The following is a 57,671-nucleotide window of genomic DNA, read 5'->3' on the forward strand; positions in this document are numbered from 1 at the left end:
GCAGAACCACCCGGCGCCGGTGGCCCCTGCGGCGCCGCCGACACCCCATTCTGACCCGGCGCTGGTGATGCGCCGTTCTGCCCCGGTGACGTAGCGGATCCCGGATTCACCGGGCCGGTGCCCGTGCGCGGTGCGGCCTTGTGCCCCTGCTTACCCGACCACGGCGTCACCGGGCCGGACTGCGAATCACCCTCTCCCCCAGTGTCTTCGGTCGGCTCATCGACCACCTCGGCCTGGTAATCGGCAGGCCAGACCTCCGCGCTCGTCACGAATCACCCCCGAGCACTCGCTTGATTCGGACATCACGGCCGGTCGGCATCGACTGCTCGACGAACCGTCCGGAATTGGGATCATAAGTCATGACTTGCATTGCGCCGAGGGCGATTCCGGTTTTCGTCGGCGCATTGTTCTTATATTCCCAGAAGACCAGATCACCCGCCGAAACCGCGGCCGGGTCCACTCGCTGTCCGCATGCCGCTTGCGCCGCAATAGTTTTCGGAAGCACGATCGCCGCCTTCCCGACACTCGACGATTGTCCGCAGGCGGTACCGGCCGAACCCGGCTGCCGGGTCGTGCTAACGGCTGGCGGCGCGACCGAGGTGCCCTCCGGTGGTACAGCCGTCGGGTCACAGCGTCCGGTCACCGCGGCGGCCGAGGCCTGATAGATAACGTCGCGCGTGAGTCCCGCCGCACTCGAGGGTCCATTCGGTGCACCGTCCGCGCTCCCGGTCGATGCTGTCAGCGCGTGGTTGACGGCCAATTCGCGAGCACAGTCACCGAGCAATCCACTCATGGTCGTCTGCAGCGGCGGCAGTTGGTAAGGCGCGGTGTGGATCGCGCTGGCGCAGGCGCGCTGCCAGTCCGACGCCGTTGTATCATCCGGCGCCACAGTCAATTCCGCGTACGGGTTGGCAGTAGGCGCGGTGGAGGGCGCGGCTCCCGAGCCGGAGGCGGTGGCGCTGGTCGTGCGCGGTGCGGCGGTCTCGGTCAGCGATGGGTCAGGACCTACCGCACTGTCGCACTGATAGTGCAAGTCGGCCGAGATGGCCGAGGTCGTGCCGCCGACGACGAGCACCATGATCACGAGAAGCGAGCCGAGTCCCGACACCGCCGCCAGCAATATCCACGCCCAAGCGGGGATCATGGCGAGGAACATAAGCCGACCGATCATCGAATACCTCTCCGCCCAGGACGAGTACGTTTACCTTCCTATGGATATGGACCTAATTCCCAATCAGTCGGTCCACCTCACTCAATGTCGGTGTCCATTCTGGAATGTGACCACCGGATCCGCGTGGTGTCACCGTATTCGACAAATCTCCGGTACGACCCGAGCCGAAATGTTCTGACCGGACAGCCTGGTAGACCTGGTCACGTAGCTGACGGATATGCTCCGGATCGGCCACATTATGAACCAGCCTTTCAGTGGCAATCTGCGACCTCCTGGCATGCTCGTTCATAATCCACTGCTTCATGCGATCCGCCGTCGTCTCGTTAACACCAGCAGCCTGCAACCTGAGAAATTCGGCACTGGTGGACGTGGTGCCGTTTATCACATGGTTGAGCGCGTCCATCTTCGCTCGCGCCACACCAGCATTTGGGGAGACGATGTCATTATCCACATATTCCTGGACATAACTCAAATGCGGGGCAGCCAGATCGACGCCGCCCGCCCTAACTCTGCGGAATTCACGGGCCGCTTGCTGCAGGGTTCCTACATTGGACGCGACCTCTTCGGCACTGCCAGTACCACGGATCAGCAAGCGTGCTGAATTCTGGGTGTGCCGCAATGCGGCAGCCAAGAACGCCAGGTCGCGATCCTGCAGCGGTTCGTTGGCCGCAGACTGGGCGATAGTTGCCCGCGAGCGTGCCGCGAGCCGCGCCCTTTGCTCGTTTCTCGCACCGGCGCCAATCATGGCCCCGAATGAATCGGCCGCAGTGCCGCCGACATCGAGAACGCCTTGCACGGCTGCGGCATTGCCCAAGAATGAGTCCAGACCACCATATTCGGCAGCTTCCAGTCCGGCGTTAGTCGCAAAGAGTTCCCGGTTCATATACGACTGCGCATACCAGCCGTAGCGCCCACCGAACCGATCGTCCCCGACCCACACACCTCCCTGCGCCTCCGTCATTGCCCTTTTCAGCCTGGATTGCGGGTGGAACGATCCGGGAAGCCCCATCATCATCCACTCGGTCAATGGTGAGTTGGCAATCGTGCTGGCGCCACCCATCAGGGCCATCATCCCCATGCCCCCCATCTTGTGGCTCGCGCCGAATTGCCCCATGCCGAGAGCGGTCCCACCGCCACTGCCACCGCCTGCTCCGGCTCTGGCGCCGCCATTCTGAATAGCCAGCGCGAATCGGTTCGCAATCCAGTCGTTGCCCCGCTCCAGACTCGCGTTGAGGCGCTTCAACTGAAAGATGGCGACGATTTCCACGATCGCTCCGATGACGAACACCGACATGACCTGTCCGCCCGCCTGCCGGAACAGATTGCCGATAAACAGCTCGTAGACGCCGAGGAATATGACGAACGCGGCCATGCGTCCGGCCGAGACGAATCCGTGGACCACACAGCGAATCGTGAACGTCTGGGTCGGTCCGTATATGAATCCACCCGCGGCGAATCCGAATATCGTCATGAATCCGTAGTAGATCGAATCCAGCGCGGCCCAAATGACCTTGATGGCCAAATATGCGCCGAAAAGCAACAACACCAAACCAGACAACAGCAGCAGGATCCCGGCGCCGATTTGACCGACGCTCGGGTTATCGGCCGACGCATAGGCGGCGCTGTCCCCACACGACTTCATCCCATTCTTGACCCGGTCTTCATCACCGGCCATGACCCCGGCCGACCACGCCGCCTTACAGGTTGCCCGGTCATCCACCACATGCCCGAAGTTCCACACCTGCAACGGACGTCGCGCGAAATTGTCCGCCATATCGGCTTGCATCGTCCGGATCAACTGGTTCGGATTCGGATTGCTATTGCCGTTCAACCCGGCCGCCACCGAAATGCCCACATTCCGCCCCTGCGCCAGCAATCCGTCCGGCGCCAGGACTTCCGCCAGCGGCTCGGCCAGGAACAGCGGCCCGAGTATCGCCACCGCCACCATCGTCACGACCTGCATCGAGCCCTTGGCGAAATAGCCGCGCACGTAGAACACACCAACGGGGACCGCGCCGATCGCCACCGCGGTCATCAGCATGATCGGCGTCGCGATCTGCCCCGACAGAGCATGGGCCACGCCCTCCAGCGGCTTGCTGACAACCGTCAGCCAGCCGAAATCCAGGGTATCGGTGGGCAGCCAGATCCCGGTTGTCGTCAAAACCAGCCAGATCGCGAACAGCAAGATGATGACGAACGACATCACAATGTTGCCAGGGCTGAGGACACCGCCGCGATTAGTGGCGAACAGGTAGCTCGAGAGCTCGACCCCCGATGAGTCCTTGATTCGCATCCAGCTGAGCGCACTGTTGGGTGCGGACACGGTGCTCGTGCTGGTTTGCGCGCTGGCCAGCACCGCCATGATGCCCGGACAGATGAACAGCACGAGCAGAACAATGGTCGCCACGGTGATCCAGCGTCGACGGCGAGTCGCACCGATCCATTTGCGACATCGCCGGAAGACCGCGGACGGCCGCCACTGGACTGGATCGAACAGCTCCGCGTCCTGGCCCAACCCGAAGTCGGTCTCCCCCGATCGAATGCCGCGACCAGTAGCGAATCTCAACGCACTGCCTGTCTTTCCGAAATTGCCGTGCGGCTGCCCGCGGGAGCGCTCGGCGTACTGTTGATCGCGGCGGCGCGATCGATCCGGGCCGGACCGAGCACCTTGCCACGGCCGATCCGGTTCAGCGCGTCGCGCATGAACATCTCGCCGCGGCGTTCCTCCGGCACCTGACGACCGGCGCCGACCGGCGGGGAGGTTTCTTCGCGCAGGATCTGCAGCAGAAACGGCGCTTCCTCCAGATCCACGCCGAGCCATTCCAGACTGTTGCGGGCCAGGGTCTCATCGCGCTGCCGGAAGACGAACCGGTTCGGGATGAGATTGTGCGCGGCTCCCTGGAAGTCGGTCGCTGGATCATGCGAGGCCAACCCGATCGCCGCCAAATGCTTACGGCCGTCGCGGCTGAAGTCCGAGGTGACCGCCGAGCCGACCTGTGTCTGGGTGAAGTGGTGCGCCTCGTCCCCGACCAGCAGTCCGAACCTGCCGTTATCGGTGAGGAATGCCTCGCGGGCCGCGACACCGACGAGTTCGTACAGCGCGGTCCCGAGCCGTTTGGTCAGCGGCAATCGGTTGTAAAGGTGTGGGGTGGTGAGCTCCTCCGCGGTCGGCAGCGCCAGTTGGTGACTGCGCACGACCGTCGCAGCGGCGTTGAGCCGCAATGGTTTCAGTTTCGGGTCGAACAGCACCGGCACCCGCTCGACAACGGTGCCGAGGCGCGCCGCGAGATCGGCGTATTCCTCCGAATTTCCGGGCTGATCACGCAGCCGCCGCACGACATGGAACAGATCGAGCAGACTCCGAATACCGTGTTCGGCCATCCCCCGGATGGTCAATAGATTGCTGGCGGCCGCGCCCGCGCCGGAGGTCGGCGAGAGATCCAGCAGCGGCAGAATCGAGTCGAGCGCGCGCTCGCCCGCGATCCTCGGCTCGAACATGCGCAGTGGGTCCAGCGACACCGTCGGATTCGCCAGATCGATGACGACCGCGTTATCAATGGCGGTGGCGAAATGCTCCCATTCACCGACCTGGCTTCGGTCGATGGCCAGGAACTGCCCGCCCATATCGTGCACGAGCACCGCCATCAGCTTCAGGAAATACGATTTGCCCGACCCGAGTTCGCCGGTCACCGCGAACGATGCGGACAAGTCGTGCAGCGCGGCCTCCATGATGCCGAAATGTATCGGCTCGTATTGGCCGGACAGCAGGTTGATCCCGATCACCGGGCCGCTGTCGTCGCCGATCTGGCTGGTGATGAACGGCACGAATCCGGCCCACATATCCGATGGCACAATATGGGCGAAGTCGTCGAACGCCCGGCGTGGCGGGCTCCCGGGGACCAGCATCGACCACAGATCGACCTGCGTACCCAGCGGTGCGGTCATCTCCACCTGGAACCGCTTATAGCGACGCTTGAGCATATTCACCGCGTCCATCGTCACTTCGCGCGAAGGTCCGCCGATGGCGATGACGGTAGTGAAGGACACCTCCGACTCACCACCGTTCACCTCGAAATGCTGGTTGTATTCACCCAGCATTTGCGCCTTCGAGGTCAGCGTATTCTGCGCAAACGAAACCTCCTGGTCGCGCTGATCCATCTGTTCGCCCAGTCGACGCAGGCTCAGTTCATTATTCTTGAGTACCTGGTCGGCCGGTTTGGTGGAAACCCGCATGCCCCAGTCGACCGTGACATCGCCCAGGCCCTCCAGAACATTCAGAAATTCGCTGCCACCGGGAAAACGCATACCGGCGTACGGAAAAGAATGTGGAGTCAGCATCGCCTGATAGGACGGGCGATATTCGTAATCCGGCTGTACCACCTTGATCACCGGAACGAACGACGGTCGTATCCGCCGTTTGCTGTCGCCTTGAGCGCCTTCATCCAACGCCGCCGAACTGAACACCGCCGCCGTCGCATCGTCCAGCACACCAGCGCGCGTCGGGGCCACCGGGTCGCCCGCGGCGCCACGCGACAGATAATGTTCCCAGAGCCATTGGAATAAGGCGGCCGGTACCGGAATCGGATCGAAATCGCCGCCGATCCGGGAAAGGATTTCGTTGGCTTTTTCGTCGTAGGCATCCAATTCGGCCCGCGAGATTGCCGTCGCATCGATCGTCGTGGTACTGCCCCGCCACATCCGCGATATCGCCGACATACCGGAGTTCGCGGCACCGACTGGAATTGTCAGCAAAAAAATCCGGGTCTGCGGTGCGATCGCGCGGACCCGCTCGAACGATGCGACCACCTCGTCCGCGTAGTCTTCGCATTCGTCGAGATCGACGCCCTCCACCATCTTGGTCAATACATCGATCGTGTTCAGCCGCGCCTGGATACCGAGTAGGAGCGAACCGCTCGGCAGGCTGTTGATCAGGGCGTGGTGCGCCATCTTTACGTCGTGCTTGTCGCCCGCTTTACGCAATCCGTAGCCGAGCGGATTGATGAAGTAGGTCGCGGTGACCAGACCCGAATGGGTGAATTGCAGATTCCCGCGAATCGCGGCGGTGGGCTGCAGATCTCGTCCGAACGCCATCAGCGGCTCCCTTCCGATGTCGAGCCGCCGTTGCCGTTCATTCGATCGCGCAAGTCGGCGCCACTACCGCCCGCGCCGATGACCTCGAGCAGCCGAATCTCCGATTTCGAAGTCGTCGCCGCCTCGGTCGGCCGATCCGGCAGAAGCAGGACGACGGACTCTTCGATGAACATGGTCTGACGCGCCGACTCCGCGGTGACCGGCATACCGGAGGCGGACACCGGCTTGCGGTACACGATGAGCCGACCGACCCACAGTGCTCGGGAGGTCATGCGCACGCCCGTATACGGCACCAGCCCCAGCGCGAAGACGACCGCGATCGTCACGACCAACCCAACCAGGAAGGTCACCGCCGGGTTGACCGGAAATGTCATCGCGCATACCGAGGTGATCACCATCAACACCACCGCTCCCGCGACCTGCGGCAGGGTGTACGGTCCGAACGGCAGTTTCTGCCCGTTCTGGGCCTTGCCGATCATGGTGGGAACCCGTTTGATCGGCGTGAAGACCTTGATCACCTGTTGACTCATCGATAGCCACCGATGGGGTGATCGGGAACAACGATGTTGGAATCGGTGCGCGCGTAGTTGACCAGTGTCGGGAGTATCCAGAACAGGACAGCGGCCAGCAGCGCCGATCCGGCGACGGCGAGGATTTTCGCGGGCGACAGCTTGGATTTGGCCGCCTCGGATATCAGCACACCCATGCTCAGGATGGTGATCAGGATCAGGCCCGCCCACCGGACGAAGATCAGGATGTTGTACAGGATCGCGCTCAAATTACCCATGGCCGTGCCTCTTTCGTATCAGTTCTGGGTGGCCCGCGGAATCTGCACCGTGGTCGACGGCACCGACGTCGTCGAGCTCGGCGCACCTGCCCGCGGGTTCTGCTGGTCGGCGATAACGGCAGGCGGGTTGGTCATCGCGGGTACGGAATCGACCGACTGCACCTGCCATTGGCCACCATCGCGGACCATGGTCAGCGGATAGGCGAGCGTCGCGACCGCCCCGCCGTCGGCCTTGGGATTGACGGTGACGAGCACCTGCGCGCTGGAACGCGCTGTGCCACAACTGTTGTCGTCCGAGGTGACCGCTACGGTCTCCACGGCGCTGAACGGGGCCGGTTTCAGCGCGGCGATACCGGCATCCAGGGTGATGTAGCGGCCTACATCGCCATTACCCGTCAGATAGGTGGTCAGAAAGCCCGAAGCCACTTGCGCGAGCGGCGTATCCGCGGTACACGGCGAGGAGTACGCCTGCGCCAGATCGGCGCCCCGGCTGGGCGGTTCGACCAGGGCGGGCAGCGCGAGCGCCCGCAGTCGACCGTTGAGCACCGACACGCCGACCCGATAGAACTGGCGGACGTCCGCACCGGTGCTGTTGCTGCTGCTGTTGTTGACCGAGGTGCCGGTAGTGCTGCTGCTGGCAGTCGGGGCGGACTTACCCACCTTGACCGATACGGTCACCGACCAGATCTCGAGCGTGTCGAAACTGCCGACGCGCGATACAAACACAACGGCAGGATCGGATACCGGCCGGGCCGTCGCGGGCAGCGTGATCTGCTGCGCACTGGCTCCGACATATTCGCCGAGCCGATCCTGTTGTCCGGCAACGGAACTCAAGTAAGTCATAATGAACTGCTGGGCGAACGAGCCAGCCAATTGCGCACGCCCGATCGTCCCTGGTGTCGCACTGTCGGACGGCGGCGGCGGATCGGAGGCGAAGAAATCGAGGATCGCGTGCCCGCCGCCGAGTACGGCCAGCACCGCGAACACCGCGACGATCACATTGTCACGACGGCGGCGTGCGACCATTCGGCGAAGTAATTCATCGCCCGAATCCGTCGATCTGCCAACCATTGTCCGCACTCCCGAAATGGTAGAGAGGCACCATCATTTCCAGCCCCCGCCATCGTTCCCAATGTTGGGGACAGCGGATCAGTACACAGGGCTACGTTTCAAGCGATGTTCGAGTCGATACTGCAGCTGATCGTCGTACCCGATCGGCGCGTGCCCCTGCGGGGTTTCCAGCGCGGGGCGCCCGGATTCCAGCATCGGCATGTCGTCGGCGACGCGCACCAGCTGGGCGATCGCGAGTTGCCGACTCGGATAACCCGGGTACGGGTACAACAGCAGCGACGTCGGGGTGTAACCACCACCGTAGTTGAGGGCCCGCACCGTGACTCCCGCCGTATCGCCGGATTGCAGCCGATCACTCAGCGCCATCAAACGAACGCGGTCATCCGGATGGAAGACATCCACCGGCCGGAACAGATAGTCCCATCGAATCCAGGGCGCGGGATCGGTGAGCCAATGCGAGATGCTGGCGCGCTCGGTCTGGATGATCGCAAGATGAGTTCCGGCCCGACGGTGGGCTTCTCGCAATCCGACCCGTTCCAGCGTCGGCCACTCGGACAGCTCATTGTCGGAGGTGACGTCCTCGATCAACAACCACGCGCCATGCGTGCGAGCATCGTCACGCGCCCGGATACTGATCCGCCACCGCCCGGGTCGCTCGGGACCATCGGTCACCGTGACCTCGAACTGAAGCTTGTCACCGGCCTTCGGACTGTAGAGCAGATCCAGGACCTCGGCATGTCGATTGAAGGCCGAGATCCGGTGGAACAATTCCGCGATCGACATCACCGGCACATGCTGTTCGGCCGAATTCCCCGTCAGCCGGGTCGCACCGATCGGCTGCTGAATGGTCTGGGTCTCGAGGTCCCAGATCGCACCTACCGCGGGCGGTAGTTCCGGACAGGTCGTCGCCGTGGAGCCCATCCACAAACGGACCGCGTGCACATCGCCACCCGGCCCGAACACCGGTCGGATCCGCAGCGCGTGCGGTCCCGCACCGGTTGGGAGCGTCAGATCCACGTCCTCGGCTTCGTCGCGCGCCGCCCGGATCGCATCGATCAGGCTCCGGGTCTTGAGGCTGTCGTAGAGCGCCGGAGTCCGCGCCATCAACCGTTGCAGCACTCGCTGCCAGTCGGCGAATCCACGCGGTGCGTCTCCGACAGATGCCACCGACATCGCCTCGGGCGTCAAAGTCTCGATCGTTATCCATGGATTTACTGCGCCACTTGTCATCGCACTGCCCGTACCAACCGTTCGTCGGAAGCCGCCACCTGTGTGTGACACGGATAATGTACCGCTATATAACGGCTCGTTCAACAGGTTTGCGGATGTCGACATCACTTGCAGTCTGCATGACGGGACCAACTGACGTTGAGCGAGCGGACGTTTCTTAACGTCCGCTTAAGAACGCATCGATACGCGTCAGAATTCCCACAGCTCAGCACAGTTCGCGCCGATGCGGACACAGCGCAGCGCACGGCCTGAGACCAGCGACGAATGCACTGGTCTCAGGCCGTGATCGCAAGCCGCAATCGCGACGGGCTAGCCTTCCGCCGCCGTCAGGGCCAGCACACCGGCACCGGCCAGCACCCCCACCGCGCCGAGTTCCGATGGCACCACGCGCAATCCGGTCAGATTGCCGAGCCGTGCATGCGTCGCTACGGCAGCACCGAGGGCCTTCCATAGCGACGTGCCCGGCACCGCCAAACTGCCACCGAGGACGACCAAGTCCAGGTCGAGCAGCGCGGCCACCGAAGCGACCGCGCGGCCGAGCGCCGTTCCGGCCCGGGTCAGCGCGGCATCGGCGAGTTCGTCGCCCGCACGCGCTTGACCGACCAGGTCGTCGACCGACGTGCCCTGCCAGCCTTGTGCGCGTGCCCATTTCACTGCCGAGATTCCGCCTGCCACTGCCTCCAGACAGCCACGGCCCCCGCATTCGCAGCGCTCATCGAAGCCTGGCACCAGCACATGGCCGAGGTTTCCCGCGTTTCCGGTCCGACCGACCACGGTGAATCCACCGACCATGACGGCGGCACTGATCCGGTCCGAGACCATAACCGCAAGCGCGTCGAGTACGTCGTTCGTCGCACCGAAGTTACGCTCGGCCAAGCCGAGGCACACGCCGTCGAGCGCCAACAGGACGAGGGCACCCGGAAACAGCTTCTCCACCGCGGATACGATCGCGAAACCAGTCGCCCACTCGGCGATTCCGGGCGGCGCCACGACACCGGCGGCCATATCGAGCGGCCCGATCGAACCGATTCCCACCCGGGTCACATCGTTCCCGCCAGCCGCCTCGAGCAGCAGGTCACGGCAGGTATCCCAGGCCGCGCGGGCCGGGATCGGGACTCGTCGGATCTCATCCTCGCCGACATTGTCGGCTACCCGACTCGCCGCGAAACCGTCCGGACCGATCTCCAGAGCCAACATCGTCATGAGTTACACACCGCCAGAATGAAGTCCGTCGTGAACAGTGCACGAAGCATAGGTCAGTGTGCGCCGGTTCCGGTCGGTTCCAGCCTCCGACCGAGCACAATGTGACGGCGCGGGGCCGCAGGAGCGGGTTCGGCTGGGGCCGGGCGCGAGCCGGTTCGAATGATCCGCAGCGGGCGCTTGTGGTCGATGGGAGTTATGCGATGACGATCCAGGTCCGAAACGACCTTTCCCGCGCTGTCATAGGGCACTCCGGCCCAGATCATCGCGCGGGGGCCGGTACCGCGCTCGATGAGCGTCTGCGCCAGTTGTTCACATTTCGCGAAGACCGGGCAGCTCTCGCAGATTCGCATCGCCGCGCGCCAAGAGTCCGGAGTGCCGACGTCCAGGTCCCAGTCGTCGGGCCCGTCCGCGCAGGGTGGCCGATGGGCCGACCCATTGGGAAGTGTCGAAACCTTTACTGTCGCGATGGTTTCCACGACGAGGGAAGATTGCGTGATGCTCATAGCCGTCTCCGGGGATGCCGAGGGCGCGCCAACTCCGTTGTGCGGGCCCATTGGTCGGGCGGTCATCAGGGCTGCTCAACAGTCCCCGGAAGGGCCAGCATGTACTGGTCTACGCACGTTAACCCACGATTGCCCAACTCGGCAATCGTTTCTGCCGCTACTTAACGGCACGTTGACCAACATGTGATCCTGGCGTATCGTTAGTTAACGGTACATTTGTTCGCGGGCCATCCGCTTGGGGCGAATTGTGGTTTCCTATGGATATGGCTGTTGAGTCCGAGTACACGATCGACGAACTGGCGCGGGCGGCCGATACCACCGTGCGCAGCGTCCGCGTGTACCACGAACGAGGACTCCTTCCCTCCCCCGATGTTCGGGGGCGCATCGGCTATTACGGGTCGGATCACCTCAACAGACTGCAGACGATCAGTCGTCTGCTCAGTCGGGGCATGAAGTTGAACGGGATTCGGGAACTGCTCGAGGCCTGGGATCGTGGTGACGGATTGGCGGAGGTGCTCGGTGTCAACGACCAGCCCGTCTCCGAGCCGACGACGGTCGCCGCGCCGGGATCTCCCCGGGCGCAGCGCAAGCAGGCGCCCCCGGAACTTCCGGAGTATGTGCAGCAGGCACTCGCCGCCAGCGACGATCCGCACGACGCCTACCGGGTGACAAATCCGCGCTGCGCCGACCTCACCACCCGACTCGTCGACGCGGGCATCCCCGCGCGCGACGCCTTCCAGTTGGTCGAGCGGCTCAGAGCCGATTGCAATCAGATCGCCGATCAGTATGCGACCCAACTGTTCTACTTCCTGGCGGGCCAGGCCTATGAACAGTCCGGGCGCACACCGAAGGACCGCGCAAAACTCGAATCGGAGTTGGCCATCGCCCGGCTGATCGCCACGCGCGCCACATCGGAGCTGATCGATCAGGCCTTCGCCAGACATTCCGAACTGCCGCCCGCCTGATATCGAATTACTCACAAAATTCGATGTGCTGTCGGTAACAGTCGCTGGGATACCATCCGAATTCGATTACGAATCATCCTGAGCCCAATGGGTTTTCGGTGTTCGACCAACGATTACGTTTGTATGCGTGTTGGGGCGATCGGATAATCTCGTTGGTACGCGACTCGTATCGGGCAGGTCAGATCGCCCAAATGCGCTGTCGGACTGGGAATTCTGGGATACAGCGCGGTGGCGGCCGCGTGCCGTGATCCGGCGATGCGGTTATTGGATCGGCGCGACTCGGCTGCGCCGAATAACGGCCCGGTTGCTACTCGTCGTATTCGCGCTATTCGTTGTTCCCATGACGATCGGCGCGGCGGCGACGGCGCAGACGGGAACCGCGACCACGGGATCATCGACGATCGATGGCGTCGGCTGGATGAATGTCCGGGATTCACACGGAGTTCCGCTGGCCAATTATGTCTTCGCCACGAATCACGGCAGCATTCTCCATCCCGGAAATGCCGCGTTGTCCTCCGCGCTCGATCTGGAATTCGCGGGGTTCATGGCCACCGAGGTCACCGGCATCTGGGTGATCGACTACGTGGTGAGCTTTCGCTGGCTCGACCTGATCGCGCAGCCGTTGACCCGGGTCGCCGACACACTCGCCGGGCAGGTCGGCACGCCCCTCATCCTTGTACTCGCGGTGACCATCGGCGCAGTACCCGTGGGCTGGTTCATCGTCCGCGGATACTTTTCCAAGGCCACGCTTCAGGTCGTAACGATGATCGGTGTCGCCTTGTTCAGCGTGCCCTACCTGGCACATCCGATGGCCGATGTGCTTTCTTCGGACGGATTGCTGGCACAGGGACGTGACGTCGGGGTGGCGGTAGCCGCGGGCCTCAACGGCCAATCGAACCCGACCCCGACTGTGGTCGTCGATTCGATAGAGGGCACGCTCGCCGACAACTTCGTGCGTTATCCGTTGCAGGTGTGGAACTTCGGCCATGTCGTGGACGACTCACCGGCGTGCCGAGCCGCGTGGTCGGAAGGGGTATTGGCCGGTAGCGATGACAAGGTCACCAGCGGTCTGAAACGTTGCGGCGACGTCGCGGCATACGCCAAGAGTCAGAATCCCAATGCGGGTCAGATCTGCACCGGGCTGCTATTGCTGGTTTTCGCCGCTGTGCTGCTGATGTTCGGCGTGTATCTGTCCGGAAAGATCGTGGTGGCCGCGGCGGAGGCGATCTATCACGCGTTCATGGCCATCTTCGGCTTCGCCGCAGGCGGATACGTCTATGGACCGAGCCAGACCTTCCTGCTACGCAATCTGGTTGATGCCTTCGTATCGGCGGGGAAGATGATCGCGTTCACCGTGTATCTCGGCATCTACGCCCTGGTCCTCGGCGATGTGTTCAAACAGGCGCAGGGCCACGGCATCGCGGTGATCTTCATCGGTGGATCGTTCATGATCATCGGAATCGTCTTGCTACGTCGGATGAGCCGCGGCCTTGCCGCCGCGCCCGCCCGGATAGCTGGTCGGATCAGTGGTGTGCTCGCGACCGGACACGCGGCCCAAGCCAGTGGTGGCGGAGGTAGCGCCATGATGGGACCGGGCGGCAGTATGTCCGGAACCCAGCGCCTCATAACCGGACTCGCGGCGCTCAACACTGTGAACGCCTCGCCGGTGACCGAATATTTGATGGGCCGCAGGCGCGCGCCGTTGAGTTCCCGCTCGCGGCTGCGCCAGGAAGCGGAACTCGCCAATATGGTGCAGGCAGCGGAGGCGGGGCGCTTCGGCTGGATCCGCAATTACTACCGGACGCGCGAGCAGATCATCGACTCCGCGCGATCGGCCGCGGCGGCGTATGGCCACACCCCGATGGGCGCCGCCGTCGCGGTGGACCGGGTGATCGACCGCGGCGGCGGCCTCGGTGATGCCGAAGCGGCTTTGTTCAGTGCAGGATTCACCGACAAGGAAATGCGGACCAACGCGATCAAGGCCTACAACTACCGCACGAGTTGGGGACCGAATATGTGGGACGGGGACAAGCATGTCGGGCAGGCGATCGCCTCGCTCGGTGTGCTCAAGTTGGGCGAAACACCGGCCAATGTCGCGCTGTTCAAGCGGACCGCGCACCGGCTCGCGCAACGCCGCTTCGCCGATCCCGATCTTCAGTTCAGCAGTTTCACCGCGCCGGAGCAGCAGTTCCTACGCGACTACTTCAACAACCCGACCGAACCGGTCATCCATGCGATTCGGGATGTCGTGTCGGGTACCGGGAATTCGTTGCCCAACCTGCCCGGCACCGTGACCCGGGAGCGGGCCGCGCTCATGAACAGGTTCATCAATGTGCACCTGAGTCGGGAGTACCTGGCGGCCGCCGAAGCCGAAGACTTCGCGGCGGCGTCCGGAATCCTGCAGAAGATGGCACTACCGGAGTACTGGACCGGCAGCAGCACTTTGACGCCGTCGAAGGCGATACCGACGTTCTAGGAGTACACAGCGGAAAAGCCGTGCTCGACAGGAGGATTCCTATCGAGCACGGCTTCGAACAGCCGCATCGGCATGACGGTGAGCCACGTCGGCACCCAGCCCGCCGCGGCGAGCGGGCGGGGTCGGGATCCATTCGAGTTGCGTCTAGGCCTCGAAATGGTTACGCCACAACAGCTTCGGTGAGTCGGTCAAAGCGTCCGTCGGCGCGATCACCACTCAGGACCGAGCCAGTGTAAGAATCTGCGCTGCTTCTCCCGCGCGCTCCGCCGAGGATCCACCGGAGCGAATACCGCACCGATATTTCACACGGCCGACATTATCGCCACGAAGGCAGGCGAATTCGGTAGTTGGGTGACACCACGTCACCCGCGCCGACGCCATTCTTCCAGCTGACCGAATGACAAGACCGGATCCGCATCGGCGGAAACTAGAAACGGCCGATCGCAGGCATCCATCAATTGTCTTTCCGATGGCGCAGGATGGTATCCCACTCCCGTTGCGGAATTCGAGATTCCGCAATCGGGAGTGGGGTCACGAACGGCACCCATCGCAGGTCGCGGCAGTTGTCCCCGGCACCTCCCGGCAAGGGGGAACAAGAGGTGAGCAATGGAACCCGAAGGGCTGCGCGACCAACGCCTTTCCGCATCGTGACGTCTCCAGCACCACATCGAGGTCCAATTCTTAGCGGTGCCAGGTGCGCAACAGTACCGCCACAAAGCGGTCGCTTGCACAATCCTCGTTCCCATTTTTGGGAACGCGACTTACGCTGCACTGTCTGGATCAACCGGAGGACGCATGTCTGATCAGAACGAGCCGGTCGGCCGCAAAAGGGATGCGGCCGCGACGCGACTCGCCATATTGGCGGCGGCACAACAGCTGTTCGCCGAACGCGGCTACGAGCGCGCCACCGTGCGCGAGATCGCGGCACGCGCCGGGGTGAATCAGGCGCTGTTGTTCCGGTACTTCGGCAATAAGGACGAGCTGTTTCGTGCATCGATAGCGGATCGGGGGCGGCGCGTGCTCGAGGAGGGACCCGCCGAGGCGCTGCTCGGCCGCCTGTTGGCACGCGCGCTCGAGCCGACCGACTCTGCGGCACAAGGACATTGGCTCCAGGCCGCGCTGCGTTCGAGCGGACATGACGAGGGCGCGGCCGCGGTGCGGCGGGAACTGGGTGACGAATACGTGCGCGCGCTCTGCGCGCTCACCGACGGTCCGGACGCCGAATTGCGCGCCGATCTGCTGCTGGCCTGGTTGCTCGGTATCGGTTTGGTCCGCTCGGTCCATCGCCGAGACCCATTGGCCAGCGCCGATCCGGCGGCGATTGCCGAACATGTGCTGCACGCCGCGCGGGTGCTGCTGGAACGAGTGGATGTGAATTTTCCACCGTCATAACGGGATTCATCCGTTGACGCGGCGACGCACGCTCCCTACCATCAGTTGTAAGCACTCGCTTACATCGCTTGGACACCTACCGTCCGCGTCGCGGAAGGGAGATCTGATGAGGGCAGCGTCGCGCAGCGATTCGATAGGTGGCGGCGGTCGGACGACCGGTGGGCCTGTCGACCACGAGGTACGCAGCTTCCCCTTCAGCACCCCGGTCCGTTTGGATATCGATCCCCTCTACGCCAGGCTGCGCCGCGAAGAGCCGATCAGCCGCGTACGACTCCCATATGGCGGTGAGGGTTGGCTGGTCACCCGCTACGAGGACGTCAAACAGGTACTCGCCGATCCCAGATTCAGCCGCGCCGCGGCGGTCGAGCGGGAGGATATTCCGCGCACCACACCGGAACCCGCGCGCCGCGATTCGCTGCTGAGTATGGATCCGCCGGAACACACCCAGCTGCGCAAACTGGTGGTCAAGGCGTTCACCGGCCGCCGGGTGCAGGCATTGCGCCCGCGCGCCCAGCAGATCGTGGACGAGCGGCTCGATGAAATCGAGCGCTGCGGCCCGCCCGCGGATCTGGTGCGACTGCTCGCCTTGCCGCTGCCGGTCACCGTGATCTGCGAAATGCTCGGCGTCCCACCGCAGGACCAGCACCGATTCCGAGAGTTCTCCGATACCGTGCTGTCCACTACCGCGCACACCCGCGAACAGATCGGCGCCGCGCGCGCGGGCCTCGAGGCATACCTCGCCGAACTGGTGGCGCAGCGCCGCGAAGAACCGACCGACGATCTGCTCGGCACATTGGTCGCCGCACGCGATGACGAGGACCGGCTCAGCGAGAGGGAGTTGGTCAACCTTGGCATCGGCTTGCTCATCGCGGGGCACGAGACCACCGCCAACCAGATCGCCAACTTCACCTATGTGCTGCTCACCGAGCCGGACCGCTGGGAATTGCTTTGCGGCAGAACGGAACTCGTCCCGAGGGCGGTAGAGGAACTGCTGCGCTACGTCCAATTGGGCACGGGCGGTTCCTTTGCCAGGATCGCCACCGAAGACCTCGAACTCGGTGGTGTCGAGATCCGGTCCGGTGAGTCGGTATTCGTCAATACCCAGGCCGCCAACCGGGACGACACCGTCTTCGACGATCCCGAAGACTTGGACCTGACCCGAGAACGCAACCCGCACATGGCCTTCGGGCACGGCGCACACCACTGCCTCGGCGCGCAACTGGCCAGGGTGGAGCTGCAAGTGGCGCTCGGATCGCTGCTGCGACGGTTCCCGACCCTGCGCCTGGCCGTGCCGGTCGACGAGGTGCCGTGGAAAACGGGCCTGCTCGTGCGCGGACCGAAGGCACTCCCGGTGGCCTGGTAAGCATCTCTCCCGATGCGACAGACCGCCGCGATATAACGTCGCAGCCCCGCGCATCTGCTGTCGAGGCGCGCACCAATCGCGGGGGCGCAAACACGCGCGGCGGGCGAATCGGTGCGCGGGACAGCCTCAGGCCGCGCGGCTGCTGGTTGTCAGTCTGTGAGGGCGGCAGCGAGTTCTCGGCACGATTCGCGCAGGATCTCGCAGTAGTCGTCCAAGTCGGGGACTATCTCGGGATCGCATGCCACGGATACGGTGAAGGTGTCGCCCGCGCCGACGAACGAATGCGCCAATCCGATTTCCGGATACACCGGCGGCAGCATGCCCGCGAAGCGAAACGGCTTGCCCGACAGTGACCATTCGGTGGTCGGCTCGCATCGGATGCTGGTCAGGATGGTGTGTGCGTACGCAGGGGCGTCCGGGTCAGCGGGCGCGAGCGTACCGAATCGCGTTCGATAGGTGCGGCTGGGCAACAGGTCGATAAGTGCGAGCCGATTGAGTTCCCGGCGCGCCGACGGCGAATGGCGGCGCACCCGGAGTGTGGCGTCGACCGCCCGCGCCCGAGCGACGAGATCGGGTTCCGCCGCGGCCAGCGCGACCGCATCGGCGCCGACATGATTGACCCCCATGACCGGTGCGTCGGGCACCGCGACGGTCACCAGTACCGCGAGATCGTCGGGACACGACCCGTCCCGCTTTTCGAGATAGCGCTGCATGGCGCGAGATATCGCCGTCAACCCGACGGCCGTCACCGTGATCCCCGGCGCACGGACGACGCTCAGTTCCAATGGAATCGTCCGCATGGCGCGCCCCGGCCCGATCCGGCGGTTCAGCACGGTCGCGGTGACCGGTGGCGTGTTCGGCCCGCCCTCGTCGTTTTCCCGGGCGATCCGGCGCATCTCACGCCGGACGCGCACATTGAAACGCAAGGCCTGCAACGGCCAGCGCAGCGCACCGACCACGGCGCCGAGCGCCGGGCGCGGACGGCGCGTGGCCGGACCCTGTCCGTCGATCCGCAACGGCGCCGAGGCGAACAGCGCCTCCGATAGCGAGGTCATCGCCGGACCCGCGATCAGCGCATGACTGACGTGGATCAGCACGACGGTGCCCACACCGCTGAGCGTCGCGATACCGGTGACGTTCGGAAATACGTGGAGCTGCCAGGCACTGACCCGAGCGTCCAGCGGTTGCTCGAGAATGCGCCCCATCTCGTCCTGGCACTGCGCCCAATCCAATTGCGCCGCAGCATGAGTGAGAATGTGGGCGTCGATCGGACTCTCGTCGGCCACCCAGAACGGATGCCCGAGCCCGCCGGGCACCTCCCGGACCCGACGGCGCAGCGGTTCGAGCAGTTCGGCCCGCGCACCGAAGTGGTCGGCGATATCGGCAGCGGTCAGCGGCGCATCGCCGTTGTCGAATACCCACCACATCGGCCAGTCGGTAACCCGACCCGAGCGGGCCAAGTAGTAGTAGGCGGCGTCATTGGCCACCATCTGTGCTTCGTACATCATGCTGCTCTCGTCGATCCGATTGCTGCACTATGCCATCCGTCCCGGGCCAGCACGTCTGCCGGAACCGCATCAGGTTCGGGCGACCGATCTTCCGGGTCCCGGCTTTATCCCCGGGCACCCACCGCTTCCTCTGGTGCCGTGTCCAGATAGCTTCTGCCGTATCGCTGCCCGGCCGCGAAGTTCCGTCGAAAGTAGTCGAATGGTCGCCCACATAGAATTCGACCGCCCTATCACTACGCTCGGCGAGCTGCCGGAGGCGGCACTAACCGCGCGACACTTTCGGCAGGAGTGACCGCCAACCACGGGCACCACCCGATGCGGGGGTGCTCACGGCGGACAGTGCGGCGAATTCGTCGTCGGTGAGTGTGATGGTGGCGGCGGCGGTGTTCTCCTCGAGATGCGCCACGCTGGAGGTCCCGGGAATGGGCAGGATGACCGGCGAGCGGCGCAGTAGCCAGGCGAGCGCGAGCTGGGACGGACTGGCATCGTCGCGCGTGAGGGAATCCAGTGGACCGCCCGGACGCGCGAGATCGCCGGTGGCCATGGGGAACCACGGGATGAAGGCGATGTTGTTCGCCTCGGCGTAGTCGAGCACGTCCTCCGCGCTGCGGTTGGCGAGGTTGTACTGGTTCTGCACCGAGACGATATCGGCGATCTTGCGGGCCTTGTCGAGCTGAGCGACACTCACCTCGGACAGGCCGATATGCCGGATCTTGCCCTCTTGCTGCAGCGACACCAGCTCACCGAGCTGGTCGGCGAGCGGCACCTGCGGGTCGATCCGGTGCAGCTGAAACAGATCGATGCGCTCGACGCCCAAGTGGCGCAGGCTCAATTCCAGCTGTTGACGCAGATATTCGGGGCGCCCGATCGGCACCCACTCACCGGGACGGGGCCGGGCCAGCCCGGCTTTGGTCGCGATGACCAGGTCGTCCGGATACGGGTGCAGTGCCCGGCGGATGAGCGTCTCGCTGACGAAGGGCCCGTAGGAATCCGCGGTATCGATGAGGGTGATACCGAGCTCGACGGCACGACGCAGCACCCGCACGGCCTCGTCCGGGTCCTTCGGGTCGCCCCATACACCGTCACCGGTCAGCTGCATTGCGCCGTAGCCCAGGCGCGTGACCGGTAGGTCACCCCCCAGGGCGAAGGTACCCGAGGCGGTCGCGGGACGGGACTGGGCTTCGGCGGACATACGTTCCTCTCTACAGCTGGACGTCGCTCGGGGCGGGGAAGAAACCCGCATCGATGAAGGACCGGACATAGGCGTCCAAGGCCTCGGCATCGATGGGCGGGCAGTGGATACCGTACTGCGCCAACTCGAGTCGGGTATTGGTGTCCTCGACGGCGGCCGCGGCCCCGCCGTAGTTGCCACTGACCAAGGCGGCACGCACCAGCGAATCGTCGCCGGTGGCATCGCGCGCCGCCGCTTCCTCGGCCAGTTTGGTCGCGATCTCCTCGATCGATGCGATCTCGATCGGGATCCCGTGCCTGCGCAGGGCTTCGAAGATATCGGCGATCGCCACCGGCAGGTTGTTCACCAGGTGATACGCCGCACCGACCGGCTGCTGATCCGCCAGCGCGACGATGGCGCCCACCACATAGTTCACCGGCACCAGCGACATGGTGGCGTCGCCGATCTCCGGGGCGAGTCCGAGGATCGCGGCCGCCCGGATCATGTTCCAGAACGAGTCGTCGACGCTGTTCACCCCGACCCGTGGATCACCGGACACGATTCCGGGACGGTAGATGCTCACCGGCACACCGCGTGCACCGGCCTGGCGGACCAGTTGTTCGGCAACCCATTTACTTGCCACATAACCGTTTCCGGATACCTCGCCGACCGGCACCTGCGCATCCTCGCGGGCGACGAAATCCGGTGCGGGCGCATTCGGAATCACGGCGTTCACCGTGGAGACGAAGTGCACCGGCTTGATCCGAGCGGTGGTCGCCAGCCGCAGCACCTCGCGGGTGCCCGACACATTGGCGGCCCGCAAGCGCGCATAGGGCTCGATGTGATTGACGCGAGCTCCGTTGTGGTAGATCGTGTCGATCTGCTCGGCGAGCCGGGCCCAGTCGGACTGGTCGAGACCGAGTCCGGGTGCGGCCAGATCTCCTGCGACAGCGACGATTCGGCCCTGATAGGCATCGTCCCAGATCCGGTACAGCTGCATGGCGTCGCGAATCCGCTTGTAGGCCCGCTCGCTATCCTCGCCGCGCACCAGGCACCAGACCGTCGCCGCGGTGCTGGACAGCAGTTCCCGCAGCAGGTGCACACCGACGAATCCGGTTGCGCCGGTAAGCAGTACATCACGCGAGGCCTCGATCCGAGCCGGTGCGAGACCCGCACCATCGATGTCGGGTTCGAGCACGGCATCGGTGGTGATCGTCGCGGTGTCGGTGCCCGGGACCACGGCCACGGTCGCGTCCGGATTGTCGAGGCGGGTGGCCAGGCCGCGCACGGTGGGCGCGGTGAACAGCGCCGCCATCGGCACGTCGATGCCGAGGCGGCCGGCCAGGGCTCGCTGCAGGGTGAAGGCGAGCAGCGAGGTACCGCCGAGATCGAAGAAGTCGTCCTCGGCTCCGGCTCGAGCGATGCCGAGCACTTCGGCGAAAACCTCGGCGACAGCGAACTCGGTGGCGGTCGCCGGTGGCACGAATTCGCGGGCGCGCAGGACCGGCCGCGGCAGCGCGGCGCGGTCCAGTTTGCCGCTGCTGTTCACCGGGAAGGATTCGAGCACCATGATGGCCGAGGGCACCATATAGCCCGGAAGCACGTGCCCCAGCGAGTCGCGCAGCACATCGGCATCGAGTTCGGTTACCGGCACCACATAGGCGACCAACTGATCGCCGGTCTCCGACTTCGCCACCACGACCACGGCCTGGGCGACGGACGGATCCGCCAGCAGCGCGGCCTCGATCTCCCCCAGCTCGACCCGGTGGCCACGGATCTTCGCCTGGAAGTCCGTACGTCCCAGATATTCCAGTACGCCGTCGGCACGGCGGCGCACGAGGTCACCGGTCCGGTACATCCGGGCACCGGCCGGGCCGTACGGGTCGGCGACGAACCGATCCGAGGTCAGGTCGGCACGGCCGAGGTAGCCGCGCGCCAATTGGCTTCCCGCCAAATACAATTCGCCGACAACACCGGCGGGGACGAGATGGAGCCGGGAATCCAGCACATAGGTGCGGGTATTCCACAGCGCCACACCGATCGGCACCGTCAACCGATCGTCGATGGAGGCGGGCCGATACGTCACCGATACCGCCGCCTCGGTGGGGCCGTACAGGTTGTGCAGTCCGGCATCGGACAGCGCGGCGAAATCGGCGACGGTGTTGGGCGGCAAGGCCTCACCGATGACGAATACCGCACGCAGCGAGGCCAATTGCTGCACTCGGGCAGCGGCCAGGAAGACCTGCAGTACCGACGGAACGAAATCGGTGACCGTCACCTGGTGGGTCGCGATCAGCTCCGCGATATAGCCCGGATCGCGCTGCCCGTGCGGTGCGGCGAGCACCAGCCGCGCGCCGACCCACATCGGTGCGAAATAACCCCACAGCGACACGTCGAAGGTCGTCGCCGTCTTCTGCAGGTAGACATCCTCGGGGCCGAACCCGTACTCCGCGACCATCCATTCGATCTGGTTGGCGATCGCGCCGTGCGAGACCATGACGCCCTTGGGCCGACCGGTCGAGCCGGAGGTGAACAGCACATACGCCGGATGATCGGCGTGCAGCGGTGCGCGCAGTTCACCGAAATCGACCGGGTTCCCGGAGTATTCCGACAGGTCGAGGGTATCGATATCGATGACGGGAACTTCGGTGACGGGTACCGAATTGCCTTCGGTGGTCAGTACACAGACCGGCTCGGCCGTCGCCACCATGTACCCGATCCGGTCGGCCGGATGGTCGAGGTCCAGCGGCAGATACGCGCCGCCCGCGGTCAACACCGCGTACATCGCGGCGACCAACTGCGGTGAACGCGGTATCCCCAGCGCCACAACGGATTCGGGACCGACACCCTGTGCGATCAGGTACCTGGCGATGCGGTTGACGCGCTCGTCGAATTCCCGATAGGTCCATGCGGTCTCGTCGTGCACGACCGCCACCGCATCCGGTGTCGTCGCCACCGCACGGCGGTAGCCGGTCAGCAGGTGTTGCGCCGAGACCGGGTGCGCGGTGTCGGCCGCATCCGACAGCAGAGCGGCGCGTTCGATCGCATCGGTCAGCTCGATCTCGCCGAGCACCATATCGGGATCGGCGGCGATGGCGGTGAGCAGGCGCGCGAACCGGTCCACGAAAACCTGCACGGTGGCGGGGTCGAACATATCGGCGGCGTAGGTGACCATGCCGCCGATACCGAGCGGCGTGCCCGCCTCGTCGTAGGCGTCGCCGATGTACCAGTGCAGGTCGAACTGCGATACCTCGACGCCGACATCCAGGCTCGCGACGGTCAGCCCCGGCAGTTCCAGTGCGACGCGGTCCAGATTCTGGAACGACAGCCCCACCTGGTACAGCGGATGCCGCGAGGGCGAGCGCACCGGGTTCAGCACGGTGACCAAGCGCTCGAACGGCACATCCGAATTCGCGAACGCCTGCAGATCGGTCTCACGCTGCCGCGCGAGCAGCTCCGTGAAAGACGCGCCGCCGTCGTATCGGGTCCGGAATACCAGGGTATTGATGAACATGCCGATGAGGTCGTCGAGCGCGGCGTCGCCACGCCCGGCCATCGGGGTACCGATGGCGATGTCGTTCGTCCCGGACAACCGCGCCAACAGCACGGCGAGTGCGGTGTGCACGACCATGAACACCGTGGCACCCTGCGCGCGCGCCAATTCGGCCAGCGCGCTGTGGGTTTCGGCGTCGATCCGTACCGACACCTGACCACCGGCGTAGGAGCGCGCCAGCGGCCGCGGCCAGTCCGAGGGCAGGTCGAGCTGCTCGGGCAGTCCGGCCAATTCCTGCTGCCAGTACCCGATCTGCTTGGCCGCCAACGATTCCGGATCGTCCTCGTCGCCGAGCAGTTCGCGCTGCCAGATGCTGTAGTCGGCGTATTGCACCGGCAGCGGGGCCCAATTCGGCGCCTGCCCGGCGCTGCGCGCCACATACGCGGTCATCAGATCCCGGGCCAGCGGGCCGATCGACGAACCGTCGCCCGCGATGTGGTGCACGACCATCGCCAGCACGTATTCGCGCCCATTCGCGCCGTCGCCGAGGTCGAACAGGCTGACCCGGACCGGCACCTCGACGGTGAGATCGAAGGCGGTCCTGGCCAACGCGGCCACCGCGTCCACGATTTCGGCCGGATCGATGGTCTGCACCAGCATCGGCGGAATGGCCTGCGCCGCAGGCAGAATCACCTGCACCGGGCCCGCATCGATGGGCGGGTATACCGTGCGCAGAATCTCGTGACGGGTCACCAGATCCCCGATCGCCGCCCGCAGCGCCTGGGTATCGACGGCGCCGGTCAGACGCACCGCCATCGGCACGTTGTAGGCCAACGAGGAGGTATCCAGCCGGTTGAGGAACCACATGGCCTGCTGCGCCGCCGACAGCGGAATCCGCTCCGGCCGCGGACCGGCGATCAGTTCCGGACGGTCAGTTCCGGCCTCGTTCTCACTCAGCCTGGCCGCGAGCGCCGACACCGTCGACGCCTCGAACAGCAGCCGCACCGGAACCCGGGTATCGGATGCGGCCCCCAGCCGCGCCGCGAGCCGGGTGGCGATCAGCGAGTTGCCGCCCAATTCGAAGAAACCGTCGTCGGCGCCGACCGGTGTCCCTGGTGCGAGCAATTCGGTGAATACGCTCGCGACCAGCTCTTCCCATCGCCCGGACGGCGCACGGTAGGCCCTGGTGTGCAGCACCGGCGCGGGCAGGGCGGCGCGGTCGAGTTTGCCGACCGGGGTCAGCGGAATCTCGTCGAGCACCATCACGGTGGTCGGCACCATATGCGCGGGCAGGCTGTTCGCTGCGAAGGCGGTGAGCTCGTCGGCATCGGCCACCGCACCGGCGGCGGCATGCACATAGGAGACGAGAATGGTCGCACCGCTGGCGATTTCGTGACCGACGGTGACCGCGAAGTCGACGGTTTCGTGCGCCGCGAGCACGGCGTCGATTTCGCCGAGTTCGATGCGGAAGCCGCGGACCTTGACCTGGAAGTCGTTGCGGCCCAGATATTCCAGCGCACCGTCGTGGGTACGGCGGACCAGATCGCCGGTCCGGTACAGCCTGGTGCCGTCGCGATCGAACGGGTTGGCTACGAACCGGGCGGCGGTCAGCGCGGGGCGCTCATGGTAGCCGCGGGCCAGCTGCGCGCCGGTGATGTAGAGCTCGCCGACCGCGCGGTCCGGCACCGGCGAGAGCCGCTCGTCCAGTACGTACTCGGTGATGGCGCGGATCGGCCCGCCGATGGTGACGGTCTCCCCCGGCACCAGCGGCGCGCTGATATTGGTCATGATCGTGGTCTCGGTCGGCCCGTACCCGTTGTAGAACTCGCGGGTCCGCCGCCCGGCGATCGGAATCGTCCAGCGCCGCACCAGCTCCGGCGGGCAGGCCTCGCCACCGGCGATGACCACGCGGAGTTTGTCCAGGCCGGTCGGGTCTACGGATGCCAGCGCCGCGGGCGTGATGAACGCATGCGTCACCCGCTCCCGGCGCAGCAGCGCGGCCAGCTCGTCGCCGCCGTAGACCGTCGGCGCGGCCACCACCATGGTCGCGGCGCCACCGATGGCCAACAGCAGTTCCAGCACCGACGCGTCGAACGAGGGCGATGCGAAATGCAGGGTGCGCGAACTGCTCGTCACCCGGTAGCGCTCGCGCTGTTCGGCACAGAAACTCGACAAACCGGCCTGTGTGACGACCACGCCCTTGGGCTTACCGGTCGATCCCGAGGTGTAGATGACATAGGCCGGATGCGCGGCGCGCAACGGCCGCAACCGATCCGCATCCGTCACCGGATCGCCGCTGTAGTCGTCGAGCCGCCGATCGATATCGTCGGCATCGATGGTCAGCCATGGCACCTCGTCGGGCAGGTCGGCGTGGACCTCGGTGACGGTAAGTCCCAGCACCGCATGCGAATCCGCGATCATGTGCCGGACCCGCTCGGCGGGATAGTTGGGATCCACCGGGACGTATCCGGCACCGGTCTTGGCGATCGCCCACACCGCGAGCACGGACTCCGCCGAACGCGGAATCCCGATCGCGACCAGATCCTCCGGGCCGATGCCACGGTCGATCAGCAGGCGAGCCAGCCTGCTCGAGCGCTCGTCGAGGTCGACATACTCCCATTCGGCGAGCTGCTCGGTGGCGTCGGCGAAGATCACCGCGACACCGTCCGGGTTGGTGTCGACGGCATCGGCCAACAGCTGTGGCAGCAGCGTAAGCTCTTCGGCCGGTCCTGGTTCCGCGGTCCGCACGGGCGCGGCCAGTGCCCGGTTCCGTTCGGCCTCGTCGAGGATGTCGATGGCACCGACGATCACCTGCGCGTCGGCGGCGACCGCGGCGAGGATCCGCTCGAATCGGCGGCCGAGACTCTGGATGGTGGCTTCCTCGAAAAGGTCTGTCGCATAGGCGAAGCCGATGACCAGCTCGTCCGGCGTGCCGTCGTCGTGCCGGCGCGCCTCGACGATCACCTGCAGGTCGAATTTCGCGACGATCTCACCGGTATCGACGGCCGAGACGGTCAGGCCGGGCAATTCCAGGCTCGGCTGCTCGATGTTCTGGAACGACAGCATCACCTGGAACAGCGGATTACCCGAGACGGCCCGGGCTGGCAGTACCTCCTCGACCACCCGCTCGAACGGGATCTCCGCATTGGCGAAGGCGGACAAGTCGGTCTCGCGGACCTGCTCGACGAATGTCGCGAACGAAGCGTCGCGATCGACATCGGTGCGCAGGGTCAGCGTATTGACGAACATGCCGACCAGATCGTCCAGTTCGGCCGAACCGCGACCCGCGATCGGCGTGCCGATCGCGATATCCGAGCCGCCGGACAGCCGGGCGAGCAGCGCGGCCAGCGCGGCGTGTACCACCATGAACAGCGACGAATTATGCCGGCGCGCAAGGTCGGCCAATGCGGCGTGCACCTGGGCGGGCACGGCGAATTCGGTCGCCGCACCGCGCATCGACGCCTGCGCCGGACGCGGGCGGTCCAGCGGCAGCCGCGCGGTTTCACTCACACCGGCCAGCTGTCGCCGCCAATACGCCAATTGCTGTGCGGCAATGGAGTTCTCGTCGTCCTCGGTGCCGATGACTTCGCGCTGCCAGAGCGCGAAATCGGCGTATTGCACCGGCAGCGGAGCCCAACCAGGGGCGATCCCCGCGGTGCGCGCGAGGTAGGCGGTGGCCAGATCCCGCGCCAGCGGCGCCAGCGAGACACCGTCGGCCGAAATGTGATGCGTGACGAGGACGAGCAGATGCTCGTCGCGGGCCGGATCGGAGAACAACCGGATGCGCACGGGTGGGTGTTCGGTGACATCGAATCCGGCGGACAACAGTGCCGCGACCCGTTCCGGATCGGCGGTCGTCTCGACCTCCAGCCCGTTCGGCAGCGTTTCGGCCACGGAAAGGATCTGCTGGCGCGGCGTCGCGTCCGGACCGTCGACCGGGAACCGCGTGCGCAGCGCTTCATGCCGCTCCAGGACATCGGCGACAGCCGCGCGCAAGGCGGGCACGTCCAAGGTGCCGGTGAGCCGGATGGCGAATGGCAGGTTGTAGGACGGGGATTCGGTATCGACCTGGTTGAGAACCCACATCCGATGCTGTGCCAGCGACAGCGGGATGCGCTCCGGTCGCACCGCCGGGGTCAGCGGCGGCCGATCCGCGTGCTCGGAATCCGGCACGATGCGTCCCGCCAGGTCGGCGACCACCGGTGCGTCGAACAGCGTGCGTACCGGCACCCGCGCGCCCAACGCCGCACTCAGCCGGGCCACGACCTGGGTGGCTACCAATGAGTTGCCGCCAAGGGTGAAGAAGTCGTCGTCGGCGCCGACCCGGTCCACACCGAGCACCTCCGCGAACACGCCTGCGACGATCTCTTCGAGCGGGGTAGACGGCGCGCGGAATTCCCGGCCCGCCAATGTCGGTCGCGGCAGCGCCCTGCGGTCCAGCTTGCCCGCGGTACTGAGGGGGAACTCGGCCAGCTCCACGATCGTGGCCGGAACCATGTACGCGGGCAGCGTGCCCGCCAACGCGGCACGCAGCGGCTCCACCTCGAGGTGCGCGCCGGGCACCGGGACCGCGTAGGCCACCAGCTGGTCGCCGAGCTCGGTCGGCACGACCAGTACGGCCGCCTGATTCACCGACGGCTGCGCCAGCAGCGCCGCCTCGATATCGCCGAGTTCGATGCGCTGTCCGCGCAGTTTCACCTGGAAGTCGGTGCGGCCCAGGTATTTCAGGACACTCGGCGCGCTCCAGGCCACCAGGTCGCCGGTCCGGTACATCCGCTCGCCCGTTCCGAACGGGTTGGCCACGAACCGTTCCGCGGTCAGATCCGCGCGCCCCAGATAGCTGCGCGACAGCTGATCACCGGCGATGTAGAGCTCACCGGTGACCCCGGCGGGCACCGGCCGCAGGCGCGAATCCAGCACGTACAGACGGCTGTTCCAGACCGGCGATCCGATCGGCAGCCCGCCCTGATCGTCGACGGTCGCGAGCCAGGTGGTGACGGCGACCGCGGTCTCGGTCGGCCCGTACACGTTGAGCACCGACGCGTCGCAGACCGCGCGCACCGCGGCCACGGTCTCCGCGGGCAGCAGCTCGCCACCGACGATGATGTGCCGCAGCGTCGGGATCGCACCGGCGGGCGTGTGGGCGGCGAATACCGCGAGCATCGACGGCACGAAGTCGGTGACGGTAACCTGCTGCGCAGCAATGGTTTCGGCGATGTAGGTGGCGTCGCGATGGCCGTCCGGCGTGGCCATCAGCAGTTTGGCGCCGAGCCGCAGCGGAATGAAGTAGCCCCACATCGAGGCGTCGAAGGTGAAGGCGGCCTTCTGCAGGTACACATCGTCGGCGTGCAGCGGATATTGCGACTGCATCCAGGCCAGATGGTTGCCGATCGCCCGGTGCGAGACCGCGACACCCTTGGGCCGTCCGGTGGAGCCGGAGGTGAACAGCACATACGCCAGGCTTTCCTGGCGCACCGGCCGCAGCAGCTCCTCGGCCGCCAGTGGGGTACCGGCGAATCCGTCCAGCTCCGCGGTGTCGATGTGCAGCAACGGAATTCCGTCCGGCACCGGCACGGCGTCCGCGGTCGTGGTGAGCACGCACACCGGCTCGGCGGCGGTCAGCACGTGCTCGACGCGATCGGCCGGATGATCCGGGTCCACGGGCACGTACGCACCGCCCGCGGTGAGGATCGCGTACATGCCGACGACCAGATCCAGCGAGCGCCGGATCGCGAGGCCGACCAGTGATTCCGCGCCGACACCTTGCGAAATCAGCAGGCGGGCAAGGCGATTCACCCGCTCATCGAGCTCCGCGTAGGTGAGCTCGGCGCCTTCGTAGGCCACCGCGACCCGATTCGGATGCGCCGCCACCTCGCGTCGATAGCCGTCCAGCAGCAGCTCGGGTTCGACCGGATGACCGGTGTCGTTCCAGTCCAGCAGGATTCGATCCCGCTCGGCGTCTGAGAGCATGATGTCGATATCGCCGACCAGGGCCGCGGGATCGCCGATCAGCGCGTCGAGCACCCGGATCAGCCGCGCGGCAAAGGTTCCCACCTCATCGGCGGTGAACCCGCCACCGGCATACCGCCACGTCAGCTCAATCGTCGAGGTCGCGATCGCCACCAGCGTCAGCGGGTAGTGCGCGCCGTCCTCCATGCCTACGGCGGTCACCGACATACCGTCGATGGAATCGGCGGCCGCGATCGCCTCCCGGTCGATCGGGTAGGACTCGAAGACCAGCAGGGTGTCGAATTGCGCTCCGGCACCGGCGATCCGCTGGATATCGGTGAGACCGACATAGTGGTGGTCCAGCAGACCGGCCTGCTCGCGCTGCAGCGACTGCAGGAACTCACCGACCGCGCGCTGTCCGTCGACCCGCACGCGCACCGGCAGCGTATTGATGAACAGACCGACCATCGACTCGACGCCGGACAACTCCGCCGGACGGCCGGATACCGTGGTGCCGAACACCACGTCGTCGCGACCGGTGAACCGTCCGAGCAAGATGCCCAACGCGGCCTGCAACACGGTGTTCACCGTGACGCCGAGCTCGGCCGCCAACTCCGAGATCCGGCGGGTGCGCTCGGTATCGATCTCGGTGACCACCTTGCCGCCGGGGCCTTCGACGGCCCGCGACTGCGGGGCGAGCAGCGTCGGCTCCGTCACACCGGACAGCGCCTGTTCCCACGCCCGCAGCGACGCCTCCCGGTCCCGACCGGCCAACCAGCTCAGGAAGGTGCGATAGGAGGGCACCCGCGGCAGCGCGGACCGATCCCCCCGAGTCGCGTAGAGCACCAACACATCTCGCATCAGCAGCGGCATCGACCAACCGTCGAGCAGGATGTGGTGGGTGGTGATCACCAGATGCCACTGGTCGGTGCGATACAGGGTGAATCGCATCAGCGGCGCGGCCGACATATCGAAGCCGGTTTCCCGCTCCTCGGCCACCTGCCGCCGCAGCTCCGCCAGCTGCTCCGATTCCGGCAGATGCGTCAGATCAACTGCCCGCCAAGGCACTTCGACTCGATCAAGGACCACCTGTACGGCGCGGCCGTCGGCGGCGGTGACGAAGGCGGTGCGCAGATTCGGATAGCGGTCCAGGATGGCCTGGGCCGCGGTCCGCAGGCGCTCGGCGTCCACGGTGCCGCCCAGGTCGACCGTCGCCTGGCTGGTGTAGACGTCGATACCCGACTCGGCGAGCTGCGCGTGGAACAGCAGACCGGACTGCAGCGGCGACAGCGGCCACACATCCGACAGCGCCGGGTAATTCCGTTCCAACACTTCGATATCCGACTGGCCGACCGTGACCAACGGCAGATCCGACGGCGTCAGCCCACCGGCGTCCGGACGCCGCACATGCTCGGCCAGCGCGTGCAGCGCCGCGACCCACAGATCGGCGAACTCCTGCGCCCGCTCCCGCGAGAGCAATCCGCGCGGGAAGGCGAACGACGCACCGAGCTGCGGTCCGTCCGCGCCGTCGGTGACGATCGCATTGATATCGATCACGCCATTGGCGGGCATATCCGGATCCATCTCGGCATCCAGCTGCCCGAGATCCCCGACCGGAACCCACCCCAAGGCACCGAGCTGCTCCGGAATCTTCCCCGTCGACACCCGGCCGAGGTAGTTGAAGCTGATCTGAGGCGCACCGCCGAGTTCGGCGGCGGTCTCCGGGTTCAGGTAGCGCAGCAGACCGTAGCCGAGCCCCTTGTCGGGGACCGCGAGCAGCTGTTCCTTCACCGATTTCACGATGTCGCCCAGGGCTTTTCCGCCCGCGAACGCCTCGGCGAGATCGGCACCCGCGAGATCGAGCCGGACCGGGAACGCGCTGGTGAACCAGCCGACGGTCCTGGACAGATCCGCACCGGGGACGAGCCCCTCTTCGCGGCCGTGACCTTCCAGCTTGACCAGCGCGGTGCCGCCCGCGGTTTCGCCGCGCCACTTGCTCACCGCGAGCGCAAGCGCGGAGAGCAGGCCGTCGTTGACACCACCGCGATACCGGCCCGGGATCGCGGTCAGCAGCGCATCGGTCACCTCGGCGGGCACCGTCACCTCGACGCGATCGACAGTGCCGAACGTATCCACCGCCGGATCGAAGGCACGCGCACCGAACAGGTGGTCTTCGGTATCCGAAACCTGTTGCCAGAATGGCAGTTCCGCGATCCGTACCGGATCCTGCGCCGCCTCGCGCATGGCGTGCGCCCAGCGCCGCATCGATGTTCCGTTGGCGGGCAACGCCACCGGCTGTCCCGCCGCCAGTTGCGACCAGGCCATCGCCAGATCCGGAATCAGAATTCGCCAGGACACGCCGTCGACCACGATGTGGTGCGCGACGACCAGCAAGACATCCCGACGGCGGCCGCCCTGCGGGAAGGCGAACCAAACGCACTGCACCATCACCGCATTCGCGGGATCGAGTCGGCCGAGTGCCCCATCGTATTCGACGCTCGCCCGCCGCGACAGCTCCGCATCATCGATATCGGCGGGCAGTTCGACCCGATGCACCAGCGCGTCGACGTCGACAGCACCGGGCGCCAAGGCCTCGAAGGTCCTGGCGGTGTCCGCGGTGGCCTCGCGCAGCCGAGCGCGCAGCATGTCGTGGTGGTCGAAGACCGCGCCGATGGTCGCGACCAGGGTTTCCCGATCGATGCCGTCGGGCAGCCGCAGCGCCATCGTCTGCGAGAACCGCCGATACGACGAGTCTGTCGGCAGCATCGCCGACATGATCGGCAGCAATGGCAGCTCGCCCACCCCGCCGCCGGGCAGTTCCGCCAGCCGCTGCTGCTCCACCGCATCGGCCGAGGTGGCGATCTCGGCCAATGCCGCGACCGTGCGATGTTCGAAAACCTCCGCGGCGGTGAATACCACACCGCGCGCCTTGGCCCGCGAGACCAGCTGGATCGACAGGATGGAATCGCCGCCCAATGCGAAGAACGAATCGTCGCGACCGATGCGCTCGACCCCGAGCAATTCCGCGAACACCTCGGCGATGATCTCCTCGACCGGTGTCTCCGCCGCGCGGAACTCACGGGGCGCGAAGACCGGCTCGGGCAGTGCCGCGCGGTCGAGCTTTCCGACCGGGGTCAGCGGGATCTCATCCAGCACCACGAAGGCGGCCGGAATCATATACGCGGGCAGCGACTCGGCAAGGAATTCGGCGAGCGCCTCGGTATCGACCTCGGCCCCTGGCCTCGGCAGAACATAGGCGACCAGCGCGGTGGCACCCGACGGCAGCGTCTTGCCGAGGGTCGCCGCGAAGTCGATATCCGGGTGGCCGGTCAGCGCGTTGTCGATTTCGCCGAGTTCGATGCGGAAGCCGCGAATCTTCACCTGGAAGTCGGAGCGACCCAGGTACTCGATGACACCGCCCTCTTCGCTGCGCCGCACCAGATCCCCGGTGCGGTACAACCGCGCGCCCGGGGTGCCGATATCGGCGCCGAACGGGCTGGCCACGAACCGCTCGGCGGACAGGCCCGGCCGCCCGAGATAGCCCTGCGCCAAGGCGGGACCCGACAGATACAGTTCACCGATCACCCCGGCGGGCACCGGGCGCAACCGTGCGTCCAGTACGAATGCACCGATACCCGCGATGGCCGTGCCGATCGTGATGGTCTCGCCGGGCGCCAGCGGCGGGGTGCTGGTGGCGAGAATCGTCGCCTCGGTAGGCCCGTAGCCGTTGTGGAACGCACGCTCGCCCGCCCAGCGGCCGACCAGCTCCGGTCCGAACTTGTCACCGGCCACCACGACGACCCGCAGCTCGTCCAGACCGTCCGGATCCACCGATTCCAGGGCGGCCGGGGTGATGAGCATGTGGGTGACGCGCTCGCGGCGCAGCAGATCCGAGAGTTCGGCTCCGCCGAATACCGACGGCGGCGCGATCACCAAGGTCGCGCCGGAGGAAAAGGTCAGCAGCAGCTCGAGCACCGAAACGTCGAAGTTGGGCGAGCAGACATGCAGTACCCGCGACTCCCCGGTCACCGCGTACTGCTCGCGCTGCGCGGCAACCAGTCCGGCCAGGCCGCCGTGCGTGACCACGACGCCCTTGGGCCGTCCGGTCGAACCCGAGGTGTAGATGACGTAGGCGGGGTGGCGCTCGTCGAGCCGACGAACCCGGTCGGCATAGGAGATCGGATGGGCCGGGCGTTCGGCGATGCGTGCGGCATGCACCGGGTCGTCGAGTTCGATCCAGTCCACGGTCGTGCCGAGCACCGGGCGGTGTGCCGTGGTGGTCAACCCGAGGACGGCACCGGAATCGGCGAGGATGTGCGCGATCCGATCGGCCGGATATCCGGGATCCACGGGCACGTACGCGGCGCCGGTCTTGGCGATCGCCCATACGGCGAGCACGGATTCGATGCTGCGCGCGATACCGATCGCCACCACATCGCCCGCGCCCACCCCGCGTTCGATGAGTTCGCGCGCCACGCGCGAGGACAACTCGTCGAGTTCGCGATAGGTCAGCTTTCTGTCATCGGAGGGGTCGCCCGAAGGGTTGAACCGGATGGCGACGGCATCGGCGGCGGACTCCACAGCGGCCGCGAGCAAATTCCCGAAGAGGAGACCGACTCGGCGTCGACTACCACGTGCGGAACGACGATCCCTTGCCATTTCCGGTACTACACCTCTCACCTATTGCGCGCCTAAAGACCGCACCCGCATAATGGAACGCACGTACTTCACTAACGGACGGCTTACCGCCGCAAGCCAAGCGTTCGAGTTTACAAGAGCGAACTTGTCGCATATCCCCAAGCGCGGGAATCTGTTACGACACTCGCTCGAAGAAACGCGATCGGCTTCACGCCGCGGCCCGTAACAGCCTAGGTGAACCTCGGCCCCGACGTTCCCACCCTCGGCCGCGACCCCCGAATCAGTACGCTCTCGCTATCACGGCAATGCCGCATAATCCGTCGCGCGCCCTGCCTCCGACTGAATCTCCGCGGTCCATCGACACCCGCTGACAACGGCATTCGCACCGTCGGGGCAGATAACCAGCCACTCATGGCTGGCCAATCATCGGGTGGCTCCAGGCCGGTCGCGACCGGCGAACGTGATTTCCACGACATTTTCACGGAATCGGGTCCGACGCCCGAACTAGCGTGACTGCAATCACAGCGATCAGCCGAAGTAGTAGAGCTCGAAGCCGACCGCGCGCGCGGCGGGGAATCCCGGCTTCGGGGCGGTCGCCATATCGATGACCGCGCGCACCTGATCCGCGACCGGCTCAGGGCTGAGCACCTCGAGGTAGCGGCGGTGCTCGGCCAGCGAGGCGGCGGCTTGCTCGATGGTGTCGGTGACATCGACGGCGTGGGTGGCACTCGGCCCGACCACCGCGGCCAACCGGGGCGACCACGGGGCGTCGGTCAGATCCGGAAATATCCACTCGTTGCCCGCATCGGATATGGCATCGAGGGCGGCGCGGCCGACCGCGCGATGGTCGGCGCTGTTGGCGTAGCCGGGAGCCCAGGTGTCACCGAAATTGAACAGCAGCACGAATTCCGGACGATGACGGCGAATCGCGGCGGCCAGGTCACGACGCAACGCCAGGGTTTCCTCGACGCGGCCGTCCGGATAGCCGAGGAATTCCACCTCGCGCACCCCGACCACCTTGGCGGCGGCGAGCTCTTCGGCCTCACGCAGCGGTCCGGCCTCGGCGGGCGGCATGCCCGCGATCCCGGCCTCGCCGGAGGTCACCAGGACGTAGCGAATGTCCTTGCCCTGTCCCGTCCACCGCGCCACCGCGGCGGCCGCACCGTATTCGATATCGTCCGGATGCGCCACGATGACGAGACCGCGCTGCCAATCCTCGGGAACCTGCTCCACACGGGTCATTCAAGCAGATGCCGCGAACGCGGATGGGCCGCGCGCTATCCGCACGGCCCACCTCTGGAAACCGCAACGCCCGAGTCCCGGCGGGCCCCGCGGCTGGACGCTACAGCTTGCTCACCGTCGAGTTGTCCGAACCCGCGACCGCCTTGTACAGCAGGTATAGCCCGAAGACGACCGCGCTGATCACCAGAATCGGAAACAGCCCCTTGATCAACGCACCGATGATGGCGAGCGCGATCCAGACGACCGCTACGACACCGATGATTTTCCACAACATGCCAGCCTCCAGAAGCTCTCGGGCGAACCGCCATCCGACGATCCGACTCCTCAATGCTGGCAGCTGGATATGGATAAATCACCAGCTCAGCACCGATATCCGGGTGAAGATCAGGGTTCACCCTGACCTCGCGTCAGCACTGCGCCCCATCCGCCCAGTACGCCGTCGATCTCCGAATTCGATAGTGCGACAGCGGGAAACGTCGAAGTTGTCGCGGTGGCGCACCTGCGACACTATTGGCTGTCCGATTGTATGTATTCCGAACTTAAGGGGTCACCCATGACCAGGTACGCACACTATGTCGGCAGTCTTCCAGCGGACCTGATGACGAACGATCGCGCTGTGCTGCAATGGTTCGCCGACCGCACCGAGGGCTGGCCGGTCACCGCGCTACCCTGCGATCTCGACCCCGACTGGATCATGGATTATCTGCGGACCCGCAAGCAGCATTCCGATGTCTTCGAGATCGTCGAGGACGGCGGATACGCCGACTACAGCGACTTCCCCAGCTACGGGCTGCGATCCGGGCGCAAGCTCGAAGTGCGGCAGGTGTCGATGGACCGCGTCGAACGCATCGGTGAAGTGGTGGCAGCGTTCGAGTCGTTACAGCGCGAACGGCCCCAGCTGGCCGAGACGAAGGTCCAGATAAGCCTGCCGAATCCACTGGATCTGGCGATGTTCGTATTCGCGGGCGCGGCGGTATCCGGCGGGCTGCCGATCGGAAAGGCATTGCGGCACTTCGATCTTGCCGTCGCCGCGCTGCGGCAGCTGCCGGTGTTTACCGAAGCGGTGGTGCAGGAGGTATCCGAGGTGATCGCTCGTCACGGCGATCGCGTCGTCTGGCAGTTGGAGTCGCCCTTCGCGCTGTTGAGCATGGTCAAAGCGACACAACTTCGTTCGCGGTGGGCGTTGGCCCCGCTGGTCGCCCGCCAGCTCGCCGGTGTGCTCGGGCGGCTGCACGAGATCGGCGCGGAAACCATTGTGCACCTGTGCTATGGCGACTATCAGCACAAGAGCCTGCTCGACCCGCGCAGTCTGGCTCCCGCGGTGACACTGCTCAATCGCACTGCGCGACTGCTGGATCGACAAGGCGTGCCACTGCCTCCGGTCCATGTTCCGTGTGCGTACGGCGCCGAGCCCGCACCATTGGAACCTCGCTTCTACGCTCCCCTGCGATCCCTGGCCACCGACTGGCGGGTGATCGCCGGGGTGGTTTCCACCGAGTCCGTCGAGAACAGCGACCGAGCGCGCGCGCTTTTCGAGGAGGCATTGGGTCGCAATGCCTTCGGTGTCGCCACCGCGTGCGGACTCGGACGATGCACCCCCGAGGTCGCCCGCCACGCCGCGGAAGCCACGGTCGCGGTAGCAGGGTCAGTCGAGCAGACACCCGAATAGTCGTCGCCATCAGATAAACGCGGGTGCCCTTGACAGTTCGCACCCGCGTTGCTGGCGTCTGCCTGGGCAAATCACTTCCACCGCAGCGGAATCCGCGTGTCGACCGCGCCGCACCGGTCGCCAATCGCAGAAGTCAACTTTGCGAACGCCTCGCGCGGACCTGGTTTGGGCTTTACCCTGAATTTGCCGGAAAGCAGGGGGTGATGCCAAACGACACCGAACAGCCTTGCCTGTCACGCCCAGGCGATTCCCACCGATCGCGGCGCACGATCTCGACAAAAAGCGCTGCGCTGATATGCATTCGCGGACACCGCGCCGCCGCATCCGACACCCGCCCAGGCGTGCTTTGTAAAGGGCGAGTCGGCGATAAGGTCCGATTCGCGGTAGTGGCTACCCTTCAGGCACCGGTTACCACCGATTGCCTGGATCTCCAAATCCGCTCCGGTGATTGATGATTCGATAGTTGCCGCTACAATCTGACGAGGGCGTCGCCACGGATGGCTAACTGACGGCGACGCTCGGTCCGGGTTGATCCACCACCGTGGGACCGGAGTTGGTTCGGTTGCCGATGCGGACGCACAGTCCGCGTTGGTGCCGCTGTTCCAAGGAGTGTGCTATGGCGAACGATCCGCATGTCCTCGTTGTCGGTGGCGGCCCAGCGGGGTCGACAACCGCGGCTCTACTGGCTCGATCAGGAATACGGGTGACGCTTCTTGAACGAGATACGTTCCCGCGGTATCACATCGGTGAGTCGATGCTCGCATCGTGCCTGTCGACGCTGCGTCTTTCCGGCGCGTTCGACAAGGTCGCGGCGCACGGCTTCCAAATCAAGCGGGGCGGCTATTTCCAGTGGCAGAACGATAACTGGCTGTTGGACTGGTCCCAGCTCGTCGATGCCGAAGCCTGGTCATACCAGGTCGAGCGAGACGCCTTCGACGACATTCTGCTGCGCAACGCGGCCGAACAGGGCGCGCAGGTGATCGAGAACGCCAATGTCGAGAACGTGATTTTCGATGGTGACCGCCCGGTAGCCGTGGAATGGACCGGCCCCGGTGACAACCGCACTCGGACTACCGAATTCGACTTTCTGGTCGACGCGTCGGGACGGTACGGCCTGCTGGCCAAGCGGCGCTTCAACATGCGTCGCCAGCATCCGGCCTTCCGCAATGTCGCGGTCTGGTCGTACTGGGAGGGCGCGCGCCTGCACCCGGACAGCCCGGAGGGCGCGATCAATGTCGTGTCCACCCCCGAGGGCGGCTGGTTCTGGCATATCCCCCTGTCCAACGGCCGATTCAGCGTCGGCTATGTGGTTTCCGCCCGCAAGGCGGGCGAGCGACTACGCGAGCAGGGTCGAGACGCTTACTACCTCAACACGATTCGCGACAGCAAGGCCATGAGCGCACTGCTCGAAGGCGCAACGCAGGTCGCCGAGGTCAAGGCCGAACAGGACTACTCCTATGTGTCGGACCGGTTCAGCGGTCCGGGCTATGCCCTGGTCGGCGACTCGGCCGCCTTCCTCGATCCGCTGCTGTCCACCGGCGTGCATCTGGCCACCTATGGCGGGCTCGTCGCCGCCGCCGCGATCGCGACCGCCCTGCGTGGCGAAATGAGCGAGACCGATGCGATGGCCTTCTACGAGCACACTGCCCGACGGGCCTACTCACGTTTCCTCGTGCTGGTCTCGCGTATGTACGAACAGTACATAGGCTCCGACGAATACTTCGCGCACGCGGACAAGCTCACGGAGGCGCACGAGGGCGACACTCCAGAGGTGTCGTTCACCCGAATCATGGCCGGGCTCACCGATGTCGACGAGACCTCGGGAGAGCAGGGACGCACACCGACCGACACCATTGCCTCCGCGCTCACCGAGACCGAAAAGCTGCACGCGGACTCGGCCAACCTCGAGTACATGGGTCATCTGGATATGTCGGTCGTCTGGGACCACTGGCGTGACCCGCTGGCGGATACGGTGCTCGACAATGTGCGAATCACCACCGAACCGGTACTCGGCCTGACCACGCGGCCCCGCGACGCCGCCGAGATCGAGGCCATAGCACGTCCGGTGCTCCCACCGAAGGTGGCCGACGTCCCCGCGCTCTAGTTCCGGCCTTCGTGAAAACCCCAGCGCGAAGTCGATCACTATGACTATCACGCGCTCCGACCCCGAACCGCCGGGCGATTCCCCGGTCGGCGGTTCGGGTTCCCGGACAGCCACACAGCAGATCGCACGATTCGGCGATCCGGTCACCCGGATGCTGCTGGCCAGCGACGGCTTCACCCAGCCGAGACTCGAGGCCATACTCGGCACGGATCTCCAGGTGCGGGTGCTGCGCCAAGACGAAATCGCGGCCGAGCAGCTGCCTGCCACGGTCGCGGACGCACTGCGATTGGACGGTCCCGACCGCGTCATCGTCCGTCGCTCATGTCTGATCAATGCCGATATGGTGACCGCATCGGTCAACTATGTCGTCGCCGTGAGCGGCCCCGCGGCCGCGGCGGGCGCCGACGATGTACACGTGCCGATCGGGCGCGGCTTGGTTTCGCGGGGGGTATCCCAGCGTCGGCATGTCCTTCGCGCGGGCGTCACGCGATGGCCCGATGGTCGCCTCTGCGCGGCCAAGGCGTATGTCATCATGCTCGGAGATCATCGGCCGCTGTGCTATATCCGCGAGATATTCAATCCGAGCGTCGTGCCACCGGAGCACACCCCCATCTCGGATGAGGATCTGAGTTGGGCCGATGAGCCGGAATACCCCCGATCGCTACCGGCCGCGCCAGTCCGCCGTGGTGGCTGCGATACCGAATCGCCTCGCACCGGCGGGCAGTGTTCGCGAGCGCTGCCGGACCTGATCCACCCGCGCGAATGCGACTCGCTCGCCGCCGATTTGGCGGCGGCGGCGCGCGGCCGGGCATTCGCGATACATCTCGGCGCCCGCGCCTCGGCCGCTCTCGATCTCGCGACATTGCCCGCCCGCCGTGCTCTGGCAATCGGTGCGGCCGCGGTTTTGAACCACGGACTCAATATGCCGATCGTGACCATCGGCGAATTGCGGTATAACGGCGAATCATGCGGTGCTCCAGCCAATTCCGTCGCATCGGCTGAAGATCGCGCGTACTCCCACGCCGCGACACAGGTCGAAAATTGGCGCGTGGCGAACCCGCCCATCGCACTCTGCGCGCAGATGCTGCGCGGCGCCGCGGAGCGCTATCCGGCATCGGTGGTGCGCGATCTGCTCGTCGAGGTCGCCGCGATGCTTCCGATCGCGGCGAGCGCCCCCGCAGCTTCCCGCGAGCTGTACAGTTCCATTGCGCCCCTGCATATCTCGCGCGCGGTCCGCTCCTGCGAGTCGAATACGACTCGACCTCAGCGGACCCGGCACGAGTGGGACCGTTCGACCCAACTGCTGTGGATCGGCGACCGAAACCACGAATTCGCTCCCCAGCACCTGTCTTTCGCCGCTCTGGTTCGCAACCCGCTGGCGGTGACCCTCGGACCCACCGCGACGCCGGACGATGTCGAGTTCCTGTGCCGATACCTGAATCCCGCGCGTCGGCCCGGTCGGCTCACGCTCATCCCGGCGCTATCGGGCACCCGTACCGCCGCCGCACTTCCGGCGTTGTTCGAGGCGGCCGCCCGGTGCGGCACCCCGGTGAGCTGGATGTGCGATCCGATGCATGCCGACGATCCGGCCGCGGCGATCCACACCTACCTCAGTGCTTGCCGGAGCACGGGGACCGCACCGGCCGGGCTGCATCTCGACTGCGAACCCCGAAGTCGCCTCGACACCAGACTCGATACCGGACGGGCATTGCACTGTGTCATCACCACACTGAGCGCGATGTGGGCACGCTGATCGACGCATGCCCGTCGAATCGCGAGGGAGAATCAAGTGCAAAGTAGTCAAATCGTCGTAGTCCTAATGGATCTCGCCCTCATCATGGCAGCGGCACGGATCCTGGGGTGGCTGGCCGAACGCGTCGGCCAGCCCGCGGTGATCGGGGAGATCACCGCCGGGATACTCGCGGGCCCGACCGTATTGGGGCCGCATCTGTCGGACATGTTGTTCCCGCACGAGGTCCGCTCGTATCTGACCCTGCTCGCCAATGTGGGCGTCGCGGTGTTCATGTTCGTCGCCGGGCTAGAACTCGACCGCGACGTATTCGCGGGCAGCCGACGCTCGATCCCGGCGGTATCGGTCGCCGCCTACGCGGTGCCGTTCGTCTTGGGTTGCGGCATCGCCGCGACCGCGCTCGCGCGCCACCGCACCGGCGACCTACCGAGCTTCACGCTATTCGTCGGCTGTGCCCTGGCGGTGACCGCATTCCCGGTGTTGGCCCGAATCCTGCACGATCGTGGCCTCACTCGCACCGGAATCGGTCAGCTCAGCCTCGCCTGTGCGGCGCTGGTCGACATCTTCGCCTGGACGGCACTGGCCGTCGTGCTGGCCGTCGCGCACCCCGGCGCGGGCAGCCAGTGGCGACTGGCACTGCTGGTGCCCGTAATCGCGGTCACGTGGTGGATCGTGCGTCCGGCATTGACGCGGATCGCCGCGGCGGGCACCGAGCAGACGATGATCGTGATCGGTGTCGGCGGCGCGCTGTTGCTCGGCGCGATAACCGAATGGATCGGACTGCATTTGATATTCGGCGCGTTCGCCTTCGGTGTGGTGTTCCCGCGCGCGCGACGCGAAGCGGTCGAATCCGGCACCCGGATTCTGAGCTTGGTGCTGCTGCCCGGATTCTTCGTCGTCGCGGGGCTCGCTGTCGATCTCGGGGCGATCGACCGGGCCGCCGTCGGCGAGTTGGTGGTGATCATGGTGGTGGCCGTCATCGGGAAGCTCGGAAGTGTTTATGTGGCGGGCCGACTGACCGGTCTGACATCGCGATCGGCGGCCGCGTTGGCGGCATTGCTGAACACCCGCGGCTTGACCGAACTCGTCATACTCAACGTCGGACTCAGCACGGGACTCATTGGCCCACAACTGTATTCGATACTGGTGGTAATGGCGTTGGTGACCACCGCGATGACGGGACCGCTGCTGCGATTGATCGGTGTCCACGAAACCCCACGGGTCGATTCGGCCGCGCCGGTCAACCGCTTGCCCATCGGCGGTCCGGTCGAATAGTCGGCACGACACGCTCGAATCAACGGGGTCGCAACGAGGTTCCCCGGGCATCGTCGCCTGCCCGTTGCTATGTTGCTAGCGTGGGCGAGTCGCCAGGTACCGGAAAGGTCCTAGGAAGGGTGTGTCGTTTCGAGCGCTCGACGACGCACCGCTGACCTTGCTCGAGGAACCTGCCCGCGCTCATTGATTCAGTCTTTGTCGAATTCTGTTCCACCGTTTGGAGTAACGTCTTTGACCACACCGCATTCCCCCACGTCCGATCCGCACACCGGCACGACCGGAGTTTGCCCGGTTCAGCACGGATCATCGAGCCTTACCGGTGAGCGGGTCCCGCTGTACACCCCCGAGTTCGTCGCCGATCCGCATCACGCCTATGACGAGATGCGGCGCAAATACGGCACGCTGGTTCCGATCGAGTTGGCCCCCGGAGTACCGGCAACGCTCGTGATCGGCTACGCGACCGCGGTGCGAATCCTCAACGACCCCACGCACTTCCCCGCCGACCCGCGCACCTGGCAGAAGACCATCCCCGAGGACTGCCCCGTGCGGCCGATGATGGCCTGGCTCCCGGCCGCACGGAACAACGACGGACCTACCCACATCCGCTATCGGGAGCCCTCCATCGCGAGCATCGACGGCATCGATGTGCACGGACTGCCGTCGATCATCGAACAGATCGCCATCCCGCTGATCAACACCTTCTGCAAGGCCGGGAACGCCAATCTGGTTACCCAGTACGCATTTCCGCTCGTCCTCGGCGTGCTCAACCAAATGGTCGGCTGCCCTCCCGATATCGGGCAGCGTGTCGCGAACGGCATGGCGGCGCGCTTCGACACGGTCCGCAGCGCTCAGGGCATGGTCATGCTCAAAGAGGCATTACTGGAGCTGATCCAGCTCAAACGCGAACACCCCGGCGACGATGTCACCTCACGGCTGGCACACCACCCGGCCGCCCTGGACGACATCGAAATCTTCGCCCAGCTGATGAGCTTCTACGGCGCCGGATTCGAAGCGCAGCGCAACCTGATCACCAACGCGCTGTTGCTGATGATCACCGACGACCGGTTCAAGTGCGCCGATGTCCTCGGACGGAACCTGTCCACGATCACCGCGATCGACGAAGTTCTGTTCAACGACCCACCCATGGCGAACTTCTGCACCACCTACCCGCGCCAGCCGATCATGGTCGACGATATCTGGTTGCCCGCGGACCAACCGGTCGTCATCAGCCTCACCGGCTGCAATAACGACCCACAGATCCGCGGCGACGACGACGCCGACGGACGCCGTCTCGGCAATCGCTCACATCTGGCGTGGAGCGCCGGTCCGCACGCCTGCCCGGCCAAAGGTGTTGCGTACCTGACGGTTCAGTACGCCATCGATCAGCTCTTCGACGCACTGCCCGACATCCAGCTCGGGGTGCCCGCGGACCAGCTGATCTGGCGGCCCGGTCCGTTCCACCGTGCGATGGCGGCATTCCCGGTCGTCTTCACACCGTCCGCACCGATGAAAATCATGTAGGTGTCGGCCGACGCCTACGGGCCGAGATCGTCGATGGTGCGGCGATCTCGGCCCTGCGCTCGGCGGGGTTCTCAGGGAGGCGGAAATTCCGGGAACGGAGCGGACTTCGGGAAGACGACCGGCAGCGCGGTCAACGCCCGGTGGAACGGTCCGGTGCGCCAGCCGAGTTCGGCTGCCGGTACGGCCAACTCGATCTCGGGCAGGGCATCGAGCAGCTGGTCGATCGCGTCCTGGGCAATCAGATAGGCGGCGTCCTGTGCCGGGCACATATGCGGTCCCGCACTGAAGGCCAGATGTGACCGATTGCCATCGCGCTCCACGCCGTCGACGGCATTGACGGTGGGATCGCTGTTGCATGCCGCCATGCTGATGACGACCGGCTGGTGGGCGGGCAACCACACGCCATTGAGCAGAATGGGTTGCCGGGGATAGGAAATGCAGTAGTTCGCCAACGGCGGGTCGGTGAACAGCACTTCATCCAGCGCGTCGCGGGTGGACAGACTACCGCTGTGCATGCCGGCGGCGAAGCGATCGTCGGTCAACATCAGTCGCAATGCGTTGCCGATGAGGTGGACCAGCGGCTCGACGCCGACCGCGTAGTAGGTCACCAACTGCTGGATCACCTCCTCATCGGTCAGCCCGCTCGGGTGACGCATCAAACGAGTCGTGATGTCGTCGCCGGGCGCCTCCCGTTTGCGATCGATGTGCAGCCGCAGCGCCTCGTGCAGCATGCGATCGCCCGCATCGATTTCGGCCCCGGCATCGAACATCGCATCCATCGCCGCCGCGATCCGCGCACCGACATCGGAGTCGACGCCCAGCATGGTGTTCACCGCGGTGAACACCAGCGGAAATACGTAGCGCTGCAACACATCAGCCTGTCCGTCGGCACAGAACTTGTTGATCAGCGGGATGGCGATCTGCTCGATCACGGCGTGCATGCCGAGCAGGTCGACGTCATTGAGCGCCGCGCTGGTCGGCTCGCGATAGCGTTTATGTTCTTGGCCGTCGGTGCGCAGGGCATTCTCCCGCCGCCGCATCATGGCGAGCACCGGGCACTCGGCCGGGACGTTTCGCTCCCAGGCTCGGGGATCCGCCGGGAAGTGGTCCGGATCGGTCAGAATGCGGACCGCGGTGTAGTAGCCGATCACCAATGTGGCCGGTACCCCCGGAGCGAGATCCACCGGCACCAGCGAACCGAACTTCTTGCGCATCTGCCCATAGGCCTGGTGCGGGTCGGCGGCGAATTCCGGGGTGTACATCACGATGCGCGGCCCGGCGCCGAAGCCCGGTGAGCCGCCTACCGCGGACCGTGATTCGGGCGGGTGATGTGTGTGCGTTGTCACAGATGAACTCCGAACTTTGAAAGCTAAAGAACCTTGACAATCGAGCAGACCCAGCACTGGCCTCAGTTACGTCAGAGCAGCGAGCTTCGGCAGGTTGATGACAACGGATTACGAACAAACTGCGCGCACGACTTCAGTCGCGCCGATCTGCCCCACGTGGGCAGCCCGTGTGGTGCGGGTCATGAGCCCCCTGCCGTGCCCATGATCCAAATCCATTGCCCCAGACCAGTTCTAGAGTGTCCGCCGTCATGATAGCCACCGCCCATGAGACGCGCAGCCCCAACGGCATTACGAGCGAGCATTCGCCCGGCCTCAGCAGATCAGGGCTGCCCGGGTAGGCGTCATTCTGCTCGCCTGTTGCGACCTACAGCAACCTTGCGGACCACGGTCAGGACGGTGACCACCATGACTGTCACCAGTTCCAGCAGGTTCCAGGCGATCTGCTGCTCCGGGGCGGATTCGGCCGCCGCGATCGGTGGTCGGTGCGGGGTGGTGCGGGTCGGAGTTTCCGGAGCGATCGCGAGTGCCGATGCGACGGGGGTGAATTCCGGTGCCGGTGCGGGTGGCGCGGGTATCGGTGGCGCGGGCGGCGGCGGGCCGAGTTGGAGGGGGATGCCGGGTGCTGCCGGTTCAGGGGCCGGGAGTAGGAGCAGACAGGTCAGCAGTGCGCTGCCGGTCATCGCGCTGCCGACCACGACGCTGCCGAGCCCGGATCCGCTCGAACCGACCGAACCGGTGCCGATCAGACCGGAGCCGGTTATGCCACTGCCGGTTACACCGCTGCCGGTCGCCAGTCCGAGCAGTATTGTCGCGCTGCCGATTACGGCGCTGCCGGTGCAGGCGGATTGGACGCTGCCCGGGTCGAGCCCGAGGGACTGGCCCGCTCCGGCCGTCGCATCCGCGGGTGGGTCATCGACACCGTTTTCGATGCTTCCCGTGCCGTCCCGTCGCGCATTGCCCGACCGCGCCGCGGCCGAACTGCCGGTGGCGACGCCCGTGGGTTCGAGATCCAAGACGCCGCCGTAGGAACTGCTCCCGGAATCCGCAGCGGCGCTTCCGGTCCCGATCGCGTCGCCAGCGGCACTCCCGGTGGCGATATCACCGATGACCGGCCACTCGGGTGTCGTCGAATCCGCGGCCGCAGGGCCGCCCACGAACAACGGCAGCGCCGTCGCCACCGCCAATCCCACTGCGGCCCTCCGTCTTTGCGCAGCCGTTGCCATATTGCCGATATCCCATCCCGTCGCAGCTCCTCGGGTCTCGAGCGGCCCGTCAGGTGATGTGGTCATACCGGGACATGGCGTATTCGAAGGCATCCTTCGGGACACTGTTGCCGCCGGAGAACGGCCGGTCGAGGTTGTAGATCGCCAGCACCGTCGAGCCGACGACGATACCGAGCAGCGCGGTCATCAGCAGACTGCGCTTGGTGACCTCGACCCCCGACAGCACCGCGGTGCACAACAGCAGGATGGTGCCGAACCACAAGGCCGCGTAGAGGAATACGGGCATCTGGTAACTCGCGTCCATGGCCCGGTCCTGGCGCGCCTCGGCAGCCGCGTCGAGGCTGGCCATGGCACTCGTACGCAGATCCGCGACGTCCGGATCCGTCGTATTCACCGATGCCACGGCATCGCGCAGGCTGTCGAACGCGTCCTGCGTGGGTTCACTCAGCCGCCGGTCCGCCTGCATGACCGGCCACTCCCGGTTGAGCACCTGATCGGTGTAATCCCGCACCAGGCCCTGGATCTGGCGATGCTCCTGATCCGGCATGGAATGTGCGGTCCAATACGTATCCACCAGCGCCTTCGCCTCGGCAATGGTGTGATTGTGCGCGTTGTCGTACTCCTGCCAGCAGATCACCACCACGAAGGCGACCACTGCCAGAAAAAGCGTGTTGATCAGTTCCAGTACGAGGGATCCGGCCGCTTCCTCCTCGGTCGACACCCACGAATCCGGTCGCAGTCGATCTCCGATCACGAAGATGGCCACCGCGATGATCGCCGCTAGGACGGGCACGATGAATATCAACAGCATATGGCGACGCACCTCCCGAAACACACCGACCGATCTGCGCCGCTGATACTCGCCCGAGGGCGAACATCAGCGGCGTCGATCAACTCTTATTCGGTGCCGAGCCCCGGATGGATGGTGTGCCAACACATTCCGAGTGTCGCGGGACGAGATGTCCGACCGTTCCGTCCAGTTCGATGCTGGCGCAGACCTGGCCGCAGCCATCGACGGCACCGATCGCAGTACTGCGTTGAGCGTGCGGTGCTCGCGGCTGGTGGGCCACTTCCGATTTCGGATCAGGCGTCGAATTGGATGCGTCGGATGGTGCCCATCCCGATCAGTGCGAGGACTGCGAGCAACCCGTGCGCCGATACAAACCACAGTGCGGTATTGAACGAGCCGGTCGAGGAAACCAGATAGCCGATAACGATCGGGGTGACAATGCCCGCGATATTGCCGAAGGCATTCATGGTGGAGCTCACGAAGCTCACCGCCTGCGTCGGCGCGATATCGGTGGTGATCGCCCAGCCGAGGGAACCGATGCCCTTGCCGAAGAAGGCCACGGTCAAGATCGCCACGATCACGGTGGTGCTGTCGCTGAAGTTGGACAGTGCGATGAGGGTGGCGAGCAACATGCCCGCGGCCGCCGGGATCTTGCGCGCCGCCGTCAGCGATCGGCCGCGACGCAGCAGGGCATCGGACAGAATCCCGCCCACCAGGCCGCCGATGAAGGCCGCCAACGCTGGCAGTGCGGCGACGAATCCGACATGCACCAGCGACAAGCCACGGCCCTTGTTCAGATAGATCGGGAACCAGGTGATGAAGAAGTAGGTCAGCGCGTTGACCGCGTACTGGAAGACGTAGACGCCCCACAGCGGCCGAGTGGAGAAGACGCGCACGAGCATGCGCCGATCGAGTCGCTTGCGCTGAGTCGCGTTCTCGCCCTTGGTCGTATCGAGGTCCACCAGCGCGCCACCGGAAACGATCGTGTCGAGTTCGGCCGGGGTGACGCGGCGGTGTGCGCGCGGCGGATACAGCCAGCGCCACCAGAACACCGCCAAACCGAAGCCGAGCACGCCGAGCAGTACGAATACCCAGCGCCAACCGAATTGATTGGTGATCCAGGCCATTACCGGGGCGAAGATCACCGTGGCGAAATACTGTGCCGAATTGAAAACGGCCGTCGCCCTGCCGCGTTCGGCGGTCGGGAACCACATGGTCGCCACCCGTGCATTACCGGGAAATGCCGGTGATTCGAATACACCGAGCAGTAATCGCAACCCGAATACGATCGACAATGCGACCAGCACCGGTGTGGTGATCAAACCGACCAAGCTGGTCGCCGCGGTGACCAGCGTCCACAATGCCAGGCTTGCCGCATAGACCCGACGTGCACCGAATCTGTCGAGCAGCATCCCGCCGGGCAATTGCGCGACGACATAGGCCCAGCTGAATGCCGAGAAGATGTAGCCGAGCTGCACGGTGGAAAATCCGAGGTCCGCCCGGACCGCGCTGCCGGTGATCGACAGACTGCTGCGGTCGGCGTAGTTGACGGCGGTGATGATGAACAACAGCCCGAGCACCAGATAGCGGGTGGGAATGCGACGACCCGGGCGCTGTTCGGTGGGTGCCACCACGGCGCGGGCGCCGCCGTCGGCGGGCATGTTCTCACGTTTCAACATCACTGTCCTCCTGTGACCGGCCGGTGTGCGCCGGATCACCCTGCAATGGGTGTGAAAGGAGGCTAAATGGCCGAAGCGATACCCGTCGAACACCAATTCGGTATTGAGCGATACCCAAATGAGGGCTTGCCGCTGGGATACCGCACGGCCTGATCTGATGCCATTCGAGTATCGGTCGATTTCCAATCAGTGTTGGACCGGCATCGGGCCCCGGACCTAATCTCCAGAGAAATCAGCATTTCGTTGCCAGGAGGATATCCGTGTCGCAGCTATCCGCCGAGGAATTGGGACCCGCGCTGGGGCGCGGATTGCTCTCGTTCCCGGTCACCCATTTCGACGCCGAATTGAACTTCGACGAGCGGGCCTATCGGGATCACATCGGCTGGCTGTCCCGATACGAAGTCGCCGGTCTGTTCGCGGCCGGTGGCACGGGCGAAGGCTTCGCCCTCACCAGTGCGGAGATCGATCGCGTGGTGCGCGCCGCGGTGGCCGAGACCGCCGGACGGGTTCCGGTGATCGCGCCCGCGACCGCGGGCACCAGGGTGGCGGTGGAACAGGCGCGCGCGGCCGAGGCGGCGGGTGCGGACGGCATCCTGCTGCTGCCTCCCTACCTCGTGGAAGCCACGCCGGACGGCTTGGTCGAACATGTGGCCCAGGTGTGTGCGGCGACCTCGCTCGGGGTGATCTTCTACAGCCGCGCCAATGCCGCCTGCGATGACGTGACGGTGGCCCGGATGGCCGAGCGCAGCCCGAACCTCATCGGCTTCAAGGACGGCGTCGGCAATATCGAGTCGATGACGCGGATCTACGCCAAAATGGGCGACCGGCTGACCTATATCGGCGGCCTGCCCACCGCGGAAACCTTCGCGCTGCCCTACACCGAGATGGGTGTGACCACCTATTCCTCGGCGATCTTCAATTTCGCTCCCGAGTTCGCGCTCGATTTCTATCGTGCGGTCCGCGCCCGCGACCGCACGACCGTCTACGCACACCTGCGTGATTTCGTCATCCCTTATCTCGACATCCGCGACCGCCGACCCGGCTACGCGGTATCGATCATCAAGGCCGGTCTCACCGCGGTCGGCAGACCATCCAGCCGGGTCCGCCCGCCGCTCACCGACCTCACCGAGGCCGAACTCGCCGAGCTGACCACCCTTGTGAAACCGATCGCCTGACCCCCGAAGGACCACCATGGACTCCCCCATCCTCGACCGAATCACCAGCGTCAAGATCTCTTCGGTCACCGTGCCCCTGCCGACCGGGATCAGCGATGCGAAGGTACTGACCGGTCGACAGAAACCCATGACCGAAGTCGCCGTGCTGTTCGCCGAGATCAGCACCGAAGCCGGGCTCGAAGGCATCGGCATCGGCTACTCCAAACGCGCGGGCGGACCGGGACAGTTCGCACATGCCCGTGAGATCGCCCCCGTTTTACTGGGTGAGGACCCCAGCGATATCGCCAAGATCTGGGACAAACTGATGTGGGCGGGTGCTTCGGTCGGTCGCAGCGGGCTGTCGGTGCAGGCGATCGCCGCTTTCGATGTGGCTCTGTGGGATCTGAAGGCCAAGCGGGCCGGGTTGCCGTTGGCGAAACTGCTCGGGGCCCACCGTGATTCGGTGCGCTGCTACAACACCTCCGGCGGATTCCTGCACGCACCGATCGAAGAGGTCCTCGACCGTGCCACGGCATCGCTGGAACAGGGCATCGGCGGCATCAAGATCAAGGTCGGACATCCCGACCACGCGGTGGATCTCGCTCGCCTCACCGCGGTGCGCGAGAAGCTCGGCGACCGGGTGCCGTTGATGGTCGACGCCAACCAGCAGTGGGACCGCCCCGCCGCCCGCCGCATGTGCCGAGCCTTCGAACCGTTCGGGCTGGTGTGGATCGAAGAGCCCCTCGACGCCTACGACTTCGACGGCCACGCCCAACTCAGCGCCACCTTCGACACCGCAATCGCCACCGGCGAAATGCTCACCAGCGTGGCCGAACACAGCCAACTCATCGCCGCCCGCGGCGCGGATATCGTGCAGCCGGACGCACCGCGCGTCGGCGGCATCACCCAGTTCCTGAAGGTGATGGCCCTCGCCGACAGCCAAAACCTGCAAATGGCACCGCATTTCGCGATGGAAATCCACATCCACCTCGCCGCCGCCTACCCACGAGAGCCATGGGTCGAACACTTCGAATGGTTCGACCCCCTCTTCAACGAGCGCCTGGAAATCGCCGACGGCCGCATGCACCTGTCATCGCGCCCAGGCCTCGGCGTAACCATCAGCGACCAAGCCCGCGCCTGGACCACCACCGAACACACCATCCACTCTTGATTGCTGTGCCGGTCAGATGATCACCATGCGTTGATGGCGGAGACCCACACGCCAATGCACGGTGATCACCTGTCCAATTCGGATGCTCCGCGATGTTCATGTGGCGCACCTCGGCCTCCTGGAGGGCGACCACGACCGTCGCTGCCATGCAACTTGATATGCAGTTTAAGGTTGAATGGCAAATTTCATTGCATTGGCCTGGGGGGACCAGCCACTGGCCTGCGTGCGACGCAGGTCGCCCCTGCACCCACGGCGACGGGTGAGGAGCAGTACAGCGGCGTCGGCTAGCGATGGAAGAGGCAGTGGGACCCGTGACCAGGCCGAGGAAGGACTGTTCTCCGCTACCAGTGCGCGAACTCGAGTCTGCGCACGGCGGGAGCACGTTTCCACCACATCCAGTTCGGAATACGAGCAGTGGTGCGCCCAGCTGAGTGGCGACGGGTTCCGCAACTGCCGTTTCAACCCTGGATGGAAACGGCAGCCGAGGTTGTGGGACCGCGCGACCAACTGGCCGCAATACCGGGTGCGGCGCCGTGACACTGACGCTGCCTGCGGCGTTTCCCAAGTGGCTGGTCGACGCGGTGGCAGGGTACTGGCCCGAATGCGACGAAGACGCCGTGCGCCGCGAAGGTGACCACTGGAAGGCGGCCGGCGAGAACTGCCGCCAGCTCGGCCAACGCCACGACATCGCGTCCACCATGGAAAAGGCCGCCCTGCGCGGCTACAGTGCCGACACCAAAGCCGCCAGAAACGCGCAACTCGGCAACGACCTGCGCAACCAGGCCGCCTACTGCGATTCCATGGCTGGACAGTGTTACCAGAAAGCCAATGACTGCGAATTCACCAAACTCCAGGTCATCGGAACCGGGGTCGCGCTACTAGCACAGCTCGCGGTGGATGCGCTGATGTCCGCACCCGGCGTCGTGAAAGCTGCCGAGGACCGAGCAGCAGCCGAAGCATCCTGGAGCGCGACCGCCCGCCGGTACTACGGCGAGGTGAAAAAGGTCGGACTGGAGTGCGCCACCAAACGCAAAGGTCTACCGCTGGCCAAGGCTACCGCCATCGGGGTCGCCCTCGGTGGCGGGACCGCCGCCGCTGTCAACGCCGGAGCCCAGTTCTACCAGAAGGAAGTATTGCATCACCGCGACAAGATGGACTGGAACATGGTCGAAGACGCCGCGATCATCGGTGGCGTCGGCGGTGGAATCGGAGCGCGATTCGCGTCGCGATTCGCGCCCGGAATCAATAGGTTCCTCGGCAAAGTCGCCGGCAACTCGAAATCGAATATCGTCCGCTACGGCGCACACGTCACGAGCGGGCTACTGATCGGCGGGGTCGGTGGCTTAGCGGGAGCGATCGGCGGGGCGGGCGCGGGGATCGTTGTGACCGGGCATATCCCGGACGCCAAGGAACTGCGTACCAGCGTGATCCAAGGTTTCGTCGGCGGCGTTGTCGGTTCGGTCACCGTCTTCGCCCGCCCCATACCACCGGGCATGCGGGTCAACCCAGACCGCACCGTCCCATCAGAAGCCGAAAAGACCACACCCCCCTACCAAAAACAGGTCTGGCCCCCAGAAGGCGAAAAACCCACCCCACCCCCCGAACACAAACCACACCAACCAACTCCAGCCAAACCAGACCACACACCCCCACCAGAAACCGAAAAGACCACACCCCCCTACCAAAAACAGGTCTGGCCCCCAGAAGGCGAAAAACCCACCCCACCCCCCGAACACAAACCACACCAACCAACTCCAGCCAAACCAGACCACACACCCCCACGGCACACCGAAAAAACCCCACCCACAGGCGGCGAACAGGTCCAGCCTCCGCGTGCAACCGACAAGGAAGCGACCCCGCCGCCCGACAGGCAAGGCAAGGGGGAACCAACCAAGCCGCAGTCAACGGATCGAGGGCCCGCCGATGAGACTCCGCCCACCGACAAGACACCGGCCGAGCCACAACAACCATACGGCGGGAAGGGGGAGCCCTGGCCCGACGAACTCGTCTGGCCCCTTGGCGAATCCGACGAAGAAGCGGCCCCGCGGCCCGAACACACACCGGACAACGATCCGAGCGAACCAGCGAACCCGCGCCGAGACTTGGACGAGTCCGACCGACATCTCGCACCTTCGCGGCCGGGAGAAGGAACCCGACCACTCGACCGCACGCCGATCGACGGAGAAATAGCCGAGCCACATCGGAGGTTGTCACCGTACCCTTCCGACCAACAGGTCTGGCCCAAACTCGCAACCGACAAGCCTGCCACGGCCCAGGAACATCCCAAACCCGAGGCCGACAAGTTTGCCGCACAAGAGGAACAAGCCAAGCCACCGGCCACCAACGAGCCGGATCCCTCGACCGGCAAGACGCCGGGCGAGCAACAACGACTGCGCACCGAGGAAGAGACTCCGCCGCGCGCCATCGAGTCCGTCGGGCCAGTTAATCCCCCGTCACATATTTTCCCGACGGAGCGGCAGAGGCTGCAATTGAATACGATCATCGACACCGTGAAATATCGAGCGGTTTCCGGTAAGTTTCCCTCGGAGCTGGACTTGCCCGCAGTCAACGCCATCCTCAACGAGCCACTTCACTTCGAAACCCACGGGTACGATGATAACGGAGTATACCCTGATGGCCCTGGTGGTCGTATTGTCAGAAATATAGACACAACTCTGAGAACTCTCGAGCAACACAAATCGACCCCCGAGTTTTTCAAAGGTAAGCCATTACTCGCGTTCGTCGAAAACGATAAAATGATGATTCAGGGTAAACCGCACGGCATGGTTGTTTACAACTTCCCCGTCAGACTGAATGATGCTGTCGGCCGTGAGGTCAGCCGCTTGACGATCAGTAGCCTATTGCCTTCCGCGGACATGAAATCCTTGCGAGATTTGGTCGTATCCGACCCCCGTACCCTCGATCTGTATTTGCAGCGAATCTGGGGAGATTCGCCCTATCTGGCACGCCGAATGCAACAATCACCTCTCATCCTCTTCGAAAATACCCCCGCCACTCCCAACGCGAGCGACATCCTCCTGGAGGCCGGCGCCGCTTCACAACACGGGGGGAGACTTACCCAAGGACAAAGGGACTTATTCAAAGCGATGTTTACAATCCGAAACGGCGAAGGTGTACTCAACACCATCGAGATCCCCACTGAATAAAATTCGATGGAGATTGAACCCGGTGCACACGCATAGCAAGCCGGGAAAGAGGACTTGGTGCGGTGCCCCCACCAACACGCCCGCGGACAATCCGCCTGCAGCACCGATCCTTACCACACTCGACCAGTGGACGTCCATCGCCGAACCCAGCACCAGATGACCCGACCCGCCCGAGAGCGGGCGACGCGCCCCGCAGCGATACCGCCCAGAGTCTGTGACACAGATTCGAAATCACCTGTCGCAGCCGACCTGCGTGACGCGGCGGCCCAGCTCTCCGCGCGCCGTGCCGCCCGCGACACGCGAGGTTATGCGTCACATCCACGCCGAGGAGACTGAGTAGCTCCGCAATTGCCGCACGAACTGCGCGCCGATATCGCGGCAAGCGCCTGGGACTCATGCAAACAAATCTGCAAGTAACAATTGATTGGCAAATGTAGTTGCACTAGCCTGAGTGCACACGCCCCCGGCCCGCGCGCGACAAGAATCGACCGCCACACAACGGCGTCGGCCATAGCGAGAAAGAGGCAGTCCGAACCGTGACCAGCGCCGAGGAAGTACCGTTCGCCGCTGTCGATGCACCCGATGAGACAGACGGCGCCGAGACGACAACACAGACCACCACATCCCCAGACCGACGCACGCCGTCGCGCAATGGCCGCCCACTTCTGACGGTTCCATGGCAACCCGGCCAGCCAAATCGCCAGGAATCCGGACCATCGGCCTCACCACCGGTCCCCTCGTCCGCATCCGTTGGCGCATCACCCATATCCCCCACATCGGGCACGACTCCGTCGCCACCGAGCACGACAGCGCCACCTACCATCGGTCACCCAGCCAGGACACCTCCCTCACCCGAAGCCGCCGCCTCACCCGCTCGCCCCGCATCACGAAACAGATCAGGGCAGCATCACGATGCGACCGCAGACCCTTCGCTTCCCACCAAAATGGTCGAGGCGATCCTCCCGACCCTCGCATCGGCACTGGCCGCACTGGCAGGCCCGAAAACCGCCGCGGCACCGACCACCCCCGCCGGCAGTGCACCCACGACGGCCCCGAACACCCAGCAAACGCCACAGACCCTGCGGCAACTGGCGGCGATGTACGGGCCCGGAGACGATGGCGCTCCACACAACCAACTCGCCGCCGATCCCAGCGGCCATGCCGGAGCCGGAGAAACTGCCAAAGCGTACCGACTCCGGCAGCTATACCACCGGCATCTCGCGCAGGCATTCAACACAATCGACAACGAGCTGGCCGCATGCATCCGCCAACTCGCCGGCGCGAACAACGTGGACCGCAAAACCCTCCTCCGGATACTCCGCGAAGTCGATGTAGGGCTGGCCGAACTGGGCCCGGCCGCATTCACGCGCGACGGTTATCACCGAGTCGAGAAGATCTTGGACACCGCCCTGCGCCACTCCCGCGCCATCGTCCACGCCAGTGGAGCGCACTCCACTGCGACCGCCCAAACCATCCACCAACTCGCCAATCAATACCTGAGCACCCTGGCCGGTATGCCGACCCGACAAAGCGGCACACGCGGCCGATCCTCGAGCATCGACAATGTCCTCAACCTTGCCCAGCAAGAACTCGGACTAGGGGTCCACGAAACCAACGGCAACAATCACGTGAACCGGCCCTACAACATCGACGGGCCCTGGTGTGCGGCGTTCGCCACCTGGGTCTGGCAACAAGCCGGCATCCACGTCAACTGGAGCGGCAAGAACTACGTCCCCACCGTCTGGTCCGACGCCCAACGCATGGGCCTCGCCGGGAACGCGTCCACCGCCCGCCCCGGGGACCTCATCGTCTTCCCCGGCCAGAAACACATCGGACTCGTCGTCGCACGCAACGGCAACACCATCACCACTATCGAAGGCAACTCAGGCGATGCGGTCCGCCAGCACACCTACAGCAGCCCCGCCGGCTTCGTCGGCGTCGTCCACCCGCCCCGATAATGCACCAAGGCAGTCAACGACTGAGGCACCGTCCGTCACAGGGCGTCCAGGTCGGCAGTCGCACACCGACCTGTCCGCTAGTTCGGTGTCTGTGTCAGTTCCAGTTGTCGATCTTGACGTCATGCGGGTCGGGGGCGCCTTTTCCGGTCTCCACCAACGACTTCAGGCTCAGCAGGAAGACCGCCCACTTGGTGCTGCAATGGTGCATGAATTCCACCGGCTCCTTCCAGCCCTCGTGCTTGAAGAGCACCACGGCGTAGTCGTCGACCTGGTCGAGGCTCCAGTCCACGTGGGTGCCGACCCACTCCTCGGGGCCTTCGACGACCTCCCAGCGCACGTGGTTGCCCGGGTCGAGCTCGAGGACCTTCATATCGAATCCACCGGCATCGAAACGGAATTGGAGTACGCCGCCCACATCATTGCCTTTGCCCTGGGTGTTGGTCGCCCACCACGCGGCCAGCCCCTCGACGGTGGTCAGGGCCGCATAGACCTCGGCCGTCGACGCTTTGGTTGCGACTCGGTGCAGGATATCCACCATGTTCGAATCCTCTTTCCAGTATCGGACTTTCACTTCTGCTGATCTTTTGTGCGCTGAATCGCCTCGGCGATCCGCTTGATGCGCCGGAGCCTGGCGTCCCACGCCGCCCCGACCGAGGACAACTGTGCGACCGCGCGGGCAAGTTGTGCCTCATCCACTCGATACCTCCGCTCCCGCCCCGCGGGCGTGGCGTGCACCAGACCGACGCGGTCGAGCACACCCAGATGTTTCGCGATGGCCTGCCGGGTCACCGGCAGCTGCTCACTGAGGCTGGTGGCCGTGCCATCCCCGGCCGCCAAGAGCAGGTCGAGCATCCGCCGACGGGTCGGATCCCCCACCGCGGACCACAGGTCGTCGTCGACGGTAGCGGTCACGGGGTCGACACCAGCCGCGCGATGTACTCCCCGAGTTGCGGAACGAACCTGCCCCAACCCTCCACGTGGTCGAGATAGGTCTCCTCCAACTTCGCGGCCTCCCACCCCATTTCGCGGAACCCGGACTCGGTGAGCCGAATCCTGGTGCCCGCACCCGAGGGGGTGAGCTCGAAGGTGACCAGCAGCGAGTCGGCGAGATCGGTCGAGCCTTCCGGGTAGCACCAGCGGAACGAGAATAGCCGTGGCCGCTCGACGGTCACCACGGTGATCGGGGCGACATGCTCACGATCGCCGAAGACCAGCTCACCGACCGCGCCGGGAGTCACCTGGAAATCGGCCGCATCGGACCACCATTCCGAGATGTGTTCGGGACTGCTGACCACCTCGAAGACCACCTCGGGCGAGGCGTCGACGTGGATCTCACGTTCAATGCTGCCGTACTCCATATCCATCCTCCATCTGCAACGTTTGGTTGCACATCACGCTAGTCGACCCTCCATCGTCACGCAACCATTGGTTGCACATTGACATAAAGAGAGAACCCGAGCGGAGTCCAACTACCTCCGCCGGGAGGGGTCAACAGAACGACGTCGGCTGGTCAAATCCCCTGTGGGGGAAGTGAAGTGGGAGTGTGCCGGTCGGCTACCTCGGTAAGGGCCTGGGCCCATCCGTCGAGGCGATCGGCCGCGTCGCGCAGGT

35 protein-coding genes and 1 pseudogene (1 of these 36 running past the window's edge) are annotated in these 57,671 nt (G+C 65.3%); 13 read left to right on the top strand and 23 right to left on the bottom strand.

The window, feature by feature from the left end:
* The 10 genes and pseudogenes from NA5_RS40685 to NA5_RS27215 all read right to left on the bottom strand — a co-directional run.
* Positions 1-269: pseudogene (locus NA5_RS40685) on the bottom strand (hypothetical protein); the annotation flags it as partial.
* The gene (locus NA5_RS27175) at positions 266-1,171 is read right to left on the bottom strand and encodes a hypothetical protein (protein ID WP_157110663.1); all 906 of its coding nucleotides are present in this window, start codon (positions 1,169-1,171) and stop codon (positions 266-268) included. The gene NA5_RS27175 and the pseudogene NA5_RS40685, both read right to left, overlap by 4 nt.
* Positions 1,172-1,223: 52 nt before the next feature.
* Positions 1,224-3,578: a hypothetical protein gene (locus NA5_RS27180; RefSeq protein WP_157110664.1), complete on the bottom strand. Its 2,355-nt coding sequence runs from the start codon at positions 3,576-3,578 to the stop codon at positions 1,224-1,226.
* A gap of 155 nt (positions 3,579-3,733) precedes the next feature.
* Positions 3,734-6,262: an ATP-binding protein gene (locus NA5_RS27185; protein ID WP_062991013.1), complete on the bottom strand. Its 2,529-nt coding sequence runs from the start codon at positions 6,260-6,262 to the stop codon at positions 3,734-3,736.
* Positions 6,262-6,792 carry a hypothetical protein gene (locus NA5_RS27190; protein WP_174555277.1) on the bottom strand — a complete coding sequence of 177 codons (531 nt, stop codon included), beginning with the start codon at positions 6,790-6,792 and terminating at the stop codon, positions 6,262-6,264. Before NA5_RS27190 ends, NA5_RS27185 begins: the two co-directional genes overlap by 1 nt.
* Positions 6,789-7,049 (bottom strand): hypothetical protein, encoded by a 261-nt coding sequence (locus tag NA5_RS27195; RefSeq protein ID WP_062991015.1) that lies wholly within the window; start codon positions 7,047-7,049, stop codon positions 6,789-6,791. The genes NA5_RS27190 and NA5_RS27195 overlap by 4 nt, the downstream gene beginning before the upstream one ends.
* An 18-nt stretch (positions 7,050-7,067) precedes the next feature.
* The gene (locus NA5_RS27200) at positions 7,068-8,120 is read right to left on the bottom strand and encodes a conjugal transfer protein (protein ID WP_245672424.1); all 1,053 of its coding nucleotides are present in this window, start codon (positions 8,118-8,120) and stop codon (positions 7,068-7,070) included.
* Positions 8,121-8,198: 78 nt separating this feature from the next.
* Positions 8,199-9,350 (bottom strand): GAF domain-containing protein, encoded by a 1,152-nt coding sequence (locus NA5_RS27205; RefSeq protein ID WP_281201761.1) that lies wholly within the window; start codon positions 9,348-9,350, stop codon positions 8,199-8,201.
* Positions 9,351-9,659: 309 nt separating this feature from the next.
* Positions 9,660-10,553 (bottom strand): ROK family protein, encoded by an 894-nt coding sequence (locus NA5_RS27210; protein WP_062991019.1) that lies wholly within the window; start codon positions 10,551-10,553, stop codon positions 9,660-9,662.
* Positions 10,554-10,606: 53 nt separating this feature from the next.
* Positions 10,607-11,056: a hypothetical protein gene (locus NA5_RS27215; RefSeq protein WP_062991021.1), complete on the bottom strand. Its 450-nt coding sequence runs from the start codon at positions 11,054-11,056 to the stop codon at positions 10,607-10,609.
* 263 nt (positions 11,057-11,319) lie between these two features.
* On the opposite strand from NA5_RS27215, the gene NA5_RS27220 reads away from it, so the two are divergent.
* The 4 genes from NA5_RS27220 (at position 11,320) to NA5_RS27235 (ending at position 17,252) form a co-directional block, all read left to right on the top strand.
* Positions 11,320-12,021 (top strand): MerR family transcriptional regulator, encoded by a 702-nt coding sequence (locus NA5_RS27220; protein WP_062991146.1) that lies wholly within the window; start codon positions 11,320-11,322, stop codon positions 12,019-12,021.
* A 340-nt stretch (positions 12,022-12,361) separates the two neighbouring features.
* The gene (locus NA5_RS27225; RefSeq protein ID WP_157110665.1) at positions 12,362-14,497 is read left to right on the top strand and encodes a hypothetical protein; all 2,136 of its coding nucleotides are present in this window, start codon (positions 12,362-12,364) and stop codon (positions 14,495-14,497) included.
* A gap of 795 nt (positions 14,498-15,292) precedes the next feature.
* Positions 15,293-15,889 (top strand): TetR/AcrR family transcriptional regulator, encoded by a 597-nt coding sequence (locus tag NA5_RS27230; RefSeq protein ID WP_062991025.1) that lies wholly within the window; start codon positions 15,293-15,295, stop codon positions 15,887-15,889.
* 106 nt (positions 15,890-15,995) lie between these two features.
* Complete coding sequence (locus tag NA5_RS27235; RefSeq protein ID WP_084484447.1) at positions 15,996-17,252, top strand: cytochrome P450; 1,257 nt, start codon at positions 15,996-15,998, stop codon at positions 17,250-17,252.
* A 149-nt stretch (positions 17,253-17,401) separates the two neighbouring features.
* Here NA5_RS27235 and NA5_RS27240 read toward each other — a convergent pair whose 3' ends face one another.
* From NA5_RS27240 to NA5_RS41425, 5 genes are all read right to left on the bottom strand, one after another.
* A complete protein-coding gene (locus tag NA5_RS27240) occupies positions 17,402-18,760 on the bottom strand; it encodes a wax ester/triacylglycerol synthase domain-containing protein (RefSeq protein ID WP_084484448.1) in 1,359 nt (452 codons plus the stop codon).
* Positions 18,761-19,022: 262 nt separating this feature from the next.
* Positions 19,023-19,952 (bottom strand): aldo/keto reductase, encoded by a 930-nt coding sequence (locus NA5_RS27245; RefSeq protein ID WP_062991029.1) that lies wholly within the window; start codon positions 19,950-19,952, stop codon positions 19,023-19,025.
* Between the two features lie 10 nt (positions 19,953-19,962).
* Entirely contained in the window at positions 19,963-34,032 is a 14,070-nt protein-coding gene (locus tag NA5_RS27250; RefSeq protein ID WP_084484449.1) for a non-ribosomal peptide synthetase, read from the bottom strand.
* 507 nt (positions 34,033-34,539) lie between these two features.
* Complete coding sequence (locus tag NA5_RS27255; protein ID WP_062991150.1) at positions 34,540-35,244, bottom strand: PIG-L deacetylase family protein; 705 nt, start codon at positions 35,242-35,244, stop codon at positions 34,540-34,542.
* A gap of 109 nt (positions 35,245-35,353) precedes the next feature.
* Positions 35,354-35,527, bottom strand: a complete 174-nt coding sequence (locus NA5_RS41425; protein WP_169811369.1) for a hypothetical protein — start codon at positions 35,525-35,527, stop codon at positions 35,354-35,356.
* 279 nt (positions 35,528-35,806) lie between these two features.
* Here NA5_RS41425 and NA5_RS27260 point away from each other — a divergent pair, with 279 nt between their 5' ends.
* From NA5_RS27260 to NA5_RS27280, 5 genes are all read left to right on the top strand, one after another.
* Positions 35,807-36,922 carry a hypothetical protein gene (locus tag NA5_RS27260; RefSeq protein ID WP_062991033.1) on the top strand — a complete coding sequence of 372 codons (1,116 nt, stop codon included), beginning with the start codon at positions 35,807-35,809 and terminating at the stop codon, positions 36,920-36,922.
* 616 nt (positions 36,923-37,538) lie between these two features.
* Positions 37,539-39,026, top strand: coding sequence for an NAD(P)/FAD-dependent oxidoreductase (locus NA5_RS27265; RefSeq protein ID WP_062991035.1), 1,488 nt, complete (start codon positions 37,539-37,541; stop codon positions 39,024-39,026).
* Positions 39,027-39,066: 40 nt separating this feature from the next.
* On the top strand, positions 39,067-40,779 hold the full coding sequence (locus NA5_RS27270) for a 3-deoxy-7-phosphoheptulonate synthase (protein ID WP_062991037.1): 1,713 nt from the start codon (positions 39,067-39,069) through the stop codon (positions 40,777-40,779).
* Between the two features lie 36 nt (positions 40,780-40,815).
* Positions 40,816-42,051 carry a cation:proton antiporter gene (locus NA5_RS27275; RefSeq protein ID WP_245672421.1) on the top strand — a complete coding sequence of 412 codons (1,236 nt, stop codon included), beginning with the start codon at positions 40,816-40,818 and terminating at the stop codon, positions 42,049-42,051.
* A 231-nt stretch (positions 42,052-42,282) separates the two neighbouring features.
* Positions 42,283-43,572, top strand: coding sequence for a cytochrome P450 family protein (locus NA5_RS27280; protein ID WP_062991041.1), 1,290 nt, complete (start codon positions 42,283-42,285; stop codon positions 43,570-43,572).
* Positions 43,573-43,643: 71 nt separating this feature from the next.
* On the opposite strand, the gene NA5_RS27285 is transcribed toward NA5_RS27280, so the two are convergent.
* The 4 genes from NA5_RS27285 to NA5_RS27300 form a co-directional block, all read right to left on the bottom strand.
* Positions 43,644-44,918 carry a cytochrome P450 family protein gene (locus NA5_RS27285; protein ID WP_062991043.1) on the bottom strand — a complete coding sequence of 425 codons (1,275 nt, stop codon included), beginning with the start codon at positions 44,916-44,918 and terminating at the stop codon, positions 43,644-43,646.
* Between the two features lie 341 nt (positions 44,919-45,259).
* Positions 45,260-46,108 carry a hypothetical protein gene (locus NA5_RS27290; protein ID WP_062991045.1) on the bottom strand — a complete coding sequence of 283 codons (849 nt, stop codon included), beginning with the start codon at positions 46,106-46,108 and terminating at the stop codon, positions 45,260-45,262.
* Between the two features lie 82 nt (positions 46,109-46,190).
* Complete coding sequence (locus NA5_RS27295; RefSeq protein WP_062991047.1) at positions 46,191-46,952, bottom strand: bestrophin-like domain; 762 nt, start codon at positions 46,950-46,952, stop codon at positions 46,191-46,193.
* A gap of 272 nt (positions 46,953-47,224) precedes the next feature.
* Positions 47,225-48,610: an MFS transporter gene (locus NA5_RS27300; protein WP_218020166.1), complete on the bottom strand. Its 1,386-nt coding sequence runs from the start codon at positions 48,608-48,610 to the stop codon at positions 47,225-47,227.
* A gap of 260 nt (positions 48,611-48,870) precedes the next feature.
* Between NA5_RS27300 and kdgD the strand changes: the two genes are divergently transcribed.
* The 4 genes from kdgD to NA5_RS27320 all read left to right on the top strand — a co-directional run bounded on the left by kdgD (position 48,871) and on the right by NA5_RS27320 (position 56,060).
* Positions 48,871-49,785 (top strand): 5-dehydro-4-deoxyglucarate dehydratase, encoded by a 915-nt coding sequence (gene kdgD / locus NA5_RS27305; RefSeq protein WP_062991049.1) that lies wholly within the window; start codon positions 48,871-48,873, stop codon positions 49,783-49,785.
* 16 nt (positions 49,786-49,801) lie between these two features.
* Positions 49,802-50,935, top strand: coding sequence for an L-talarate/galactarate dehydratase (locus tag NA5_RS27310; RefSeq protein WP_062991051.1), 1,134 nt, complete (start codon positions 49,802-49,804; stop codon positions 50,933-50,935).
* 533 nt (positions 50,936-51,468) lie between these two features.
* Positions 51,469-54,102 (top strand): WXG100-like domain-containing protein, encoded by a 2,634-nt coding sequence (locus tag NA5_RS40690; protein WP_062991053.1) that lies wholly within the window; start codon positions 51,469-51,471, stop codon positions 54,100-54,102.
* A gap of 944 nt (positions 54,103-55,046) precedes the next feature.
* Complete coding sequence (locus NA5_RS27320) at positions 55,047-56,060, top strand: DUF4226 domain-containing protein (protein ID WP_062991055.1); 1,014 nt, start codon at positions 55,047-55,049, stop codon at positions 56,058-56,060.
* A gap of 94 nt (positions 56,061-56,154) precedes the next feature.
* Here the strand turns inward: NA5_RS27320 and NA5_RS27325 are convergent, their stop codons facing one another.
* The 4 genes from NA5_RS27325 to pspM form a co-directional block, all read right to left on the bottom strand.
* A complete protein-coding gene (locus NA5_RS27325; protein ID WP_062991057.1) occupies positions 56,155-56,598 on the bottom strand; it encodes an SRPBCC family protein in 444 nt (147 codons plus the stop codon).
* 29 nt (positions 56,599-56,627) lie between these two features.
* On the bottom strand, positions 56,628-56,972 hold the full coding sequence (locus tag NA5_RS27330) for an ArsR/SmtB family transcription factor (RefSeq protein WP_062991059.1): 345 nt from the start codon (positions 56,970-56,972) through the stop codon (positions 56,628-56,630).
* Positions 56,969-57,418 (bottom strand): SRPBCC family protein, encoded by a 450-nt coding sequence (locus tag NA5_RS27335; protein WP_062991155.1) that lies wholly within the window; start codon positions 57,416-57,418, stop codon positions 56,969-56,971. Before NA5_RS27335 ends, NA5_RS27330 begins: the two co-directional genes overlap by 4 nt.
* Before the next feature lie 152 nt (positions 57,419-57,570).
* On the bottom strand, positions 57,571-57,671 hold the 3' portion of the coding sequence (gene pspM, locus NA5_RS27340) for a phage shock envelope stress response protein PspM (RefSeq protein WP_062991060.1). 790 nt of this gene lie beyond the right edge of the window; the window shows 101 of its 891 coding nt (coding positions 791-891); its start codon lies off the right edge, out of view; the stop codon is at positions 57,571-57,573.

Source organism: Nocardia anaemiae NBRC 100462, from assembly GCF_001612725.1.
Classification (GTDB): Bacteria; Actinomycetota; Actinomycetes; order Mycobacteriales; family Mycobacteriaceae; genus Nocardia; species Nocardia anaemiae.

Coding starts and splice junctions, on each gene's coding strand:
- NA5_RS27260 (WP_062991033.1), top strand. CDS start 35,807: ATGACCAGGTACGCACACTATGTCGGCAGTCTTCCAGCGGACCTGATG.
- NA5_RS27230 (WP_062991025.1), top strand. CDS start 15,293: ATGTCTGATCAGAACGAGCCGGTCGGCCGCAAAAGGGATGCGGCCGCG.
- NA5_RS27250 (WP_084484449.1), bottom strand. CDS start 34,032: ATGGCAAGGGATCGTCGTTCCGCACGTGGTAGTCGACGCCGAGTCGGT.
- NA5_RS27335 (WP_062991155.1), bottom strand. CDS start 57,418: ATGGAGTACGGCAGCATTGAACGTGAGATCCACGTCGACGCCTCGCCC.
- NA5_RS27200 (WP_245672424.1), bottom strand. CDS start 8,120: ATGGTTGGCAGATCGACGGATTCGGGCGATGAATTACTTCGCCGAATG.
- NA5_RS27265 (WP_062991035.1), top strand. CDS start 37,539: ATGGCGAACGATCCGCATGTCCTCGTTGTCGGTGGCGGCCCAGCGGGG.
- NA5_RS27175 (WP_157110663.1), bottom strand. CDS start 1,171: ATGATCGGTCGGCTTATGTTCCTCGCCATGATCCCCGCTTGGGCGTGG.
- NA5_RS27205 (WP_281201761.1), bottom strand. CDS start 9,350: ATGACAAGTGGCGCAGTAAATCCATGGATAACGATCGAGACTTTGACG.
- NA5_RS27310 (WP_062991051.1), top strand. CDS start 49,802: ATGGACTCCCCCATCCTCGACCGAATCACCAGCGTCAAGATCTCTTCG.
- NA5_RS27245 (WP_062991029.1), bottom strand. CDS start 19,952: ATGTCCGCCGAAGCCCAGTCCCGTCCCGCGACCGCCTCGGGTACCTTC.
- NA5_RS27225 (WP_157110665.1), top strand. CDS start 12,362: ATGACGATCGGCGCGGCGGCGACGGCGCAGACGGGAACCGCGACCACG.
- NA5_RS27295 (WP_062991047.1), bottom strand. CDS start 46,952: ATGCTGTTGATATTCATCGTGCCCGTCCTAGCGGCGATCATCGCGGTG.
- NA5_RS27300 (WP_218020166.1), bottom strand. CDS start 48,610: ATGTTGAAACGTGAGAACATGCCCGCCGACGGCGGCGCCCGCGCCGTG.
- NA5_RS27215 (WP_062991021.1), bottom strand. CDS start 11,056: ATGAGCATCACGCAATCTTCCCTCGTCGTGGAAACCATCGCGACAGTA.
- NA5_RS27185 (WP_062991013.1), bottom strand. CDS start 6,262: ATGGCGTTCGGACGAGATCTGCAGCCCACCGCCGCGATTCGCGGGAAT.
- NA5_RS27195 (WP_062991015.1), bottom strand. CDS start 7,049: ATGGGTAATTTGAGCGCGATCCTGTACAACATCCTGATCTTCGTCCGG.
- NA5_RS27235 (WP_084484447.1), top strand. CDS start 15,996: ATGAGGGCAGCGTCGCGCAGCGATTCGATAGGTGGCGGCGGTCGGACG.
- NA5_RS27320 (WP_062991055.1), top strand. CDS start 55,047: ATGGTCGAGGCGATCCTCCCGACCCTCGCATCGGCACTGGCCGCACTG.
- NA5_RS27210 (WP_062991019.1), bottom strand. CDS start 10,553: ATGACGATGTTGGCTCTGGAGATCGGTCCGGACGGTTTCGCGGCGAGT.
- NA5_RS27270 (WP_062991037.1), top strand. CDS start 39,067: ATGACTATCACGCGCTCCGACCCCGAACCGCCGGGCGATTCCCCGGTC.
- NA5_RS41425 (WP_169811369.1), bottom strand. CDS start 35,527: ATGTTGTGGAAAATCATCGGTGTCGTAGCGGTCGTCTGGATCGCGCTC.
- NA5_RS27220 (WP_062991146.1), top strand. CDS start 11,320: ATGGCTGTTGAGTCCGAGTACACGATCGACGAACTGGCGCGGGCGGCC.
- NA5_RS27325 (WP_062991057.1), bottom strand. CDS start 56,598: ATGGTGGATATCCTGCACCGAGTCGCAACCAAAGCGTCGACGGCCGAG.
- NA5_RS27190 (WP_174555277.1), bottom strand. CDS start 6,792: ATGAGTCAACAGGTGATCAAGGTCTTCACGCCGATCAAACGGGTTCCC.
- NA5_RS27240 (WP_084484448.1), bottom strand. CDS start 18,760: ATGATGTACGAAGCACAGATGGTGGCCAATGACGCCGCCTACTACTAC.